49 protein-coding genes and 6 pseudogenes are annotated in these 49,886 nt (G+C 61.0%); 16 read left to right on the top strand and 39 right to left on the bottom strand.

The window, feature by feature from the left end; all coding sequences use genetic code 11:
- Positions 1-550 (bottom strand): annotated as a pseudogene (locus ATO3_RS26080) (Tn3 family transposase); the annotation flags it as partial.
- Positions 551-637: 87 nt separating this feature from the next.
- Between ATO3_RS26080 and tnpA the strand changes: the two are divergent.
- The 3 genes and pseudogenes from tnpA to tnpC all read left to right on the top strand — a co-directional run bounded on the left by tnpA (position 638) and on the right by tnpC (position 2,997).
- The gene (tnpA, locus tag ATO3_RS26075; protein WP_088652788.1) at positions 638-1,021 is read left to right on the top strand and encodes an IS66-like element accessory protein TnpA; all 384 of its coding nucleotides are present in this window, start codon (positions 638-640) and stop codon (positions 1,019-1,021) included.
- Positions 1,018-1,368 (top strand): IS66 family insertion sequence element accessory protein TnpB, encoded by a 351-nt coding sequence (gene tnpB, locus ATO3_RS26070; RefSeq protein ID WP_088652787.1) that lies wholly within the window; start codon positions 1,018-1,020, stop codon positions 1,366-1,368. The genes tnpA and tnpB overlap by 4 nt, the downstream gene beginning before the upstream one ends.
- Positions 1,369-1,422: 54 nt before the next feature.
- Positions 1,423-2,997, top strand: a pseudogene (gene tnpC, locus ATO3_RS26065) (IS66 family transposase).
- Between the two features lie 28 nt (positions 2,998-3,025).
- On the opposite strand, the pseudogene ATO3_RS26060 reads toward tnpC, so the two are convergent.
- Positions 3,026-3,646, bottom strand: a pseudogene (locus ATO3_RS26060) (DUF4158 domain-containing protein); the annotation flags it as partial.
- Between ATO3_RS26060 and ATO3_RS26055 the strand changes: the two are divergent.
- The gene (locus ATO3_RS26055; protein WP_456298937.1) at positions 3,586-3,924 is read left to right on the top strand and encodes a recombinase family protein; all 339 of its coding nucleotides are present in this window, start codon (positions 3,586-3,588) and stop codon (positions 3,922-3,924) included. The pseudogene ATO3_RS26060 and the gene ATO3_RS26055 overlap by 61 nt on opposite strands.
- A 17-nt stretch (positions 3,925-3,941) precedes the next feature.
- Here the strand turns inward: ATO3_RS26055 and ATO3_RS26050 are convergent.
- The 10 genes and pseudogenes from ATO3_RS26050 to glpD form a co-directional block, all read right to left on the bottom strand.
- Positions 3,942-4,163: pseudogene (locus ATO3_RS26050) on the bottom strand (IS6 family transposase); the annotation flags it as partial.
- 173 nt (positions 4,164-4,336) lie between these two features.
- Positions 4,337-5,494, bottom strand: coding sequence for an iron-containing alcohol dehydrogenase (locus ATO3_RS26045; RefSeq protein WP_157779938.1), 1,158 nt, complete (start codon positions 5,492-5,494; stop codon positions 4,337-4,339).
- The gene (gene glpK, locus ATO3_RS26040; protein WP_088652791.1) at positions 5,494-6,978 is read right to left on the bottom strand and encodes a glycerol kinase GlpK; all 1,485 of its coding nucleotides are present in this window, start codon (positions 6,976-6,978) and stop codon (positions 5,494-5,496) included. Before glpK ends, ATO3_RS26045 begins: the two co-directional genes overlap by 1 nt.
- 108 nt (positions 6,979-7,086) lie before the next feature.
- On the bottom strand, positions 7,087-8,793 hold the full coding sequence (locus ATO3_RS26035) for an ABC transporter substrate-binding protein (RefSeq protein WP_088652785.1): 1,707 nt from the start codon (positions 8,791-8,793) through the stop codon (positions 7,087-7,089).
- A 57-nt stretch (positions 8,794-8,850) separates the two neighbouring features.
- The gene (locus tag ATO3_RS26030) at positions 8,851-9,123 is read right to left on the bottom strand and encodes a DUF2160 domain-containing protein (protein ID WP_088652784.1); all 273 of its coding nucleotides are present in this window, start codon (positions 9,121-9,123) and stop codon (positions 8,851-8,853) included.
- Positions 9,124-9,138: 15 nt separating this feature from the next.
- Positions 9,139-9,993: a carbohydrate ABC transporter permease gene (locus tag ATO3_RS26025; RefSeq protein WP_088652783.1), complete on the bottom strand. Its 855-nt coding sequence runs from the start codon at positions 9,991-9,993 to the stop codon at positions 9,139-9,141.
- A gap of 1 nt (position 9,994) precedes the next feature.
- Positions 9,995-10,867, bottom strand: coding sequence for a carbohydrate ABC transporter permease (locus ATO3_RS26020; RefSeq protein ID WP_088652782.1), 873 nt, complete (start codon positions 10,865-10,867; stop codon positions 9,995-9,997).
- Positions 10,867-11,952: an ABC transporter ATP-binding protein gene (locus ATO3_RS26015; protein WP_088652781.1), complete on the bottom strand. Its 1,086-nt coding sequence runs from the start codon at positions 11,950-11,952 to the stop codon at positions 10,867-10,869. The genes ATO3_RS26020 and ATO3_RS26015 overlap by 1 nt, the downstream gene beginning before the upstream one ends.
- 12 nt (positions 11,953-11,964) lie before the next feature.
- Positions 11,965-13,053 carry an ABC transporter ATP-binding protein gene (locus ATO3_RS26010; protein ID WP_088652780.1) on the bottom strand — a complete coding sequence of 363 codons (1,089 nt, stop codon included), beginning with the start codon at positions 13,051-13,053 and terminating at the stop codon, positions 11,965-11,967.
- A gap of 42 nt (positions 13,054-13,095) precedes the next feature.
- Positions 13,096-14,691, bottom strand: a complete 1,596-nt coding sequence (glpD, locus tag ATO3_RS26005; protein ID WP_088652779.1) for a glycerol-3-phosphate dehydrogenase — start codon at positions 14,689-14,691, stop codon at positions 13,096-13,098.
- 221 nt (positions 14,692-14,912) lie between these two features.
- Here glpD and ATO3_RS26000 point away from each other — a divergent pair, with 221 nt between their 5' ends.
- The 3 genes and pseudogenes from ATO3_RS26000 to ATO3_RS25990 all read left to right on the top strand — a co-directional run.
- On the top strand, positions 14,913-15,845 hold the full coding sequence (locus ATO3_RS26000; protein WP_088652778.1) for an IS5 family transposase: 933 nt from the start codon (positions 14,913-14,915) through the stop codon (positions 15,843-15,845).
- Positions 15,846-15,987: 142 nt separating this feature from the next.
- On the top strand, positions 15,988-16,749 hold the full coding sequence (locus ATO3_RS25995) for a DeoR/GlpR family DNA-binding transcription regulator (RefSeq protein ID WP_088652777.1): 762 nt from the start codon (positions 15,988-15,990) through the stop codon (positions 16,747-16,749).
- Between the two features lie 58 nt (positions 16,750-16,807).
- Positions 16,808-17,177 (top strand): annotated as a pseudogene (locus ATO3_RS25990) (DDE-type integrase/transposase/recombinase); the annotation flags it as partial.
- 452 nt (positions 17,178-17,629) lie between these two features.
- Here the strand turns inward: ATO3_RS25990 and ATO3_RS25985 are convergent.
- The 4 genes from ATO3_RS25985 to ATO3_RS25970 form a co-directional block, all read right to left on the bottom strand.
- Positions 17,630-18,751 carry a Fic family protein gene (locus ATO3_RS25985; protein WP_088652776.1) on the bottom strand — a complete coding sequence of 374 codons (1,122 nt, stop codon included), beginning with the start codon at positions 18,749-18,751 and terminating at the stop codon, positions 17,630-17,632.
- A gap of 120 nt (positions 18,752-18,871) precedes the next feature.
- On the bottom strand, positions 18,872-19,111 hold the full coding sequence (locus tag ATO3_RS25980) for a hypothetical protein (protein WP_043754644.1): 240 nt from the start codon (positions 19,109-19,111) through the stop codon (positions 18,872-18,874).
- 161 nt (positions 19,112-19,272) lie between these two features.
- The gene (locus ATO3_RS25975) at positions 19,273-19,914 is read right to left on the bottom strand and encodes a hypothetical protein (protein WP_088652775.1); all 642 of its coding nucleotides are present in this window, start codon (positions 19,912-19,914) and stop codon (positions 19,273-19,275) included.
- Between the two features lie 10 nt (positions 19,915-19,924).
- Positions 19,925-20,644 carry a ParA family protein gene (locus ATO3_RS25970; RefSeq protein WP_088652774.1) on the bottom strand — a complete coding sequence of 240 codons (720 nt, stop codon included), beginning with the start codon at positions 20,642-20,644 and terminating at the stop codon, positions 19,925-19,927.
- 552 nt (positions 20,645-21,196) lie between these two features.
- On the opposite strand from ATO3_RS25970, the gene mobC reads away from it, so the two are divergent.
- Genes mobC through ATO3_RS25955 form a run of 3 tightly spaced genes read left to right on the top strand, consistent with a single transcriptional unit; the run spans position 21,197 to position 26,067 of the window.
- Positions 21,197-21,784, top strand: a complete 588-nt coding sequence (mobC, locus tag ATO3_RS25965; protein ID WP_088652773.1) for a plasmid mobilization relaxosome protein MobC — start codon at positions 21,197-21,199, stop codon at positions 21,782-21,784.
- On the top strand, positions 21,771-24,119 hold the full coding sequence (locus tag ATO3_RS25960; protein WP_088652772.1) for a relaxase/mobilization nuclease domain-containing protein: 2,349 nt from the start codon (positions 21,771-21,773) through the stop codon (positions 24,117-24,119). The genes mobC and ATO3_RS25960 overlap by 14 nt, the downstream gene beginning before the upstream one ends.
- Positions 24,112-26,067 carry a type IV secretory system conjugative DNA transfer family protein gene (locus tag ATO3_RS25955; RefSeq protein ID WP_088652771.1) on the top strand — a complete coding sequence of 652 codons (1,956 nt, stop codon included), beginning with the start codon at positions 24,112-24,114 and terminating at the stop codon, positions 26,065-26,067. Before ATO3_RS25960 ends, ATO3_RS25955 begins: the two co-directional genes overlap by 8 nt.
- A 423-nt stretch (positions 26,068-26,490) precedes the next feature.
- On the opposite strand, the gene ATO3_RS25950 is transcribed toward ATO3_RS25955, so the two are convergent.
- From ATO3_RS25950 to ATO3_RS25935, 4 genes are all read right to left on the bottom strand, one after another.
- The gene (locus tag ATO3_RS25950; protein WP_088652770.1) at positions 26,491-27,237 is read right to left on the bottom strand and encodes an SDR family oxidoreductase; all 747 of its coding nucleotides are present in this window, start codon (positions 27,235-27,237) and stop codon (positions 26,491-26,493) included.
- 288 nt (positions 27,238-27,525) lie between these two features.
- Positions 27,526-27,936, bottom strand: a complete 411-nt coding sequence (locus ATO3_RS25945) for a cyclophilin-like fold protein (RefSeq protein WP_088652769.1) — start codon at positions 27,934-27,936, stop codon at positions 27,526-27,528.
- A 66-nt stretch (positions 27,937-28,002) separates the two neighbouring features.
- Positions 28,003-29,094: an alpha/beta hydrolase gene (locus ATO3_RS25940; protein ID WP_088652768.1), complete on the bottom strand. Its 1,092-nt coding sequence runs from the start codon at positions 29,092-29,094 to the stop codon at positions 28,003-28,005.
- Positions 29,095-29,214: 120 nt separating this feature from the next.
- The gene (locus ATO3_RS25935) at positions 29,215-30,399 is read right to left on the bottom strand and encodes an MFS transporter (RefSeq protein ID WP_088652767.1); all 1,185 of its coding nucleotides are present in this window, start codon (positions 30,397-30,399) and stop codon (positions 29,215-29,217) included.
- Positions 30,400-30,538: 139 nt separating this feature from the next.
- Here ATO3_RS25935 and ATO3_RS25930 point away from each other — a divergent pair, with 139 nt between their 5' ends.
- Complete coding sequence (locus ATO3_RS25930) at positions 30,539-31,435, top strand: LysR family transcriptional regulator (protein ID WP_088652766.1); 897 nt, start codon at positions 30,539-30,541, stop codon at positions 31,433-31,435.
- Between the two features lie 396 nt (positions 31,436-31,831).
- Here the strand turns inward: ATO3_RS25930 and ATO3_RS25925 are convergent, their stop codons facing one another.
- From ATO3_RS25925 to ATO3_RS25860, 14 genes are read right to left on the bottom strand one after another with little or no spacing between them, the layout of a single operon-like run.
- Positions 31,832-32,857, bottom strand: coding sequence for a type IV secretion system protein (locus ATO3_RS25925; RefSeq protein WP_088652765.1), 1,026 nt, complete (start codon positions 32,855-32,857; stop codon positions 31,832-31,834).
- Positions 32,857-33,276 (bottom strand): hypothetical protein, encoded by a 420-nt coding sequence (locus ATO3_RS25920; RefSeq protein WP_088652764.1) that lies wholly within the window; start codon positions 33,274-33,276, stop codon positions 32,857-32,859. The genes ATO3_RS25925 and ATO3_RS25920 overlap by 1 nt, the downstream gene beginning before the upstream one ends.
- A 16-nt stretch (positions 33,277-33,292) precedes the next feature.
- Positions 33,293-34,327 carry an ATPase, T2SS/T4P/T4SS family gene (locus tag ATO3_RS25915; protein ID WP_088652763.1) on the bottom strand — a complete coding sequence of 345 codons (1,035 nt, stop codon included), beginning with the start codon at positions 34,325-34,327 and terminating at the stop codon, positions 33,293-33,295.
- 1 nt (position 34,328) lies between these two features.
- Positions 34,329-35,654: a TrbI/VirB10 family protein gene (locus ATO3_RS25910; RefSeq protein ID WP_088652762.1), complete on the bottom strand. Its 1,326-nt coding sequence runs from the start codon at positions 35,652-35,654 to the stop codon at positions 34,329-34,331.
- A complete protein-coding gene (locus tag ATO3_RS25905) occupies positions 35,651-36,352 on the bottom strand; it encodes a TrbG/VirB9 family P-type conjugative transfer protein (protein ID WP_158218079.1) in 702 nt (233 codons plus the stop codon). Before ATO3_RS25905 ends, ATO3_RS25910 begins: the two co-directional genes overlap by 4 nt.
- On the bottom strand, positions 36,349-36,996 hold the full coding sequence (locus ATO3_RS25900) for a virB8 family protein (RefSeq protein ID WP_057821017.1): 648 nt from the start codon (positions 36,994-36,996) through the stop codon (positions 36,349-36,351). Before ATO3_RS25900 ends, ATO3_RS25905 begins: the two co-directional genes overlap by 4 nt.
- A 14-nt stretch (positions 36,997-37,010) precedes the next feature.
- Complete coding sequence (locus ATO3_RS25895; protein WP_057821019.1) at positions 37,011-37,808, bottom strand: type IV secretion system protein; 798 nt, start codon at positions 37,806-37,808, stop codon at positions 37,011-37,013.
- On the bottom strand, positions 37,805-38,971 hold the full coding sequence (locus ATO3_RS25890; protein ID WP_057821020.1) for a lytic transglycosylase domain-containing protein: 1,167 nt from the start codon (positions 38,969-38,971) through the stop codon (positions 37,805-37,807). The genes ATO3_RS25895 and ATO3_RS25890 overlap by 4 nt, the downstream gene beginning before the upstream one ends.
- Before the next feature lie 4 nt (positions 38,972-38,975).
- The gene (locus ATO3_RS25885) at positions 38,976-39,191 is read right to left on the bottom strand and encodes a hypothetical protein (protein ID WP_057821022.1); all 216 of its coding nucleotides are present in this window, start codon (positions 39,189-39,191) and stop codon (positions 38,976-38,978) included.
- The gene (locus tag ATO3_RS25880; protein ID WP_088652761.1) at positions 39,188-41,572 is read right to left on the bottom strand and encodes a VirB4 family type IV secretion/conjugal transfer ATPase; all 2,385 of its coding nucleotides are present in this window, start codon (positions 41,570-41,572) and stop codon (positions 39,188-39,190) included. Before ATO3_RS25880 ends, ATO3_RS25885 begins: the two co-directional genes overlap by 4 nt.
- Positions 41,562-41,840: a type IV secretion system protein VirB3 gene (locus ATO3_RS25875; RefSeq protein ID WP_009574151.1), complete on the bottom strand. Its 279-nt coding sequence runs from the start codon at positions 41,838-41,840 to the stop codon at positions 41,562-41,564. The genes ATO3_RS25880 and ATO3_RS25875 overlap by 11 nt, the downstream gene beginning before the upstream one ends.
- Before the next feature lie 9 nt (positions 41,841-41,849).
- Positions 41,850-42,164: a TrbC/VirB2 family protein gene (locus tag ATO3_RS25870; protein ID WP_009574150.1), complete on the bottom strand. Its 315-nt coding sequence runs from the start codon at positions 42,162-42,164 to the stop codon at positions 41,850-41,852.
- Positions 42,161-42,844 (bottom strand): lytic transglycosylase domain-containing protein, encoded by a 684-nt coding sequence (locus ATO3_RS25865; protein ID WP_043872336.1) that lies wholly within the window; start codon positions 42,842-42,844, stop codon positions 42,161-42,163. The genes ATO3_RS25870 and ATO3_RS25865 overlap by 4 nt, the downstream gene beginning before the upstream one ends.
- Entirely contained in the window at positions 42,801-43,127 is a 327-nt protein-coding gene (locus ATO3_RS25860) for a hypothetical protein (protein WP_010138156.1), read from the bottom strand. Before ATO3_RS25860 ends, ATO3_RS25865 begins: the two co-directional genes overlap by 44 nt.
- Before the next feature lie 245 nt (positions 43,128-43,372).
- On the opposite strand from ATO3_RS25860, the gene ATO3_RS25855 reads away from it, so the two are divergent.
- Positions 43,373-43,600, top strand: a complete 228-nt coding sequence (locus ATO3_RS25855; RefSeq protein ID WP_057821041.1) for a hypothetical protein — start codon at positions 43,373-43,375, stop codon at positions 43,598-43,600.
- Positions 43,601-43,614: 14 nt separating this feature from the next.
- Here ATO3_RS25855 and ATO3_RS25850 read toward each other — a convergent pair whose 3' ends face one another.
- The gene (locus ATO3_RS25850) at positions 43,615-43,935 is read right to left on the bottom strand and encodes a type II toxin-antitoxin system RelE/ParE family toxin (RefSeq protein ID WP_017468227.1); all 321 of its coding nucleotides are present in this window, start codon (positions 43,933-43,935) and stop codon (positions 43,615-43,617) included.
- Positions 43,936-43,940: 5 nt separating this feature from the next.
- Entirely contained in the window at positions 43,941-44,183 is a 243-nt protein-coding gene (locus tag ATO3_RS25845; protein WP_008336111.1) for a type II toxin-antitoxin system ParD family antitoxin, read from the bottom strand.
- Positions 44,184-44,656: 473 nt separating this feature from the next.
- Here ATO3_RS25845 and ATO3_RS25840 point away from each other — a divergent pair, with 473 nt between their 5' ends.
- Both ATO3_RS25840 and ATO3_RS25835 read left to right on the top strand, forming a co-directional pair.
- Entirely contained in the window at positions 44,657-45,310 is a 654-nt protein-coding gene (locus ATO3_RS25840; protein WP_233152324.1) for a hypothetical protein, read from the top strand.
- 236 nt (positions 45,311-45,546) lie between these two features.
- Positions 45,547-46,389 carry a hypothetical protein gene (locus tag ATO3_RS25835; RefSeq protein ID WP_007803482.1) on the top strand — a complete coding sequence of 281 codons (843 nt, stop codon included), beginning with the start codon at positions 45,547-45,549 and terminating at the stop codon, positions 46,387-46,389.
- Between the two features lie 241 nt (positions 46,390-46,630).
- On the opposite strand, the gene ATO3_RS25830 is transcribed toward ATO3_RS25835, so the two are convergent.
- The 3 genes from ATO3_RS25830 to ATO3_RS25820 form a co-directional block, all read right to left on the bottom strand.
- Positions 46,631-47,260, bottom strand: coding sequence for a transmembrane anchor protein (locus ATO3_RS25830; protein ID WP_088652760.1), 630 nt, complete (start codon positions 47,258-47,260; stop codon positions 46,631-46,633).
- Positions 47,261-47,277: 17 nt separating this feature from the next.
- A complete protein-coding gene (locus ATO3_RS25825; RefSeq protein WP_088652759.1) occupies positions 47,278-48,006 on the bottom strand; it encodes a HupE/UreJ family protein in 729 nt (242 codons plus the stop codon).
- A gap of 61 nt (positions 48,007-48,067) precedes the next feature.
- Entirely contained in the window at positions 48,068-48,472 is a 405-nt protein-coding gene (locus tag ATO3_RS25820; RefSeq protein ID WP_233152323.1) for a hypothetical protein, read from the bottom strand.
- 36 nt (positions 48,473-48,508) lie between these two features.
- Here ATO3_RS25820 and ATO3_RS25815 point away from each other — a divergent pair, with 36 nt between their 5' ends.
- Positions 48,509-48,769 (top strand): metal-sensing transcriptional repressor, encoded by a 261-nt coding sequence (locus ATO3_RS25815; RefSeq protein WP_088652757.1) that lies wholly within the window; start codon positions 48,509-48,511, stop codon positions 48,767-48,769.
- Positions 48,770-48,777: 8 nt separating this feature from the next.
- A pseudogene (locus ATO3_RS25810) lies at positions 48,778-49,845 on the top strand (MFS transporter); the annotation flags it as partial.
- Positions 49,846-49,886: the final 41 nt, after the last annotated feature.

Raw genomic sequence — 49,886 nt, 5'->3', positions numbered from 1 at the left:
CACAAAGTGAGGCAGAGCCCGCCCGCAACATGCGCGGTGCATAGCGCCGGAAGCGGTGATACCCATGGACAACATGTGCCAGCGGATCAGCTGCTAATGTGTTGGTGAGTTGGCCCGCCGAGGCGACAAGCTCTCTGAGTGAAGTCCAGCCGCCGGCGTTTTACACCGCGTCACCCAAGGGGACCTGATCTTCATGGGCCTCCAGCAGTGCTGATCCGAGATTTGAGAACCCCTGCAAAGTGTCCTTCAAGGCCGCCCTGGCATCATCCGCACGGGCGCCGCATGCGCGTTTCGCTTCGCGCCACGTCTTCCCGACAATACGGTCATGGGTTTCGGCCACTGCATCGGCAATGGCACTGCGCCATTCCAAAACGCAGACCGCGAGGACAGCAAGACGGCGGTCGCCTGAAATATCCCGCAGATCTCCGGCGAAATAACGTTCCCCTTGCCGTCGGAGGCGCGCGATACGGTGGGGCGGCACAGCCGATAGGACAGTCCGGTCCAGGGCCATGGCCCGCAAGAATTCCAACCGGTCGAGCAGCCGGTTCATGTGTATGCGGTGTGCCGACCCCACCTGTTTATGAGAGTGGAGTTCTGAGATCTCATTCCCAGCGACAGGCAGGGAGTGACTTTCTCAATGAGCGCACATTTTGAGGTTCTCACGAACGAACGCGAGACGCAGCGCAGGAACCGCAAGTGGCCGGAGGAGTTGAAGGCCGAGATCGTGGCCGAGACGCTGCGCCCCGGCGCGACCGTGAACGCGGTAGCGGCGCGGCACGGGCTGGCGGCGAACCAGGTCTCGGCGTGGCGGCGGATGGCGCGGGACGGCAGGCTGGTGCTGCCTGCGCCTGAGGATGCCGTGGAGTTCATGTCGCTGATGGTGGCGTCGGCGGAAGCGCTGGCGGACACGGGGCCGGTTGCAAGCGGCAGCGTCGAGATCGCCGTCGGCGCGGTGACGGTACGGCTCGAGCCCGACGCCTCGCCGGAGCGGATCGCCGCCGTGGTTCGGGCGCTGGCATGATCCCGTCCGACCGGGTGCGGATCCTCGTGGCCACGAAGCCCGTGGATTTCCGCAAGGGCCATGACGGCCTTGCCGCGCTGGTGCAGTCGGCGCTGAAGGAAGATCCCTTCGCGGGCGCGGTCTTCGTTTTCCGCTCGAAGCGGGCCGACAGGCTGAAGATCCTGTTCTGGGACGGTACCGGTCTGGTCATGGCGTACAAGCGGCTGGAAGAGGCAACCTTCACCTGGCCGCCAGTGACCGACGGGGTGATGTCGTTGAACCGGGCACAGTTCGAGGCCCTGTTTGCCGGGCTCGACTGGCGCAGGGTGAAGGCGCTGGAAGCGCGGCGTCCCGCCGCGGCGGAATGACTCGCGGCCCGGTTTTGGCGGTGGCGGCGCGGTCGTCCGGTCTATGCTGCCAGCATGACCGCCGTGCCCGAGATCGACCTTTCCGCCATCCCCGAGGACCAGCGCGCAGCCGTTGCTGCGCTGTTGCGCGCGCATCTCGATCTGCGGGACGAGACGGCGGGCCTCAAGGAGGTCGTCGCACGCCTGGAGCATCTCGTCGCCGAGCTGAACCATGTCGTCCACGGCAAGAAGTCGGAAAAGCTCGGCGAGGACGAGCGGCAACTGGCCTTCGAGGACCTGGAAACGGCCGTCGCCGAGGTCGAAGCCCAAAAGGGGGTGCAGGGGCCCAGGGACGCGCGCCGCAAGAGCCCCGCCGCGAAGCGCAACCGCGGCAATCTCCCGGCAGAACTGCAGCGCATCGAGGAAGTCATCGAGCCCGCCAGCTGCGACTGCCCCTGTGGCTGCGGACGCATGCACAAGATCGGCGAGGACCGGACAGAACGGCTCGACATCATCCCCGCGCAGCTGCGGGTCATCGTCACCATCCGCCCCCGCTACGCCTGCCGGATTTGCACCGACGGCGTGATCCAGGCCCCGGCGCCCGCCCATTTGATCGAAGGCGGGCTGCCCACCGAGGCAATGATCGCGCATGTGCTGGTCAGCAAGTACGCCGACCACCTTCCCCTTTACAGACAGAGCCAGATCCTCGCCCGCTCCGGCGTCGATCTCCACCGCAGCACGCTCGCCGACTGGGTCGGCACCGCGGCCTTCCATCTCGGCCCCGTCGTCGACCGGCTGGCGGAGCATCTCAAGGCGTCGACCAAGCTGTTCATGGACGAGACCACCGCGCCGGTGCTCGATCCGGGACGCGGGAAGACAAAAACCGGCTTCCTCTGGGTGCTGGCCCGCGACGATCGCGCCTGGGGCGGCGATGACCCTCCGGGCGTGGTGTATTTCTACGCCCCGGGCCGCGGCGGCGAGCACGCGGAGACATTCCTGACCGGCTTCGACGGCATTCTGCAGCTCGACGGATACCAGGGCTACAACCGCCTGACACGCCCGTCCCGGAAAGGCGGCAGCCCGGTCACGGTCGCCCATTGCTGGTCGCATGCCAGGCGCAAGCTGAGGGAAATCTTCGACCGCGATGGGTCGGAAATCGCCGCCGAAGGGCTGCGCCGCATCGCCGAGTTCTACAAGGTGGAGGCTGAGATCCGCGGCTGTTCCCCTGATCAGCGGCTGTCTGCCCGCCAGGCACGCACCGCGCCGCTGGTCGCAGCATTCGGCACCTGGCTGCAGGGGCAGCGCAGACGTGTTTCGGCCAAATCCCGGCTCGGCGAGAAGCTCGCCTACATCCATAACCATTGGGACGGGCTGCAGACGTTTCTCGCGGACGGCCGTGTCGAGATCGACTCCAATTCCGTGGAAAATCTCGTCAGGCCGATTGCCCTGAATCGCAAGAACGCGCTCTTCGCGGGCCATGACGAGGGCGGCCGGTCCTAGGGGCGCATCGCCTCTCTGATCGAGACGGCAAAGATCAACGGCGTCGAGCCCTTTGCCTATCTGAAAGCCACGCTGGAGGCGATCGTAGCCGGGCACCCGCAGAAGCGGATCGACGAACTTCTGCCGTGGAATTTCAGGCCGTCAACCTGAGATCCCGTGATCCCGGCACAGCGCTTACGTTCATGTCGGCCGAGTTCTGGCCCACTTCAAACTGGCGCAGCCAGACAAAGTGGGTGACAGAGCCGTCTGCCGTTTCCGTCAGCAAAGCGTCAAGTCGGCTGCGCATCTTATCGTCCAGTCGCTCAGCGATTCGAGCGTCGATCCGTCGCTCTGCGGCGACGAGAGCATCCGCGCAAAGGCGTTCTATAACCGTGATCCCCGGTAGAATGGTCTGGGTCGCCCGGCACTGTTCTACGAAACGCCGCGCCAAATCCTCGTTCGACCGAGCTGTTTCGGCCGTTCTCTCCAGCCAGACCTTCAGGTCGCGCGATCCTCGGCCAGTGAACATCTTGTAGCCATAGAGATCCCGCAAGGCAGCCAGGTGTTCATGACGCGTCTCTTCACGGCTTGCATATCCTGCCAGATCGTCCGGCTTCAGCCCAAGTTGCGCTGCCAGGAACCGCGTGACCTCCATTGGAATGACCTCACCCGGAGTCAGCAACCGGCCGGGATAGCGCAATGCGCAAAGTTGAAGAGTGAACCCAAATCGATTGTGGGGGCGGCGGCGGGCGCGGATGAATTCCAGATCGTCGTCGGCAAGGGTGTAGTGGCGCAACGACTGCGGCTGGACGGCTTTCATTTGGCATCTTTGCTGCGCTTGCAGAATTTGAAAGCGAGTTGATCCGCGAACGCACGATGGCGGGGCTCCAGGCCGCCCGCGCCCGAGGCCGAAAAGGTGGAAGGAAGTTCGCGCTGACGAAAGCGCAGGTCCGCATGGCTCAGGCCGCTATGGCTAGTCGCGACACATCTGTTTCAGAACTTTGCAAGGAACTAGGCGTCAAACCGGTCACGCTCTACCGGTATGTCGATCCAAACGGCAATCTACGCGATTACGGGAAACGAGTGCTCAGCGCTTAGCGTAAGATTCTGCACTCTCCGGCATCAGACCCCTTTACACAACGTGCGAAATGCCGACCAAACCGGTTCACCCATTTGCGTACGGTTTCCCGGCTGACGACTACGCCTCGCTCGGCGAGGAGATCCTCCACATCCGCCGTGCTCAGCGCGAACCGATGATAGACCCAAACGGCGTAGGCGATGATTTCGCGCGGGAAACGATAGCCCTTCAGGCGTGGCATCTCTGCTGGTATTTTCATGCCCACCAGCTAGACCGCTTCTGTGGGGGCAGCAAGTTGGCAATCCCGCACCATTACATTCGGGTTTTGAAGCGTCAGGTCTTCGACAGCGTTCATTGGCATTCGCCCACAATGAAAGAGGCCTGCACGTAAGGCCTTGGGTGGGCCGGTCGCATTTGGGGACGCGCCCTGGATCAGGAGGAAAGCTTCAGGATTTGGTGCACCTCGGCGACACTGAGCCGCACAGGGTTGGCCTGTGTGGAGGAGGCCGATAGGGCATTTCGCGCTGTTTCCTCCCAAAGTGGCGGGCCGCAGTGCAGGGCGCCCAGAGAGGCCAGTCCATGCCTGTCAATGAAAGGGCGCAGGGACATGCCAAGCCCGTCTTGCAACCATCGTTCGATCTCTTCGCAGCGTGCGGTGGGTCTGCCAGCCTTTATCAGCGCGGCATGATTGACCGTCAGTGCAGCAGGCAGCAGACGCCCGCAGATCGCGCCATGGGCGCCACCGCGACTGCCGATGACGGCGGCGAGGCCATGCACAATCCCAAGCCCGGAATTGGCCAGCGCCAGACCGCTCAGATAGCTGGCTTTGGCCAAAGTGTCGCGCGCGGTTTCATCCTCACGTGTCATGAGCGTCTGAAGCGCTGCGGCCGCAGGCCCGATCATGCCGCGGGCGAGGGCATCGGTGACCGGATTGGCGCGGTTTGACAGGTAGCTCTCGATCAACTGTGTCAGCGCATCCAACCCGGTCGAAAGGGTCAGGGATTTGGGCAGTCCATCGGTCAGGGACGCATCGACCACCGCAAGGTCCGGCACGAGACGTGGATCGCGCAGGCTGATCTTGAGCCCTTGTTCCGGTACACCGATCACCGCGTTGCGGGTGGCCTCTGCGCCGGTGCCTGCGGTGGTCGGGATCGCCACGAAGGGCAGGGGGGCGTTGAGTTTGGGCGCGGGATCGGGCCCGAGACCGAGATGATCCAAGACATCGCCCTCGGAGACACACAGCCCCGACACCGCCTTGCCCAGATCAATCACCGCACCGCCGCCAATGGCGACGATACACTCGGCGGCGGACGCACGGGCGCGGGCCACCGCGTCGCGGACCTGATCGACGGTCGGCTCGCCACGGGCGGTAAGGGATGTGACCTGTGCCCCAAGAGTGTCGAGTTCTTCGATCAGCACATCGGCCCAAAGGACCGAGGCGCTGCGCAAGACGAGAACCTTTTGCCCTCTCTCGCGCACCAAAGCTGCGACCTGATCCTTTGCGCCACGTCCGATCAGACAGCGAGCGGGCGCGGTAAAGGCGATATCCGCGACCGGATTGGACGCGAGGCTTTCGGCGTGACCCGACATCAGACCAACATCGTGGCACGAACGGCCCGCGCCCAACCGTCGCATTTGGCCTGCCGCGTCGCCTCATCCATGGTCGGCTCAAAGGTGCGCTCCAGCGCCCATGTGGCGGCAAAGCCCTCCATGTTGGGATAGACGCCAGCCCGCTGACCCGCGAGCCAGGCGGCGCCCATAGCAGTGGTCTCAAGGACTTTGGGGCGGTCGACGGGCGCGGAAATGATGTCGGACAGGAATTGCATCGCAAAATCCGAGGCACTCATGCCGCCATCGACGCGCAGCGCCGTGGTGGCGTCGCCCTGCCAATCGGCATGCATGGCTTCCAGGAGGTCTCGGGTTTGATAGCCGACGCTTTCAAGCGCGGCGCGGGCAAATTCTGCCGGGCCTGAGTTGCGTGTCATCCCGAACATCGCCCCCCGACATTCCGCATTCCAATAGGGCGCGCCCAGTCCAGTGAAGGCGGGCACAAGGATCAGGTCCTGCGTTTTGTCGGCACTTTCGGCCAAGGGCTGGGTCTCGGAGGCTTCGCGGATGATTTTTAACCCGTCACGCAGCCATTGCACCACGGCACCCGCGATAAAGATCGACCCTTCGAGCGCATAGGTCGTCTTGCCGCCGATGCGGTAGGCGATGGTGGTCAAGAGCCGGTTTTGCGACATCACCGGCGTCTCGCCCGTGTTCAAAAGAGCGAAACAGCCGGTGCCATAGGTGGATTTGACCATGCCCGGTTTGAAACAGGCCTGACCGATTGTGGCCGCCTGTTGGTCGCCCGCGATGCCCAAAATCGGGATCGGACGGCCAAAGAGATCGGGGCGGGTTTCGCCGAAATCGGCATCGCAATCGCGCACCTCTGGCAACATCGCCATCGGAATGTCGAAGCGTTTGCAAATCGTTGTGGACCAATGGCCTTTGCGGATGTCGTAAAGCATGGTGCGCGCGGCGTTGGTGGCGTCGGTGGCATGGACCTTGCCGCCCGTGAGTTTCCACACCAGCCAGCTGTCGACCGTGCCAAACAAAAGCTCGCCCGCCTCGGCGCGGTCGCGCGTGCCTTCCACGTTGTCGAGAATCCATTTGAGTTTCGTCGCCGAGAAATAGGGATCGAGCAACAGCCCGGTCTTTTCCGTGACGACCTCTTCAAAGCCCTCCGCCTTAAGCGTCTTGCACAGCTCGGAGGTGCGGCGGTCCTGCCAGACGATGGCATTGTAGACCGGCTGGCCGGTGGCCTTGTCCCAGACAAGCGTGGTTTCGCGCTGGTTGGTGATGCCGATGGCGGCGATTTGTGACACATCGGCCGAGGATTTCTCGATCACCGCACGACAGGTCGCCGCCGTGGTGGACCAGAGGTCGAACGCGTCATGTTCGACCCAGCCGCTTTTGGGGAAATGCTGTTCGAATTCTTCCTGTGCGCTGGCCGTGACGGACAGCGATTGGTCAAAGAGAATGGCGCGGGTCGAGGTGGTGCCCTGATCGATGGCAAGAATATAGGTCACATGCATCTCCTTGGTGGTCTCTGCTCTGTCCAAGGCTATGCCACCATCTCTGGACGGAGAAGAGAGCGCAAAAAGAGGGCGGGAATGACCCCGCCCCCTCTCGATCAGTTATTTCCAGGAGGCCACGAGCGCGTCGTAGGAGACGGTTTGCGGCGTCTCGCGCTCGTTTTCGATGGCGGGTTTCGGTGCGCCGGGCTTGGCGAGCCACTCCTCGGCGCTGGTCTCGTCGTTCATGACCGGCCCGAGATCGCCCTGAATGCCAGCGCGCTCGAGGCGCTCCATGACTTTCTCCATATCGGCGCAGAGGCTGTCGAGCGCATCCTGCGCGGATTTCGCGCCGGACATCGCGTCACCGATATTCTGCCACCAGAGCTGGGCGAGCTTCGGATAATCCGGAACGTTGGTGCCGGTGGGCGACCAGCGCACACGGTCGGGCGAGCGGTAGAACTCGACGAGACCGCCAAGTTTCGGCGCACGATCGGAGAAGCTCTCATGCTGGATGGTGGATTCGCGGGTGAAGGTCAGACCGACATGGGATTTCTTCACGTCGACGGTCTTGGAGCCCACGAATTGTGCGTAGAGCCAAGCGGCTTTGGCGCGATCATCCGGCGTGGATTTCATCAGCGTCCAGGAGCCCACGTCCTGATAGCCGACCTTCATGCCGTCTTCCCAGTAGACGCCATGCGGGCTGGGGGCGAGACGCCATTTCGGGGTGCCATCCTCGTTCATCACCGCCGGGCTGTCGACCAGAGGCGCGACGAAGGTGGTGTACATGAACATCTGTTGCGCGATGTTGCCCTGACCCGGAACCGGACCGGCCTCCGAGAAGGTCATGCCCATGGCCGAGGGCGGGGAGTATTTGTTCAGCCAGTCGATGGCTTTCTCCACCGCATAGACCGCCGCCGGAGAGTTCGCCGCGCCGCCGCGTGCCATACAGGCGCCGACAGGTTGCGAGTTCTCGTTCACGCGGATGCCCCATTCATCGACCGGAAGGCCGTTGGGTTCGCCTTTGTCGCCCATCCCGGCCATGGACATCCATGCGTCGGTGTAGCGCCAGCCCAAGGACGGGTCTTTTTTGCCGTAGTCCATCGAGCCATAGACCTCGACACCGTCGATTTCGCGACCGGTGAAGAATTCGGCGATGTCCTCATAGGCCGACCAGTTGACCGGAACGCCGAGGTCGTAGCCGTATTTCTCTTTGAACTCGGCCATGATTGCGGGATCGGTGAACCAATCGTAGCGGAACCAGTAAAGGTTCGCGAACTGCTGGTCGGGAAGCTGATAGAGTTTGCCATCGGGTGCGGTGGTGAACTGGGTGCCGATGTAGTCGTCGAGATCGAGACCGGGGTTGGTCACATCTGCGCCTTCGTTTGCCATCCAGTCGGTGAGGTTGCGCACCTGCTGATAGCGCCAGTGGGTGCCGATCAGGTCGGAGTCGTTGACATAGGCGTCATAGATGTTTTCGCCGGACTGCATCTGAGTTTGCAGTTTCTCGACCACATCGCCTTCGCCGATCAGGTCGTGGGTGATTTTGATGCCGGTGATGGCCTCGAACGCGGGGGCGAGCACCTGAGATTCATATTCATGCGTGGTGATGGTCTCGGAGACCACTTTGATCTCCATGCCCGCAAAGGGCTGGGCCGCATCGATGAACCACTGCATTTCGGCTTCTTGATCCGCGCGGGACAGCCCGGACATATCGCCGATTTCAGCATCGAGGAACGCCTTGGCCGCATCCATATCGGCGAAAGCGGGCACCGACAAAAGGCCAAGGCCTAACGCCAGTGCGGTGGTTGTCTTGAGACGATGGTTCATTGGTTTCCTCCCTATGTGAACCTTTGTTTTTAGGTGTCGATCCGTCGCGGGGCCTCCTCAGACCCAGCGAAAGACGATGGCTGCAAAGATCAGGCAAACGACAAGCGCGAGCGCTTGGTTGGCGCCGACCAGACCGAGCCATGCAAGATTGATGAAGGCCGAGCCCAGAAGCGTGATGAACAAACGATCCCCACGCGTGGTCTCGATGCCCAACACGCCAACGCGCGGCGTTTCGGGAAATTTGATCGCCAGAATGGTGAAGATCACCAAAAGCGTTGCAATCGTTCCGAAAAAGGCGGCGGTCGGCCATGTCCATGCCATCCAGTCCATGTCGAATTCCTCCTCTTAGACCCGCCCGAGGGCAAAGCCCTTGGCGATGTAATTGCGTACAAAGTAGATCACGAGCGCGCCCGGCACGATGGTGAGCACCCCTGCGGCGGCCAGCACGCCCCAGTCGACGCCTGCCGCACCCACGGTGCGGGTCATGGTGGCGGCGATGGGTTTGGCGTCCACCGAGGTCAGCGTGCGCGAGAGCAGCAGTTCGACCCAAGAGAACATGAAGCAGAAGAACGCAGCGACACCGATGCCCGAGGCGATGAGCGGCATGAAGATCTTCACGAAAAAACGCCCAAAGCCGTAGCCGTCGATATAGGCGGTCTCATCGATTTCCTTGGGCACACCGCGCATGAAGCCTTCGAGAATCCAGACGGCGAGCGGCACGTTAAAGAGACAATGCGCCAGAGCCACGGCGATATGCGTGTCGAACAGCCCGATTGAGGAATAGAGCTGAAAGAAGGGCAGGGCGAACACGGCAGGCGGTGCCATGCGGTTGGTCAAAAGCCAGAAGAACAGATGTTTATCGCCCAAGAAATTGTAGCGCGAGAACGCATAGGCGGCGGGCAGGGCGACAGCGAGCGAGATCACCGTGTTCATCACCACGTAGATCATCGAGTTGACGTAGCCCATATACCACGCCTCGTCGGTGAGGATCGTGACGTAGTTCTCGAACGTCAGGTTTTGTGGCCAAAGCGAGAAGCTGCCCAGGATTTCTGTGTTGGTCTTCAGGCTCATGTTGATCAGCCAGTAGATCGGCAACATCAGGAACAGAAGATAGAGCGTCATCACCACGGCGCGGCTGTTCACCTTGGGCAGGCTGCGCGGTTTGGTGACGGCGGGTGTGAGTGCGGTTGCGTCCGTCATCTTACATGCCCTTTTTGTCGAGGTTGACCATGACGGTGTAGAACACCCATGAAATCAACAGGATCACGAGGAAATACATCAGAGAGAAGGCTGCAGCGGGTCCGAGGTCGAACTGGCCGAGAGCCATCTTGACGAGGTCGATGGACAAAAGCGTCGTCGCATTGCCCGGACCGCCGCCCGTCACCACGAAGGGCTCGGTGTAGATCATGAAACTGTCCATGAAGCGCAGGAGAATGGCGATCATCAAGACGCCCATCATCTTGGGCAGTTCGATGAAGCGGAAGACTTTCCAACGATTGGCCTGATCAATCCGCGCCGCCTGATAATAGGCGTCGGGGATGGATTTGAGACCGGCAAAGGCCAGTAGGGCGACGAGTGACGTCCAATGCCAGACATCCATCACGATGATGGTGATCCAGGCGGAGATCGTGTCTTGCGTGTAGTTGTAGTCGATGCCGAGCGCCTCAAGCGTGTGACCCAAGAGACCGATGTCGACACGACCGAAAATCTGCCAGATTGTGCCCACGACGTTCCACGGGATCAGAAGCGGCAAAGACATCACGACAAGGCAGAAAGAGGACCAGAAGCCCGATTTCGGCATGTTGAGCGCCACGAAAATGCCCAAAGGGAATTCGATGGCAAGAATGATGCCGGAGAACATCAACTGACGTTGCAGCGCGTTCCACATGCGCTCATCCGAAAGCATTTCCTGAAACCATTCCAGTCCGGCCCAGAAGAACTGGTTGTTGCCGAAGGTGTCCTGCACGGAATAGTTCACCACGGTCATGAGCGGGATCACGGCGGAGAACGCCACAAGCACCAAGACCGGCAGCACTAGGAACCATGCTTTGTGATTGGTTGTTTTCTGTTGCATCACGCGGCCTCCCCGCCTTGCGGCGCCACACGCCAGTCGTTTGCGTAGACATTCACGCGGGCCGGATCGAAGGTGACGCGGGTCATATCCGCGCGCACGGGATCGTCCTCTCCGGCGATGATGTTGATGTCCTGACCAAAGAACTCGGCGCGGATGATCTTGTGCCGTCCCGCATCCTCGACGCGGCGCACTTTCACGGGCAGGCCTTCGCTTTCGCTCAACCGGGCGAACTCGGGCCGCACGCCGATCTCCACCTTGCCATCCACGGGCGCATAACCCGCGCCGAGCGCAATTTCCGACCCGTTGATATAGGCTTTCGTGCCCTCGACCTTGGCGGGGATCACATTCATGCCCGGAGAGCCGATGAAATAGCCCACAAACGTGTGCGCGGGCCGTTCGAACAACTCCTCAGGCGTGCCGATCTGAACCACGCGCCCGTCATACATGACAACGACCTTGTCCGCGAAAGTCAGCGCCTCCGTCTGGTCGTGGGTCACATAGATCATCGTGTGGCCGAAATCGTGGTGCAGCTTTTTGAGCTGGGTTCTGAGTTCCCATTTCATATGTGGATCGATCACGGTCAGGGGTTCGTCGAACAAAAGCGCGTTCACGTCCTTGCGCACCATGCCGCGACCCAAAGAGATCTTTTGCTTGGCATCCGCACCCAGCCCGCGCGCCTTTTTGCGCAACATGTCTTCCATGCCGATCATCTTGGCGATTTCCTGAACGCGCTCGGCTACATAGGTCTCGTCGCGGCCCCGGTTGCGGAGCGGAAAGGCCAGATTGTCGTGCACGGTCATCGTGTCGTAGACCACCGGGAATTGGAACACCTGCGCTATGTTGCGCTCCGCCGTGGGGGCGCGGGTGACGTCTTTGCCGTCGAACAGGATGCGCCCCTGCGAGGGCATCAACAGCCCCGAAATGATATTGAGCAACGTGGACTTGCCACAGCCTGACGAGCCCAAAAGCGCATAGGCCTCGCCGTCTTCCCAGTCGTAATTCAGTTCCTTGAGCGCATAGTCGTCCTGCGACGAAGGCGTCGGATTGTAGGAATGCGCAAGGTTGTCGAGTGTAATTCTAGCCATGATCGCGCCTCCTCACGCCGCCATTGCGTAGGCGGCGGGCGCAACGAGCCCCCCGTCTTCGCCGAACACATAGACATGACGCGGATCGAGCCAGACCTCCAGATCCGCCCCGATGTCGAGGTGATGCACCCCGTGGATCAGGCCGACCCAACGCGCGCCATCATGATCGAGATGCACAAAGGTCTCCGATCCCGTCAGCTCCGTCACATGCAGCTTTGTCGTGAATTTCATCGCGTTATCCGTATGTTGCAGGATCTCGACATGGTTCGGCCGGAACCCCGCCGTGTAGCGCCCGTCGGGCAGATCGGCGAGTTTTCCCGTTGCCTGCGCGCTTTGCCCGTCGCCGAACATCAACCGATCGCCGGTTTTCGAAATCTGGAGGAAATTCATCGGCGGATCGGAAAAGACGCGCGCGGTGGTGGCATCCACGGGACGGCGATAGACCTCGGGCGTCGGGCCGAATTGCGTCACCCGCCCCTCCCAAAGCGCCGCCGTATTGCCGCCGAGCAAAAGCGCCTCTTCGGGCTCGGTCGTCGCATAGACAAAGATCGAACCGGAGGCCTCGAAAATCTTCGGAATCTCGACGCGCAACTCTTCGCGCAGCTTGTAATCGAGGTTCGCCAGCGGCTCATCGAGCAGCACGAGGCCTGCGTTCTTGACGAGCGCACGGGCCAGAGCACAGCGCTGTTGCTGCCCGCCTGAAAGTTCGAGCGGTTTGCGGTCCAGCATCGGCGTCAGCTTCATCAGCTCCGCCGTTTCCCGTACACGCGCGTCGATCTCCGCCTTGTCCACGCCCATGAGTTTCATCGGCGAGGCGATGTTGTCATAGACGCTCATCGAGGGGTAGTTGATGAATTGCTGATACACCATCGCAACCTTGCGATCCTGCACCCGCATGCCGGTGACGTCTTTTCCGTCCCAGAAAATTCGCCCGGCGCTCGGTTGATCGAGCCCGGCCATCAGACGCATCAGCGAGGTCTTCCCCGACAGGGTCGGCCCCAGCAGGACGTTCATCGTTCCTTTTTCGAGCGTCAGATCGGTCGCGGCAATATGCATTTGCCCCTCGACGATTTTTGACACGCCCTTCAGTTCCAGCGTCATTAGGTCCTCCTCCCCGCGCCTTATTGTCTTTGGCCTTTGGCTTTATTCAGCTGCGGCACTCCCCGCGCGGCGGGTCTTCATCCAGTCATCCAGATCATGGATCTGCGTTTCATCCAGACGCAGCCCAAGCTTTGAGCGGCGCCAAACAATATCCTCGGCCGTGCGCGCATATTCGCGCTCCATCAGCCATGTCACTTCGGTCTCGGTCAGGGTCGCGCCGAAATCACGTCCCAGTGCCTCGGCACTCTTTGCGTCTCCCAGCACGTCACGCGCTTCGGTGCCGTAGGCACGCACCAGACGCCGCGCCCAGAACGGGGTCAGAAACCCAAATTGCGCACGCAGCTCGGAGACAAGCCGGTCAAACCCGCCGACCGGGAAATCCCCGCCTGCGAGCGGCACACCTGCCGTCCACTGGCCCTTTGTGTCCGGCAGGTGTTCCGAGATTTTCTCAAGCGCGCTTTCCGCCAGCCGCCGATAGGTCGTGATTTTTCCCCCGAAGATGTTGAGCACCGGCGCACCGCCCTCTGCATCGACCTTGAGCGTATAGTCCCGTGTCGCGGCTGTCGCCGATGACGCTCCGTCATCGTAGAGCGGGCGGACGCCGGAATAGCTCCAGACCACATCCTCGGCGCTGATCGGCGCTTTGAAATATTTGTTGGCAAAGGCGATCAGATAGTCGCGCTCTTCGTCGGTACAGGTGGGTTTGCGCGACGGATCGCTGTGCTCGGCATCCGTGGTGCCGATCAGGGTGAAATCCGTCTCATAGGGAATGGCGAAAATGATCCGCCCGTCGGTGCCCTGAAAGAAATAGCATTTGTCGTGATCGTAGAGCTTGCGGGTCACGATATGGCTGCCGCGCACAAGTCGCACGCCCTCTTTCGACGGCAGGTCGATTTTGTCGTGAATCACGTCGCCGACCCAAGGTCCGCCCGCATTCACCAGCATTTTGGCGTAATGGGTGGCAGTGCGGCCATGTTCCATATCTTTCGTTTCGACACGCCAGAGATCGCCTTCGCGCGTTGCGTGGGTCACTTTGGTGCGCGTCAGGATCGCCGCACCACGCGCCTCTGCGTCGCGGGCATTGAGGATCACGAGACGAGAATCTTCGACCCAGCAATCGGAATATTCATAGGCTTTGGCAAAGCGTTCCTGAAGCGGCGCGCCCTCGGGCGTTCCCGTCAGGCCGATGGTTTCCGTACCCGGCAGGATTTTGCGCCCGCCCAGATGATCATAGAGAAACAGGCCAAGCCGGATCAGCCATGCCGGACGACGCCCCTTCATCCAAGGCATCACGACAGACAGAAGTTTCGAGGTCGGTGTTTCGGATTCGAAGCGCATATCCTTATGATAAGGAAGGACAAAACGCATCGGCCAGCTGATGTGCGGCATGGCCCGCAGGAGAATTTCGCGCTCGATCAAAGCCTCACGGACCAATCGGAACTCGAAATATTCGAGATAGCGTAGCCCACCATGAAAGAGTTTTGTGGAGGAAGATGAGGTCGCAGAGGCCAGATCGCTCATCTCCGCGAGCGTCACGGAAAATCCCCGTCCCGCCGCGTCGCGCGCAATGCCACAGCCATTGATGCCGCCGCCGATCACAAAAAGATCGACGGGATGTGTGCTGTCATTCCCCTGCACAGGCTTTCCTCCCAAGTTCTGGCGCTAACGTTGTGTGGAAAAGGTCAGAAACGCAAGATATTTGTTTTCGTTTTTATTCGATTAAGAAAAATCAATGGGTTAGGTTGGATATTTCTGCAACTGCGAAGAAAAGATAAGAGAATCTACGCGGGTGCGGGGCTCTGTTGCACAAATCCCGTGAAGGGATTCATGTCGTGAATCCAGCGTGGTAGCTGGCCGGCATGAGCAGACCGACGCCCCCGACCTACAAGACCAGGAACTGGCCAACCTACAATGAAGCGCTCAAGCGCCGTGGCTCGCTGACGATCTGGTTCGATCCCGAGATGAACTGGGAGGCCGCGCCGACCGGCAGGCGCGGTCGCCAGCAGAGCTATAGCGACGCCGCGATTCAGACCTGCCTTTCGATGAAGGTGTTGTTCGGTATGGCGCTGCGACAGACGACCGGGTTCGTCGAGAGCCTGCTGCAGCTGGTTGGCCTCGACTGGACGGTGCCCGACTTCAGCACGCTGTCTCGTCGCCAGAAGACCCTTGCCGTGAACATTCCGTATCGCGGCTCCAAGGGGCCGTTGCACCTTCTTGTCGACAGCACAGGGATCAAGGTCGAGGGTGAAGGCGAATGGCACGCGCGCAAACATGGTGGCCCAAAGCGGCGTGTCTGGCGTAAGCTCCATCTCGGGATCGACGAGCAAACATTGGAGGTTCGCGCCGTCGAGATCACGGGAAGCCACATCGGCGATGCTCCGGTTCTGCCCGACCTGCTCGACCAGATCCCCGAGGATGAAGAGATCGGCAGCGTCACGGCAGACGGTGCCTACGACACCCGCAAATGCCATGACGCCATCGCCGAGCGTGGCGCTCATGCCGTCATCCCGCCTCGCCGGAATGCGAAGCCCTGGAAGACCGTCACCGCTGGCGCTATCGCACGCAACGAAGCTCTGCGGGCATCGAAGTATCTGGGCCGCGCCCTGTGGCGACGATGGAGCGGATACCACCGTCGGAGCCGCGTCGAAACCAAGATGCACTGCGTGAAACTTCTGGGTCAGCGCCTCATGGCGCGGGACTTCGATCGCCAGGTCGCGGAACTTCAGGTCCGCATCGCCGTCATGAACGGCTACACCGCGCTCGGCATACCCCTCACAGAGGCCGTGGGATAAGTCTGTCCGGGAATAGGGGAACCTCGGCTATCAGCCGATTTGCGCAACAGAGCCCGGGTGCGGCAATAAATTGACTGGATTCGCATCGGGTTTTCGCGTCTTTTTCCCGTGCAGCCACAAAAACGAAGCAAAGCGAACACCTATGTCCAACAACTTTCGTCATCCCGAGATTCTCGAAATGACACGCAAAGAGGGAAAGGTCACGGTCGAGAGGCTGGCAGAGCATTTTGGCGTGACGCTTCAAACCATTCGCCGCGACCTGTCCGAATTGGCGGAACTGGGGCGTGTCGAACGGGTACATGGCGGGGCGGTGCTGGCTTCTGGCACAATCAATATCGGGTACGAAGATCGTCGGCAGTTGAACGCGGAGGCCAAAACCGCGATCGCGCGGGCCTGTGCATCGCGGATTCCCAACGGGATTTCGTTGTTTCTCAACATTGGGACGAGCACGGAAGCCGTCGCGCAGGAGTTGTTGCAGCACAAGGATCTGATGGTCGTCACCAACAATATGAATGTCGCCAACATCTTGGCCGGGAACAGCAATTGCGAAGTCATCGTGACCGGCGGGCATTTGCGGCGCTCCGATGGCGGCTTGGTCGGCAATCTGGCCGCAGAGACCATCCGCCAATTCAAATTCGATCTGGCGGTTATCGGTTGCTCCGCGCTCGACCGTGATGGCGATCTTCTGGATTTCGACATCCAAGAGGTCAGTGTGAGCCAGACGATCTTACGGCAATCGCGCAAAATTTTTCTCGTCGCGGATCACACCAAATTCTCCAGAAGCGCCCCGGCAAGGATCGCATCGCTGTCCGACATCGACGTGTATTTCACCGATCACGCCGTTCCGGCCGAGCTGTCCCAGGCCTGCAAGAGCTGGAATACCGAGGTGGTCTCTGGCTGCTGAGACGACGCCACGGCATTGCCAAGTGGTATGCGCGTTCTGAATTGTTTACGGCTCACGCATGAAGATCCCGCCCAAAATGCCTCGCCTGAAGGGTTTTGGTTTTACCCGTGAGATCATCGTCTATGCCGTCGGGGCCTACCATCGCTTTGCGTTCAGCCGCGCTGACGTTGCAGATCTGCTCGCGGAACGCGGTGGACGGTCAGCCGGTAAACAATCCGGAAATGGGTCCGGCCATTTCGCGCATTGCATCAGGCGAGACCGGCCAGCCGCAGCCGACAAATGGCATATGGACGAAGTGGTCATACCGGATCAACGGTCGGAAATGCTGGCTCTGGCCGGCCGTGGATGCGAACGGAGATGTTCTTGATGCCCTCGTACAACCAGGGCGGAGTGCAAAGGCAGCCCGGCGCTTCCTGAGGCGGTTTATTTGAACCCCGTGTCGTGATCACAGCTTGAACCGCGCCATAACTGCGCAGGTTGTCTGTCACAATCAACCGAGGATTGCCCCAACGGGCGCCAAACCCCGCAAGAAAACGCCTTGCGGCCCGTGTGTTCCGCTGTGATTGCAACCTTTCAACTATTGCTCTCAGTTAGGTCGGGCTGATCAAATTCCTCGACTTAATCATCGTTTAATAATGATAGAGGTCACAATTTGATTATTAAACGATTAACAAAAATGGCGGACCTCTAAGATTGCTTGGTACATTGAGATTGTACCATTCACTAAAGAAAATCGACTATTTCGACGACAGCATGTTCCGTCTTCTCGATGGTATGCTTCAAAATCGACTTGAGGCACCAAACAGATCATCAGTATACATAAAACGAATTATGCGTATTTCGGTAAAGTATTGATAAAAATACAAATGTTAAGTTATCGTCACTTGCGCTGCTCCATATGGTCTAGGTTCAACCAGTATCTCGTATGGCGTCGCTCACCGGTTCGGTTGAGCGCACCCTTCTCGACCAGATCCTGCAGATCGCGGGTCGCCGTTGCGCGTGAAGTTCCGGTGATCTTGAGATAGTTGTCGGCGCTGAGGCCGCCTTCGAAACCGCCAGGGCCTTCCCGAAACATTCGAGCGATGGCCTTGGCCTGGCGTTCGTTCAAGTGGTCTCTGTGACGATCGTAGAAGTGTGCCTTGCTGATGAAGAAGCCGACGCGGTCGAGTGTTGCCTGTTGGGCCTTCAAGACAACTTCCGCGAACCAGACGAGCCAATCGGTCACGTCGAGCGTTTTTTGATGCTGCTCGAGCTGGTCGTAGTATGCCTTGCGCTCCTTCTCGATGGTGAAGGCGAGCGAGATGAGGGTCGGCTGGCCAATGTTCTGCGCCAGCGACTTTTCAGCGAGGGCGCGACCCAAGCGGCCGTTGCCGTCTTCGAATGGGTGGATGCTCTCGAAATAGAGGTGGCTTAGCCCTGCGCGCGTCAGCGCTGGAAGCGGCTCTGCTCCCCCCGGCCCGGTCTTGTTGAACCAATCCGCGTATCGCTCCATCTCAGGCATGACCCGCTCTGAAGGCGGCGCTTCGAAATGGATCGTCGGCCGGTCGAGACGGCCGGAAACGATTTGCATCGCCTCGGCGTGTTGTCGGTAGGCCCCGATGGTTTCCAACCGGCGGTCATGGGACAGGAGCATCCGATGCCAGCGGTACAGCGTTTCGTGGCTTAGCTTTTCTGCAAAGCTGGAATAGACGTCCACCATCATTTCCGCGACGCCCTGTTCGCGCGGTTTGGCAGGGTAGCTGTCTGGATCGAGGCCTAGATGGCGGCGAAGCGAAGACTGGACACTGAGCCGGTCGAGGATTTCACCCTCGATGGCGCTCGTCTGCATCGCTTCCTCGCTGAGCAGTTCGATGCGGAGTTGCTCGCGCTCCGGCTGGCTGACATGATGGACCGCGCCGAGGATTTCACCGGACGACAGCAGAAACATCTGCTCGAACGGCTCCAGAGCGGAGGCGTCATACGTGAAATCCGGCCAATCGGGCAGCGTCCAGTTCCAAGCCATGAGTTATAGACATCCTTTCTATAACTCATATTTAGATCACTTCTGAGGCATAGAAGTCAACTCTATCGCTCAAAGGACCTGCGGGATGGGATGACCCACAAACCAACGCGATGCCTTGAGCTAGGCCTTTTCAAGGTGCGTCAGATCTTGCTGACGCGGTCTGGGGGTCTTCGGATCGACTGGGTTCTGTTCCGTCGCTTGAATGAATGGTTCATAGCGAACGTCCGCCATCGCGCCGTCGAACCAGGCAGGCTGCACGTCGCCATTGTTCCATTGGTAAAGGTAGCCGACCAGATTTTCAGATGTCTTGCAGAGGATGCGCATGATCGGTTCGCCAGTCAGGCGGGGCTTCGTGTTCATAATGCGTTCCTCCTAAATGGACCTCGTAACTCGTCACCACTGAGGTCTGAAATTCCCTATGACGCTCATTAGCGCCACGCTTTCCGCAACTGCAAGGCGAGCTTCTGCCGGTGGGCGAAAATCCACCGGCGAAATGCAAGTTATCTTTTCAGATAGGTATCTTACGGTGCGTGCGGTTCATGCGGCGATGCAGCACGAACAGCAATTTCTTCCAAGATTTTGTCGATCTCGCCCCATATGCGTGGTTCCACCTGGCCGCGGATCAGAGCCCATTTACTCAAGACGTCGAGGGGGTCGTGGTCCCGTAGGAGGACACCCAGGCTGGCCGCATCTACTGCCAGAGATGTCCGGGCCTGCCACTGTGTGTTGCGAGTGCGTCGCTCCTCCGCGACTGGGGCAAAGACCGGCGACAGTTGCCAGCCTTTGACTGCACGGCGCAGGGCGGCACGCACGACATGTGCTGGCTCAACACCACAAGTCTGGAGCGCTGCTTCCTGTCGTTCGAGTGCGTTGACCCTGATGTCGATCTTCCGGGTCGGGCTCAAAGCGCGTGCCGATACGGGAGTTCTCAGGCTGGTATGCGGGTCAGAGCTTTCCGCGGTGACTTGATGCGGCGCCACGGTACCTTCCGGCACAGGCTCTGACTCGAGCCGATCAGCGTCGACGTCAGCGGCTGGGGTGCCTGTCTTTGTTGCTGTGACCTGTGCCTCATCTTCCTTCCCGGGAATCTCGCGGTCACCCTGTTGCAGGGTGGCGGCGTAGGCTGGGTCGGGCCTGGTGATGGTCGGGATCTTCTTGCGCAATCGACTGTCCTCACGCAGCAAGAATGTTGTTGAGGATGTCCGTCGCCTCCTCGAGCGCCTCGACAACATGACGTACATGTGGACGCATCAGAGGATTCGGATCGGACTGCTTTTCCAGCGCCAAGGCGTGGAGAAGCCCCTTCTGGTCCATCTCCTTGTAAGTGTTCCGTCGCATCATGACGGTCTCTATCACCGGAAAACGGGTGAGCGCTTCTTCAATCAGGGCGGCGTCAGCACGGGTTGTTTTCGGGTCGACCATGTTGAGGACGACGTGGTGGCGCGGAAGGTTGGAGGGGTCGTCAACACGGGATTTCAGCTTCTCAAACCAATCAGCCGTCTGCGCGCCGACATCGAAATCAGACGTCGACAGCATGACGGGCGTCACGATGTGGTCCGCAAGCACCGCGATGCCGTCTGACCATTCGGCACCGACCCCTGCGGTATCGATAAAGATGAAGTCTGCCGTGCCTGCCATGTAGACCTGATCGATCTGATCTTCGACACCCGCCACGCTTTCGACGGTGGCCGAGCAGAGAAGCGGCGAACTCAGCCCACCGGCTTCCGCCCGAGCATGCCAGGCCCCGAGTACCCTCGTGCTGTCCGTGTCGATCAACATCACTCTGCGTCCGGCGGCGATCGCGGCACTGATCAAGGCGCGCGAAAGCGTCGTTTTTCCACTGCCCCCTTTCCGGGCCATCGCTGCGACCACCACAAGATTTTCGTTCGGCATTCTGATCCTCCGCAAAAATAGTGAATCGCAACGATAATACCAAAATGTCGCTAAACGCATGAGGCGGAGGGGTCAAGCATAAGTCGGGATGCGACCCGCGTCTGGCATGCTGCGGACGGCGTTTGGCAATGACCGTGCGACGTCTGCCGTGGCGCCTTCAGCATTCGTCGCGGGGCACCACCCACCCTCCAAATGTCGGGATGCGCTTGGCGATGTGCTGCGGACGGAATGCAGGTGACGGATAGCGCGCTCCAGACGACGGGAGGCAGTCTCGCGTATGTCGTTCTGCGGGTGACGCGAGACGGTCAGCACGCGGCAAAACCCGTCTTGCGGGGTGCAAGAGACGGGGCGCGAAAGACGCGATGCGCGATGCGGAGACCGCATCGCGTGGTGCAATGAGCGCGAGGCGCGATCCATTTGACTAAGGACGGGAAATCGCCCCTGCAGGGCGATTTTCTACATTGAGTACAAGCCCTTATGGCCGACTCCACTTGCGTTGGGAGTCGGCGGACTTGTACGAAGTTGGCAAGAAATAGGAACGTTAACTTCAAAATGCCCCGTCGTCGTAGACTGTCAGAGATCGAGAAATCGACCATCGCCCAGGACCGCCGGAACGGCGCCTCCGCGGCGTCGTTGGCCGCCCATTACGATGTTAGCCTTAAGACGATCTACAACGTGGTGAACCACTGGGGTGAGCGTCAGACAGCGAATGGCAGCCGTTCGCGGGTTGTGGGGATCCGGGTCTCGGACGACGACCTGCGCCGGTTCGACGCGGCGCTGTCGCGGCGCGGGATTGCGCACCGCTCGGATGCCATGCGCCGCCTGATGCTGGCGGCCGAAGGTGTCTTCCTGCCCGACGACGAGATGTGTGACGAGTTGCGCAGCCTTGGCGCCGCGCTCAACCGGGTCGGCAACAACGTGAACCAGATCGCGCGACGTCTGAACGAGGCCAAGGTGCGGGGCGAGAGACTGTCCTACCCGGCCTCAAGTCACCGTGACGTCCGCGCCCTTGCAGGTCTGGTCTTCGATCTGGCCGACCAGGTCCAGGAGATGTCGCGTGCGCGGCGCAGCCTGCTGGACCTTGAGATCAGCTCTGCCCTGGCGGGCCTCGCCGAGAGGGATGAGAATGGCGCGGAGTGACCGGGTCCGTGGCATCGACCCGGCGCTATTTGACCGAGGCTGGAGCCGGGTTTCGGGATCCTGGCAGGGGCTTTCCAAGGGCGCGCAGATGGTTCGGGCCGCGCGCGGCTATTCGCCAGCGATCTTCAAGGCTATCTCGAAAGGGGGCTGCCACACCGGGGTGCAGTTACGGGCGCAGCTCACATATCTCACGACGAAGTCGACCCATATCCTCGACAGCCGCGGCACCCATGACGGGAAGAAGCAGCTCTCGGAAGCCGAGATCAACCGCGTGGCGCGGCGGTTCGAGAACCAGTGGAACGAGCGCTACAGCCCCAAGCTTGGCCATACGTCGCATCTGCTGATGGCATTCCCGGTTGGGACCAGGGGTGAAGAGGTGCGCGATATCACCCAGGCGGTCTGCGAGAAGTTCTTTCAAGGTGAGGGGTCGCAATTCGACTATATTGCTGCAATACACCAAGATCGCGCGCATCCACATGCGCATATCGTTCTGAACCGCCGCAGCAAGGATGGCGAAATGTTCTTTCTCGGGAAGGATCATCACTTCAACTACGACGCCTTTCGCGAGGCGATGGTCGAGGCGGCCCAAGTTCATGGGATCCGCCTCGAGGCGACGCGTCGTCTGGATCGCGGCGTCACGACCTACGCCGCCGAGACCTTCGAAATCTACAAGGCTCGCGACGAAGGTCGTCCCCCAGTTGAGCGCCAGAGAACCGGCGCTGACCTGGGGGCCGCTCTGGAAACCGTCAGGCACAAGGCGTTGATCTACCGTGGGCTCGCGGCGGAGGCGTCACGTTCGAATTTCGACGACGTGGCCGAAGCGCTCGAGCGGGCCAGCACCATCCTTGCCAGTGGCGGTCAGATTCAATCTGACGGAGCCATCTACATGTCCCAAGACGAAGCAGCGTTCGACACGCTGATCACCGAGTTTTCTCAGAACATTCGCCAGATCGAGGCGGCGATCGACAGGGCGCCGGCGGCCGAGAGGCCGGTGATCGAGCGCAAGCTGACCGACGTTCTGGCCTCGGTCGCGCATTTGAACCCGCTCGGGGATCGCTCCGCCGCCCTGATCGATGCCCCGTCCCGGGACGGCATCTATGCAAGGCCGAACTTAAGTGAAGATCACCTCGCGCGTCTTGACGATGGAGAGGTGGCACCAAAGCTGGCCGAGGCGTTGCAAGGCACGGGCATCGATGCCGAGGCTGTGGCCGCGCGCCTGCGGGAAGGGGCAGGCAATGCCGTACTGGAACGCCAGTGGCTGGCACAGGATCTGCAGGGGATTGCCAAAGCGAGCGACCTCGATCTGGAGAAATCTGCGGACCGGGAAGAAGCGCTCGACCGACTGGAAGCCGTGCATGTTCGGTTGGGCGATGTCCTGACCGACGTACGCGTCCTTCGCGCGCCAACCGAGATCGACGAGGTGGACAACGCTGAGCCAGCGCTCGGCGAGCGGTTGGCGGCACCTGGGGGTGATCTCGCGCAAGACGGGCCCGACATTTTTGCCCCATCGGAGCGGCAGGCGTTCAGGGCGCTGGTGGCGCAGTTCCGTCGGACGGATTTCGATCATCCGTTCTCCGACGACCCGTCGGTCCGGCGGTCCGGCGCCGTGGAGGTTGAAGAGGCCCGCGTCGCGTTCGACGCCTATGCGCAGAGATCTCCGCAACATGCCGAATTGGCCTCGATGGCTTGGCAACAGATGACTGACAGTCGAATGCCGCCGCAATATGCGGTATCGGCGCAGGACCGCACGCTTCATGCTGGCGACATGGACCTCGCCTTGCGGGATCCTTCGGATCATCTCGGTCCGATTACCGAAGAGCTCCGCACCCTCGCCCGCTATCGCACGGAGATGCCGGATGACGAGTTCGGGCAGGCCGTCCAGGACGAAATCAATCACCTTCGTTCGCTTGGCGCGTCGCGTGCCTATATCAGCGAGCGCAGTTTCGAGATCGAGGACCACGCGCGACAAGACTACGCCGAGCGCCGGTATCTGGAAGAGACAGCGCCAACCGTCATGGCCTTTGTGCGAAACGCCGACGTCGAGGGCCCGCTCTCCGAGGCAGAGCAGCAGGACATCGTCCGGCAGATAAACGAGCGACTAAGCTCCGACGCAATCGACGCGCTGCGGGCCGGTAACGCGGACGTCCTGGACAAATTCACCGAGGATCCGCTGCGCCAGCTGGAACTCGCCAAGACCTATCTTCAAAGCAGCGAGGTCACCGCGCATGGCCTGGCCATGGAGCGCGTTCTCGATGCTCTGGCCGAAGAGCAGATCGAGGCGCAGCGCGCGCGCCACGCCGCGGCACATGGTGAGAAGGGGATCACCCATGGATAAAGGCAAGATTGCCTTAGGAGTGTTGAGCCTCGTGCTGGTCGGTCTCGCCATGGGCTATGTCGTGGCGACCGGCTTTGTCATGTTCCGCTATGGGCTTTCTCCCACGCGTTTCGACGTCACCCTGCTTGCCCGCGAATATCGGGGTCTGTCTCAGTCCGCACCAAAAGACTTCCTCTGGGTGAACCTCATCCTTGGCGGCTTCGGCCTGGCATCGCTGATGCTGAGCGTCACGCTTCTGGGGGATGCATTGACCCGCTTCGGGACGACGCATTGGCAGACTCGCAGCGAGATTAAGAGGAACGGTTTCTTTGCCAAGCCCGGCGGCGGCTTCCTTCTGGGCAAGCTCGGCTCCCCGAATTCCAAGCGCCCGTTCCTTGTCTCAAAAACCTTCCCCCACGCGCTGATCGTGGCGCCTACAGGCCGGGGCAAGGGCGTGGGGTTCGTGATCCCGAACCTTCTGACCTACAAGGGCTCGGCCGTGGTGCTCGACGTGAAAGGCGAGAACTTCCGCGAGACCTCGCGCTTCCGCGCCAGCATGGGGGACAAGGTTTTCCGCTTCGCGCCGACCGACTGGGACCGACCGACACATCGCTATAATCCGCTGGCGCGCATTGCTGCCATGACCAACCCCGACCGGCAGCAGATGGAGCTGAAACTCACTGCCAAGCTCTTCCTGCAGACCGACAATGAAAAGCTGAGTGGGCTTTTAGCCGGGGGTATCGACCTCTTCGTAGCGGCCGGTCTTCTGGCATTCGAGCGCGGCGTGCCGACCATCGGCGAGATCTATCGCATCACAGCCTCGGGGGGCGACAAGCAGAAGGAATACCTGAAGCGTTCGCAGGAGGTGAAGAACAAGTCGGCCAGACTGATCTTCGAGCGTATGGCATCGACCAACAACGACACCCTCACTTCCTACCTCTCCCTCCTGATGACATCGGGTCTCGACACTTGGGACAACCGCGCGATTGACGCGGCCACCGCGACCTCTGACTTCTCATTCCGGGATATCCGCCGCCGCCCACATGCGATCTATCTTGTGGTCGAATCCGAGATGATCCGCCCGCTTGCCCCGCTGATCCGCCTCTTCTTTTCGGACCTGATTGCCTCGCTGCAGGCGCGGGAACCCGGCGATGACGAGCCCTGGCCGGTCATGATCTTGCTCGACGAGTTCGACCGGCTCGGCAAAATGCCGATCGTCGCCGAGAGCATCAAGACGCTGCGCTCCTTCGGCGGCAACCTCGCCATTGTCACCCAGACCATTCCGGCGCTGGACGAGATCTATGGTGAGAACACCCGCCGGTCGCTTCAGGGCGGCGCCGGCGTGAAGCTCTACCTCACACCGTCCGAGCAGAAGACAATCGAGGAGTTGAGCCAGGCCGTCGGCAAGACCACCAAGCGTGTGGTGACCCGCTCCCGCGCTGTTGGACGCAATCCGTTTGAGGGGCGCAGCGTTTCGGAGAGGACAGAGGACACCCCGCTTCTGACAGAGGATGAAGCCCGGCGCATGGACCTCGACGAGGTCATCCTCGTGATCGACGCGCAGATGCCGATCCGGGCAAGAAGGGTGAAGTATTTCGAGGACCCAGTGTTGAAGGTTCTGCACGCCGGTCAATCGGGGAGTTTCCCGTATCCGGACGAGGACGGCCTGCGGCGGGATCGGCAGATGACCGAGACCCGCGAGACGGTGGAGAGGCTGAAACAGAAACTGCAAGAGATGCGGGCGGCAAATGTCGCGCGGGACGTCGGCGCGAATGCGCCGAGCGCAAAGACGACTAATCCAGGGAGTTCAGGGAAAGCCCGCAGCCGAGCGGCTCGGGCTGCTGCGACAGGTGGTGGCCAGGGTCAGCTGTCACTTGATGTCGAGGGATTGGGGATCAGGGGTGCTAACCGGGCGGCGCTGGAATCCGCCGTTCAAACGACTAGGACGATAATTGCGGAGCATGGATGAGTTTCTCAACTGCGGACCTTCGCGCAAGGCGCGGCGAATAACGGCTCCGAGCCCTCTCCGAGGGATGCTGCGGCGGCGCCTGATTGTGTGCGAAGCGCCCAATGCTGCCATTGCTTGCGGAGGTCCATCCGAACCCGGTCACTGACGCCGCAGCAGGGTAGCTTCGTGTCAAGATACTCGGCGGCGATATCCGACTAAAATCATCACTAGTTTAAGAGCCAACCCTCATGCGGAGGGTTTGGTGAAACGGGGGCACTCCAGTCCTGACGTCGAACCTTCTGAGACGCGACTTTGGGGGAATTGTTGGGAGGTACCTCGAGCTCGTTTCTGGGGCTAGTGAACATCACGAAAAGAAATGGCCCCCGAGGGGCCATTCCAATTAAGAAAGCTGAGCATCCGCCGGCGTTTTGGCTTAACCGCTACTCAGAGTTCCTGAGCCGTTGGCCGGAAGAGGATCTCGTTGATGTCAACGTCCTCCGGCTGGCTAATGGCGAAGTCCACCAAGCGAGCGAACGTCTCGGCCGGAACGCCAACTTGGCCGACATAGTCTTGGTTGGCCTTCTGAACATCCTGCTCGGTGATGTGGTCCAGCAATTCGGTCTTCACCGCACCAGGTGAGATGATTGTGGTGCGGATGTTGTAGGGTTTCACCTCCTGACGGAGTCCCTCGCTGATGGCCCGCACGCCGAACTTCGTCGCGGAATAGACTGCAGAACCGCCAAAGATCTTATGTCCCGCGACTGACGACAGGCTGATGATGTGGCCCGCCTTTTGCTCCTTCATATAGGGGAGCGCGGCCGCGATGCCGTAGAGCACGCCCTTTAGATTGACGTCGATCATCTGGTCCCATTCGTCGACCTTAAGGCGCTCGAGGGGGGACAGCGGCATCACGCCGGCATTGTTGATGAGCACGTCGATCCGTCCATAGGTCTCGACGGCCGTATCGACCAGCTTTTGCACGTCCGCCCGATTCGTCACGTCGCTCACGACGACCGTTGCCTTACCGCTGGCGGCGACGATATCGGCCGCCAGCGCCTCAAGACGATCTGCGCGCCGCGCGCCAAGTACGACGCTAGCGCCCTTCGACGCAAGATGCCGAGCCGCGGCTTCGCCCATGCCGCTCGAGGCGCCTGTGATGACGATGACTTTTCCAGTGATGTTGTCGGTCATTGATTTCTCCTTCGAGGATGGATGGCGCGCTGACTCCTGGCCCCACCAAGGGAATGAGTGGCTCGCAGCGCGCCGTTGTTGAAGTTGTATGCAGTTGCGCTCGCAGCGAGAGCTGCCATCTCCCGCGCACGGGACTGGCAGTGCGAAGCCCGGATCGTACGGACTACTCCGCTCCGCTGAACTCGACTTCCGTCTTGCCCGAACAGGCGCACCCGCGCTTGGCATGGGACGGCAGACCGCCGTTCGGGACTGCAGCGTAATCGTGGAGCGGTCAGCGTCGCCGCTGGTTCATTCGAGGCGCGTCAGTTCGACGGTGAGGTTGCCCGGGCGATCGAAGATCGACACATCGCCCGTGACCTGTCCGAGAATGATGATGCCTGGAGCGGGGACGCTGCCGGAGCTGTAGTAGATCACGAAGTGATTGGAGCTCCACAGACCAAGCGTGCCCGTCGAGAAGTCGCGCTGGCGCGCCAGTTCGGGCAAGTCGGATGGCAGGTAGCCTGTCTTTTCCTGGCGAAGATGGTCGCGCATGTCGATGGTCAGCGGCAGCATCTCCAGCAAGGCCTCGGCGGCTTCGTTATCCGCAAGCGTCGCGGTCACGTCACCCCAGCCTGACGAAATACTAATCTGTTCCTGTGCCATGGCAGCTCCAGACAATCCCAGCGCGACAGCGGCAGCGCCCAATGTTGATTTCCACATGCGACGATCCTCTGTTCAGCGGATTTGGCGGGCAGGGGCCCGCGCTTGCGCGCGGGCCCCGCGTGCTCAGGCCGCGAGATGCTCGCCAAAGAACTCGGCCAGTCGGTCGAAGGGGATCACGTCCAGCTGATCGTAGAGATCGACGTGGTCGGCGCCATCGATGATCATCAGCTCTTTCGGCTCGGCCGCGGCTGCATAGGCTTCTTCGGTGAAATAGCGCGAATGCGCCTCGGAGCCGGCGATCACCAGCATGGGCCGCGGAGAGATTTCCGCGATATAGGTCAGCAGCGGCATGTTCATGAAGGACAGCGGATTGGTCACCGTCCAGCCGCCGTTCGAGTTGACCGAGCGCGGGTGATAGCCCCGATCCGTCTTATAGTAGGCATGGTACATGCGGATGACGGGATCATCGATGCCGTCGAGGCTGTCGGGAAGACCGCCGGCCATCGCGGGGTCGCCGGTCTCGGCATCCGTCCAGCGCTGCCGGCTCATCTGCTCAAGGCTCTCGGCCCGCTGCGCGTCCGTCAGGCTGTCATAATAGCCCCGCGCCATGACGCGCGACATGTCGTACATGCTGGTCGTGGCCACCGCCTTGACGCGCTTGTCGGCCGCCACTGCGTTCAGCGCCATGCCGCCGAAGCCGCAGATTCCGATGACACCGAGCCGCTCGCGGTCCACGGCGTCGTGCAGGCCGAGGTAATCGACCGCAGCCATGAAATCCTCGGTGTTGATGTCGGGGGATGCCACGTCGCGCGCCTCGCCGCCGCTTTCACCCACGAAGGAGGGATCGAATGCGAGCGTGATGAAGCCGCGCTCGGCCATAGTCTGGGCATAGAGACCGGCCGACTGCTCCTTGACGGCGCCGAACGGCCCGGCGACGGTCAGGCCCGGCAGCGCGGCGTCCCCGCGGTCGGACGGCATGTAAAGATCGCCGGTCAGGGTGATGCCGTAGCGGTTCGTGAAGGTGACCTTCTCATAAGTCACGGCCTCGCTGCGGGGGAACGTCTTGTCCCATTCGCCGCTGGCCTGCGCCCAAGCGGGCGAGGTGCCCAGTGACACAAGACCTGTGGTTGCGAGACTCGCACCGGTCATCATCAGCAGGGTCCGGCGGCTCGCGTCAGGCAGGTCTCTCGGTGTGTGAACAGTTCCTTCGGTCATGTCGTTTGCTCCTTCAAGCGGGTGATTTCATTTGATGGTGTTGGTCGGATGAGCGGCAGTCCGCGCTTCTAGGCGTGAGCGATGGCGGGAAAGGCCAGAGCGGCGAGAAGCCGGAAAGTCTCATTTCGAACTCCTCTGGTGGAGCCAGGCGAGCAAGGCGCAAAGGGCCGAACCACCGAGAAGCGTGGCCGAGAGGGCGAAGGTAAACTGCCAGCCAAGTGCATCGAAGAGCAGTCCGCCGGTGGCTGCGCCGCCCATGATCGCAAGCTGGATGGTCGCCACCTGGAGCCCGCCGCCGGCCTCGGCTTCGGGGCCGAGCGTCCGGGCAAGCCAGGTGCCCCAGCCGACAGGGGCCGCCGTTCCGAAGAACCCCCAAAGGACAATCAGTGCGCCGACACCGGCCGGCAGTTGTGCCGATGCGATCATCAGGACCGCAAGCGCCGCCATGACCGCTGGAATCGCGACCAGCAGACCATAGAGGCGGGTTCGCAGCAGGTGGCTGATCGCCCAGGTGCCGGCGAGGCCCGCAAGTCCGAGGGCCAGGAAGCCCCCGGAGAGCATGGGAACGGAGAAGCCCGCCACTCCCTCGAGATACGGCCGCAGATAAGTGAACAGCGCGAACTGGCCCATGAACAGCAGGAAGATCGACGCCATGCCGAGCGCTACCTGAGGCTGGAAAAGCAGTCCGAGAGGATTGGTGCGCCGGATGCCGCGGGGCGGCAGAGGCGGCATGTGGATGCGTTGCCAGACCAGCGCGAGCACTGCGACCGGAACGATCAGTGCGAATGCTCCGCGCCAGCCGATGAGGTCGCCGAGCCAGGCACCGAGCGGCGCCGATATGGTGGCCGCGATTGCGTTGCCCGCGTTAAGCGCAGCCAAGCCTTGCGGCACCTGTTCCGCCGGGAGAAGCCGCATCACAATGGCGGTCGACATCGACCAGAACCCGCCGATGGCGATGCCCAGCAACGCGCGACCGATCATCAGCACGGGATAGGTCGGCGCAGAGGCGACAATCAGGGCCGAGACGATCAGGAGGACTGCGAAGGCGGACTGCACCTGCTTGCGGTCCACGCTTCGGGTCAGTCCGGCAATCGTGAGGCTGGTGATGACGGCGAAGAGACCGGAGATCGAAATCGCCTGACCGGCCTGTCCCTCGCTGACGCCAAGCTCGCTTGCGATCGGGGTCAGCAAGCTGACGGGCATGAACTCCGAGGCGATGAGAACGGCGACGCAGAGCGCCATCGACATGACCGCGCCCCAGGCGGAGCGCGTATCGGCTGGTTCTGCTGTGAGTGTCGTGGACATTCTGCGCCTCGCTTCCGGCTGCAGAGCCGGCTTTCGATGACGCATAAATAGCAGTAGCCGAACAAATGGATTAGACGTGCAAATACGATTGCATTAATCGATAGGGAGCATAAGTGGTTCAGCATGATGGGAGCGGAGCATGGCGCGGGGACAGTTCAACGACCTGTTGTGGTTCCTGGCCGTTGCTGAGGAGCGAAGCTTCACGCGTGCCGCTGCCAAGCTCGGCATCGCCCAGTCCACGCTCAGCCACACCATCAAGCGCCTCGAGACGCAAATGGGCATCCGGCTCCTGACGCGCACGACGCGCAACGTCGCGCCCACGGAGGCAGGAGAGCGCCTGCGACAGGCATTGGCGCCGCGCGTGGAAGAGATCGAGGCGGAGATTGCGTCACTGACGGAGTTTCGCGACAAGCCCGCGGGGACGATCAGGATCACGCTGTCCGATCACGCACTGCAGAGCTACGTCTGGCCGAAGCTGCGGCCTGTGCTTGTCGATTATCCGGACATCAAACTCGAGCTGAACATCGACAACGGCTTTCGCAACATCGTGGAGGAGGGTTTCGATGCTGGTATCCGCCTTGGCGAGAGCGTCGAAAAGGACATGATTGCCGTCAGGGTCAGTCCGGATTGGCGATTGGTGGCGGTCGCGTCACCCGGATACCTGAAGACACATCCCGCGCCCGTTCATCCGGAAGAGCTGATCGGGCACAATTGCATCAACCACAGGCACCTCAGGGCCGGCGGGCTCTACGCCTGGGAGTTCGAAAAGGATGGGCAGGATCTGCGCGTCCGGGTCAATGGCCAGCTCGCCTTCAATTCCTCGCACGCGATGATCGATGCGGCGCTGAACGGCTACGGCATCGCTTATATCCCCGAGGATACGGTTGTGCAGTACATCGCGGCGGGAGACCTGGTCCAGGTTCTGGACGAATGGTCGCCGTTTTTCTCAGGGTACTACATCTACTACCCCAGTCGGCGGCAAAACCTGCCGGCCTTCAGGGTCATCGTCGATGCGCTTCGTTATGCGCATCCGTGAAAGATGCATCTAAGCCGCTTAGAGGTTTGTAAGTTTCCACGCATAAAGAACCGAAGGCACGTGGTTGTAACATCTCACACGTCCGCGCCTGTTCTCGCGTGAAATGTTCGGCCAGTATCTCGGCGATACTAAACCCATCCGAGAGCATTCCTAGTTCTTCGGCCGCGCTCGCCGACCTCGCTGGTGTACTCCGCTACGGGCGGAAAGGCGGTGGTGATAGGCGTTTCCAAAACCGCTGCAGCGCCACTAGCGCGCCGCGGTGGAACATGCTCCACCAATGTATTGGCAACGTTGCAATGCGCGCTTTGCTGACATTGGCGCACTTGCAGCGAAAGCTCACTTTGTCCGCATTGTGAGCTTTGCCGAAGGCCTTGGCGAACGTCAGCTCATCGACGTCTATCCTCTCAGCCGTTTTGCCCGTTCCGCCATCCTGACTAGCTGCGCGCTGGCGGTCACTGTAGCGGTCCGTACGACTGCAGGTGCCTGCACCGCACCCCGCCCGATCGCTTCGCCTGTCGGGAGCGCCCCGATCCGCGTCCTGCCCTTTACGCCGTCGGTATTGAAGATCCCTCGCATGATCCCGATCGATCCAGCGGCAACAGCAGGCGTCGCCGCCACCATCAGGTTCCCCGATATCCCTCGCACGATCAGGGGTGTTGCTGCCACAAATCCCTTGGCCAGGAACACCATGACGAAGAACGGCACCAGCGATCCGATGTTGGTTGCCGAGTTCGGATCACCGAGCTGGGCTAGCAGCGAATTCGCCATGCCGACGACGGTAGAGAACATTGCTGCGATTACGATGGGGTAGAAGGCATAGCTGACTGTCGTCGAGACCCATCTGTGGAAGAAATCTTTGGTCGCGTCGAAGAGCGACAATGCAATCATGATCGGAGCAAGGCCGAGCATGAGGGTCAGCATCATCTTGGCGAATATGAGGACGATGCCGGTCATGAAGCCAAGGAGGCTCAAAAGAATAAGCCCGATGCCGCCTAGGATCGCGCCCGTCATCCAGTTCAGGTTGCTGCCGATAGCATTCAGGTACTGGCTGAATTTTTCGATCAGGATGTCGAATTCGCCAGCAAAGTGTGTGGCTCCGGCTCCTCCGCCGCCAACCGAAGACACCAGTGCGCCAGCGACGTAGTCCAAGCCTCCAATGACTGCGTTTGCTACTGCATTGAAGTTTGCCCAATTGAAGGCGAATAGACCGATAAGGGTCAGCTTGATCAGGTACCAGAAGAAGCTGGCCCCATCCATGCTGCGGAACTGGAATGCCATGTTGATGCAGACGCCGATTAGCGAAAGCGTGACCATCAGCAGGACGATCGTGCCGGTATTGCTTGCCACGGCCCCGAACTGGGACTCAGCCGCATCGACAAGGAACGCGTCTGCCGTTCCGACCATCCAGCTGACGACGCCCATTACCAGTTGCCTTGAGCTTCGCAGATTGTACGCACGCTCGGCTCGAGTTGCTTCCTTACTTCAATCCAGTCGCGGCGAAACGCTGAATGCTCGGCTTGGCTAAGGCCTGCATACCTTTCATGATATTCGCCATCGGAGCTATCCCAAGCGGGAAAGCGGGTTTCACAGCTGCAGTCGCCAGATTCAGCGATCTCCTCCCAGGCCCGAATTTCGTACAACTCCATCAAAGCTGCTGCCTTGTAAGCTTCACGCGGATTGATTTCGTCCATCCAAGTCGGTCGCGCCGGACGATCGTTGCAGATCCGGTATTGTTGAGGCGACATATCGACTGTGAGATCGTTTGAAACCTGAGGCGAAGTCTGCGCCACAAGTGGGCCCGCAAGGGCGGCAAGCGTGACTGCGAGGATTGGTTTTCGCATCTGGGGAGGTCCTTTTTTACTCAGCGGCAACGGAGGGGCTCTTGTTGCCTCTGCCGTCGACCGTGTCGAGGTTCAAATCTGTGGTATGACCCGGCAGGAAGAACTCGGTGATTCCGCGCGCGCCTTCATGGCGGCCTGCCTGAATGATCACGTCGATCGAGCCCTCAATATAATCGATCATGTCGGCATAGGTCATCGGCACATCGGTTTTCAGGGCGGCGATGGCGAGGCGGCGAACAGCAAGTTGTGGGGTCTCGGCATGCAGTGTGGTCAGCGATCCACCGTGGCCGGTGTTGATTGCCTCGAGAAACGTCATCGCTTCGCGCCCGCGGACTTCGCCTAGGACGATCCGGTCGGGTCGCATGCGAAGCGTTGAGGCCAAGAGCACATCGGCACTGCGGGCATCCGTGTCCCGGTCAGCGATCAACGTCACGACATTGGGCTGCTCGGGGCGCAGCTCGGCCGCCTCCTCGATGGTGATGATCCGCTCTTCGGGCGGGATCAGCGAAAGGATCTTGCGCGCCGCGACCGTCTTGCCGGTCGATGTGCCGCCCGAGACGATCATGTTGAGCTTGTTCTCGACGCAGAAGTGCAGGGCGGCGTTGATGTCGCCGGATGTCACCACATCGCGCAGCGCGGCGTTACGTTCGCGGCGCAGGCCTTCGAGGCTGCGCTCCTTGCCATAGAGAAACCCGAGCTTGATCGCCTCGAGCGGCAGGGAGGAGAAGAATCGCAGCGATATGGAGAACCCGCCTTCTACTGCCGGCGGCTGGATCACCTGCGCGCGGATTGGCCGGTCGCGATAGAGGATCGAGACCGAGACGATGGGCTTCTTGGTGCTGAGTGTGGTCGAGGCGGCGGAGGCGATTTGATTGCCGAGGTCCTTGATCTCGGTCTGGGTCAGCGGGCTGCCCAGTGCACGCATGAAGTGATCGCCCTGAAACTCTCCCCAGACTTGTCCGTCAGGATTGATGCAGATTTCGATCGTGTCGTCGCGCAGGACCTCGGGGCCGAAACGGTCGAGCGACGCTTCCAGATAACTTGCAGCCATGTCAGAAAATCTCGAGGTCACGATCAACCATGACCGTGATCCGTGTACCCTGATCGACATGTATCACTGGCCGGATCGCCAGATAGTCCTGCATCACGCTTTGCGTACTATCGCGCAGGTCGGTGCCGACATCACTCGCAACATCGGCCGCCGCCTCGCTGTCGATTTGACCCGCTGCAGCCGCAGGCAGGGCGCCGATCAAGGAGATCAGCGCGGCGGAACCGAAGCGTTGCGCGAAACGGGTGTCGACAAACCCGGTGGTGCCAGTACGGCCGAGTTCGTCTCCACCGAAGGCGCTGATCTGCACGGTCTGATTATCGGGCAGGATGATCCGGTCCCATGCCACCATGACGCGCGATTGGGCGAGTGCGACATCGGAGCGGTAGCGCCCGATCAGCCGCGCGCCGCGCGGGATCAGGATACGCGTTCCATCGAAAGAATGGACGTCTTCCGAGACGATGGCGCGGATCGCGCCGGGCAGTGTGCTGTCGAGGGCCGTCTCTGTCACAGCCTGAATCATGGTGCCCTGAACAACCGTGTTCGATGGGTTCGCGATCACTTCGGCACGTGTCACCTGTGCAGGTTGCGCGCCCGAACGAACAAAGGCTTCATCTGCATTCAGTCGCGCGGCTTCCAGCGTATTCTCCCTATCCGCACCCGCGCCCATCCCGGAGAAGGCGATCATAGGAGACGCGATACGCTCTGCGCGGGCCTCGGCTTCGGCTGCGCGCCGCCTTTCTAGTTCGGCCAACCGCAATTCTTCTTCACTTGGTCCCAATGAGGTCGGCTCTGGTGGTGCAAGCCGTGCAAGTTCCAAGTCCATGCGGAGCTGATCCAATTCGCGATCCCGCTCGGTCAGTTGCCGCTCGAGGGCCCGCTGAGCCTCGGCGGATGCTTCCTGTAAGGTGGCAATTTGCGCCGTCAGGTCCGCAATAGCCTGCTCCGCCCCGCTATCCGCGGCCTCGGCCGGTCTTGCGCGCAGTTCCTCGAGTTCCGCTCTCAATGTCGCAAGACTTTCTATCAGCGCTAGTTCTGACTCGCTCGGACCTGTGTCCGCAGGCGGGGCTTGGCTGGGCTCCGGGGCAGAAATCGGCGCCAGATCTCCGAATCCGGGGCCGGTGCTCTGGAACTCTTCCGGCGCGGCGGTCGCCATTGGTGCTTCTGCCGACGGCTGTAGGGCAGCCCACGCCAGACCACCTGCTGCCGCGATGCCGACGACTCCAAGGATCGCCGCAAGCGGCGCAGGCCGCTTGTTTGCCTTCGCTTTGCCTGTCGAACCTTCGAGAGCCGCGAGGCGCGCGGCGAGGTCTTCCGTACCTTCGGTCATGATGTGGCCTGCCCTGCGTCCTGGACGCAAACCACATCTTCGCCAAGGCGAAGGACCCATTGTCGGTTGACGCCAGATACGCGGATAACGCCGTCACTTGAGGTGTGGCTGTTCACCGCGCGTTCCCTTCCGTTCGAATATCGGAAGATGGCGGGCACCGGCGCGTTCCGTGCAAACCGGAAATACGTGAAGGTACCATCATCCCAGATGGCCGTCGGCGTGAACTCTTCTCGGGCACTGACCGCATAGTTCGCGTTCGGCGCATCGGCCGCAACCGCCCTGGTGGGTTGCACGCGGTTTTCAGGATAGCGGAACTGCACGACATAATGCGGCGTCTCCCGGGCTTCGACGACATGGAAGTAGTAGGAGCGGCGGTTGGTGTAGACGGTGATGTTGGTGGCAACGCCAGATGCTGTTGGCTTGATGGCGAAGGCACGGCCACCCGGGACATCGTCGAATTGAAAACCGACCGTATCGCCGGCGATGATCGAGCGGATGGTTTCACCCTCACCGAATTCGACTGTGGTGACACGGGTCAGTGTCGTGACGACCCGGTAAACCTGGCCTTCGGTCCAGGTCGCCACGCGCACGCGATTATCGTGAGAGCGTGGACGGGGCGTGGTTTCGGCCATGGCGGTCGTTCCCGCGAGCGCGAGAATGCTGGCGGCCAACAGCGTAGAGATTGCAGTGCGAGTCATTCAGAACGGTCCGATCGGATGGCATATTGAGTGACGGTGAAACCGAAAGGGTTTTGCCAGACATCGTCGAGGGAGCGGGTCCGTTCCGGCTGAAATTCAAACATCAATGTGGCAGTGAACGATCCATCCTGTACCCCCTGCGGGCTTGTCAGGCGCTTTCTGAGCCGCACCTGGGCGCGGTTTTCGCCAATAAGGGTGATCGATGCGATCTCAACGGCCATCTCGGCCGCAGCCCCGTAACGCGTCGGCGGATAGCTCTCCTGCCCCGATGTCCACATCGCGCGCATGCTGGCCTCGGCCGACCCGGAAGACTGTGCCAGGACGCGGCGGACACGAAGATCATTGTCGAGCTGGTTGTAAGTCTCGCGGTCGAGAAGGTAGCGGTAGATTTGTGCTTCGATCACGGCTGGCCGTTCGGCAAGGGACACGGTTTCAACCGTGGCATTGGGGAGCGCCACCCCGGTCGCGGGATCGTAGGGGACAACCACGGGAGGCGGCGTCTCGACCATCAGCGCGACAGCCGCAGCCGTCAAACAACCAAATACGCCGAAGCCTGCCCCGGAAAGGCCGATCATCCGCCAAAGCTGTTCCCGGCGCAGGGCACCGTAGACAAGTTCCTCTTCCACGAGTTCGCGCGCAGTCATCACCCCTGCCCCACTCATGGCTCAAGATCCGGCAAGGTGAAGTCCATGTAGCGGCGTTCTTCGGCAAGGGTGGCGGCATCAACCACGCCTGCATTGCCTGCGCCGAGGGTTTGGATCGCTTCCAACTCCCACATCCGGGTCATGGCGATGGCGAGTTCCGCCGTGACGCGCGTGTTATGATCCATCGAGGCTTTGAGATCCTCCATGTCCGGGATCATCTCGACCAGACGTTCCACTCGTTCGAGAGACTGTTCCGCCTCTGCGTGGCTGTTCTGCGCCGCCGCCGACATCACAGCACCTGTGGTTGCCCGGGTGGCCACGCCTTCAGCTCCCGGATTGCCGCTGGTGGCGATTTCGCGGAGAGAATCTTCGTCGAACCCTGCACTTGCCAGCGCCTGTTCAATCTGCGTGCGCATGGGCCCGGCATTGGGCCCGATGAGCGCGCTCCAATCGCCCGCCTGGATGCCTCGGATCAGGCCGGGGATGTCTTCGAAGTTGGCCTGAAGCAAGGTGTCGAGGTCCCCGCCCATGGCAAGCCCGAGGATGCTGCGCGGCCCGGTGAGCGAGGCATACATCTCGTTCAGCTGATCGAGCTGGCTTTGCAGCATGTTCAGTTGCTCCAACGCATTGTCCAGAAGATCGGTCTGGATCCCGAAATCCTGCAGCATCTGCTGAAGCTGGCGGATTTCCTGGGCAATGTTTTGGGTGTCCACCGTGGGCACACCCTGTGCCCCGGCAGGTCCGGTGACATTGAGGGCAAGTGCGAGAGCGATGCTACCGGCGAAAAGGGAACGGGGCAGGCGCAGGTTCAACGCAAATCCTCCTGACTAAAATCCATGTATTGCCGCTCGGCAGCTTGCGCTGCCGCCAAGGCGATCTGCTCGGCGCTGAGTGGCTCGGTTCGGGCGGCCTTAATCCGGGTCCGGATTGCAACCAGCCGGGCCAGTTCGGCCCGGGCATAGGTGTTGAGAGCGATGGCCTCGTGGAGATCCTCGGTCTCACCAATGCGGGTGATGATGTCCTGCACCCGCAGGGCGGCGGCACGGACCGAGACCAGCGAATAGTCGCCATAGACCCCTGCGCCGTGGGCCGAGAGGCTGAAACTCGCGTTGGCGAGGAGCACAGGGTCGATGGTGCCGAGCGCATCGATGCCGCCTACGGCCGCGAGGTAGCTGTTGTACTGCTGCGGGATCACCACGACATAGTGCTGGGTTTCCGCGAAGGGCGGCACACCGCCATAATCCTGCACATTGCCCGGACCGGCGTTATAGGCGGCGAGCGCATGGATGATGTTGCCGTCGAACATGTTCAGCATTTGTGCGAGGTATCGCGCACCGCCGGTGACCTGCAGATAGGGATCGTCGTAATAGGCCGGGTAGATCCCGAGATCGCCCGCGGTACCGGGCATGATCTGGGTAAGTCCGAAGGCCCCCACGGGTGAGCGTGCCCCAATCTGGAAACGACTTTCCTGCCAGATCAGCGCCTGCAAAAGGCAGCGCCATTGCACGAGCGAAAGGCCCGCACGGCCGACCCCGGACAGACTATGGGTGTCGCGTGCTGCGCGGATGATCAGCTCCTCGATCCCCTCCCGGGCATCGCCGAACATCCGCGCCGCCGCTGGATTGGTGTCCTCGGGTGCATAAAGACTGGCGGCCGCGCTTTCGACGTCGTCAACCGCCCCCTGCCCCGCCTCGAGCCCGGCCACGGTGCCGGCCACATCTCCAGCGCCAAGCGACATGGCATCCATCAGCCCTTCGAGGGAGGCGAGTTGCTGACGCTCGATCTCGGCCAGTTCCTCCTCGCGGCTTAGCCGGTCCTGCTGCAGTGTCAGGTCCCGATCGGTCTGCTCGAGGATCGCCTGCCGCTCTGCGAACAGGCGCAGATCGAAGGTTGGCACGCCCTGGGCGACCGCCGGCCCCGCCGCGGGAACTGCCAGTGCAAAGCCGATCATCGAGAGAGGAAGCCAGGTCCGCATTGGCTCAACTGCCCGCACCCAAGAGGACGAAATCGCAGGCCGTGTCGCGGCGCGTGACTTCCGCCCCCATGGTCGAGATCGTGGCGGTGGCGGTTCTTGCCTGCGCAGGAGCCTCGCGAAAATTAAAGCAGTTGGCTTGCGGGGGGTTATGCTGTGCACAGGCTGTCAGGGTCAGGCCGAGCCCTAGCAGCACGACGCTGCGAATGATGGTACTGGTCATGTCACTCTCCAGAAATCAGGACGTTCGCGATAATCGGCGCCGGCAAGCGCTTCGCCCTTCTCCATTCCGCCAAGGATGGTCACGAGCGGGCCGAGCGCGCTGAGATCGGCATCGATCACGACGGAACCACGGTCGTCGCGTACAAGTGCGAGCCGCGAGGCCGAGCCGACGCCCAGAAGCACGTCGAGCTCTTTCTCGGTCAGGCCGAGCATCGAGTAATCTGCAGCCGAGGCGCGAATGTTGGGCAAAAGCACCTGCGTCGGCACGGCTTCGACGATGGTCTTGCCGGTCCGGGTGCGTTCGAGCTGACTGGCATATTGGGTCATCATGACGACGACGGCGTTCTGCTTGCGGGCAGTCACCAGCCAGTTCGAGAGCCGTTCTGCGAAATAAGCGTTGTCGAGCGCCTTCCATGCCTCGTCGATGACGATGATCGTGGGCTTGCGGTCCTCGATCACGCGCTCGACCCGGCGGAAAAGATAGGACAGGACCGCCATGCGTTCCCGCTCGCTCTCGGAGTCGAGGATGCCGGTCAGATCGAAGCCTGCGACATCGCCGTCAATGCTGAAGCTGTCCTCGGCATTGGCCCCGAAGATCCAGCCATAGCGGCCCTCGGCCGTCCACTCCTGCATACGCTCGAAGAGATCGCCCTCGTCATCGGTCGAGACCAGCAGCGAGGCGAAATCCGACCAGTTTCGCAGGCCCGCATGTCCTGCGCTCGCGTTCTGGCGCACGACTTCCTGCAGTCGGTTGGTCTGAATCGGAGTTAGCGGTCGATCGCGCCGCTCTAAGAGGCTCGCGAGCCAATCAGCAAGCCATGCTTGGCCCCGCATGTCGATCTCGGTCTGGAGCGGATTGAGGCCCGTGGGCCGTCCGGCACGTATCGTCGAATAGCTGCCGCCGAGCGCACGGACGGCCATCTCCATGCCCGCGCGATAGTCGAAGACGAAGACCCGCGCACCTGCCCGCCGTGCCATGGTCATCAGGAAAGCCGCCAGTACGGATTTACCGGAGCCGGGGCGGCCCAGGATCAGCGTGTGCCCACCTGTGGGCTCGCGATCCGGCGCGCCCTGTTCGTGGAAGTTGAAGCGAAAACCACTGCGCTCGGGCGTCGGGAAGAGTGTGATGGGCACGCCCCACGGCACTTCCTTGCCAGTCTTGCCGAGCGGGGTGCGGTGAAAGGCGGCGAGATCGGTGAAGTTGTGGTTTGTGATCGCTGCCTTGCGGCTTCGCGCCCCGGTATTGCCGGGATGCTGCGCCATGAAATGCGCCCGCGCCCCGAAGGCCTCCGAGATCAGGTTGATGCCGGAGGTGGCGGAGATGTTGCGGATTTCGGCCGCGATGTCGTCAAGCGCCGTCTGGGTTCGGGCATAGACGGCCACGGTCATGTGGTGCTCGCCGAAGATCAGGCGTTTGGATTCCAGATCGTCCTGCGCGAGTTCCAGTTCCTGGGCGAGACTGACGGCTCCGTCATTGGCGGCCTGCATTAGCCGCAGCTGCCGCTTGATCCGGCCCGCCATGATGTTGGCGTTGATCGGCACAAAAGAGTGTGTGACCACCATGTCGACGGGCAGATTCAACTCGTCGAGCATCAGGCTATCTGTCTTGGCGGGGTAGTTCTTCACCGCAAAGATCGCCCCGAGCTTGTCGCTGACGGCACCGTCCGAGAGTGCGATGGTCGTGCCGCGGAAGGTGACGCGGGTATTTGCTACGTCCTCGGCGATCACACCGTGGCGCGACCGGGGGAAGAGCGGGTGCTCCTCGCCCGTGTTGAGTGAACCGAGGAAGCCCAGAAGCTCTCCGGTGCTTGCAGCCAGCAGGCGGGGCTTCAGCTCATCGAAGGAGGACAGCAGAAACCCCACAACCTCGTCGAGCTTGCGCAAGCGGCGGGTGGTGTCGGCCGCGTGTCGCGAGCGAGACGCCCCAAGTCCGAACGGCAAGCGGCTGCCGGTCTCAGGTCGCCTCAGCACCGTCAGGGTCAGCGTCTTGTCGCGCAAACCCGCGCGGCCGAGATGCGCGTGCCATCGTTCGTCGACGGCAGCCGCAAACCCTTCGCCCGGAACGGGCGGCAGGGTCACATCGACCGCTTTCGAGACCTTGTGCAGGTAGAATGAGAACTCGGTCCCGACCTGCGCCACGATGCCAGCCAGCAACCCCCCGATCCGGTCCAGATGCCCGTCCTCGCTCGTGGTGCTGTTCACCCCTTCGAGGCGGATGCACTGCATCAGCTCGTTGCCGCGTGTCCGGATCGTTCGGTCGTTTACGAGGCTCACATAAGGCAGCATCATTGAGAGCCGCTTCTCGCCCTTGACCCATGAGGGTAGCGCAGTCAGCGGATCGAGCGCCTCCGCCACGTCATTGGCAAGTCCATCACGGGGCATAGCTGTCGCCTCCGTGCAGCTTGCGGTTCGTCGTGGGCGGGGTTTCCTGCAAGGTGATCACCAGGACATCGAGGAAGTTCGGATCCCAGTCCGCGGCTTTCCAAAGCGCCGGCCAGGCCAGCCCCGCGAAGACGGCCACCACCCAGCTCTGCACCCAGAGGAACAGGAGAGTAGAGCCGAAGAGCCAGACCATGGCATACATGATCGGCAAGCCCATCAGCTTGGGTGGCCTGAGAAGGCCGATGAACACGCGGGACTGGTCAGCCATGGATGGAGCTCAGGTCGTCCAGATGGCGGCGACGATGGTGGGTGCTGCGGCGATGCCCGCGATTGCAACCACGACCCAGAGGGCCTGACGGAAGTCGAGGATGCCAAAGAGCCAGGAAAGGAACACCCCGATCAGCGCGAGCGTTCCGATCACGATCCCCAAGGGACCGGTGATCGCATCGACAATTCCTTGAAGCAGGGTCTGCACCGGCGAGAGGTCGATGCTCTGCGCAAGCGCTGGACCCGCCAGCACGATAAGGGCCATCGCGCCGAACGCGGTGATCGCCCGCGTGCGGAGCACGCTTTGACGTTTCCTCGATGTCATGAAAGATCTCCTCTGAGCCGCTCAAACACGGCGGTCACACGGGCCACATGCCCTTGGGTTTCGCGAAATGGGGGGATGCCGCCGTGGCGTGTGACCGCCTCCGGACCAGCGTTGTAGGCCGCAAGGGCCAGAGAGCCCTCGCCGAACTGGTCGAGCATCATCAGCAGGTAGCGAGCTGATCCGTCGAGGTTCTGCGCAATGTCATGTGGGTCCACGCCGAGATCGCGGGCGGTATCCGGCATAAGCTGTCCGAGGCCTATAGCCCCGACAGGGCTACGTGCTGCGGGATTGTATGCGCTCTCGACTTCGATATTGGCCCGGTAAAGGAGCGCCCAATCAGTGACGGAAAGTCCTGCGCGACGCAGCGCACCATGCCCGGCATACCGTAGAGCCGTAGTCTCGATCGCATGGAGGATTTCTGGGGTGGCGCGGGCGGCAGATCGAGCCGGGATCGCTGTCTCGCTCGTTGCGTCAGGGACGCGAGGTTCTGCGAAGAGAAAAAGGCGCCCGTTTGCCTCTTGAGAAGAGGAAATCAATTGGCCGTCAGGACCAACCGAGAAGATGAAACCGTCGGCCAGGGCCGGGGGCGCGGAACAAACGCCTGTACCCAAAGCAACGACGAGCGCAGTCGCGCGGTCAGCTGCCTTTGACCGGAGGCGCGGCGTGGCGCTCGCGGCCACCTTCTTCAAGTGGGATGCTAGCGGTCGTACAGCCCATGTCGGCCAGGAAACTGACAAGGCCAACGATGGTTTTGAAGTCGCGGAGCTTGAGGACGCTTCGGCTGGTGACGAGCATCTTATCGTCACGCCCATCAGTGGCGACGGCGCGGATGACCCACGAGCCGTACCAGCTGTTATGGCGCTTCTCTGCTCTCTCCTTGCAGACCACCTCAATGAGGTAGCCCTCGGCGAGCAAGCCGCGCAGTCCGTCTTCTGTAACCACATTCGGGGCTTCTTCTATCATGGCCTTCCCTTGGGTCCTTGTTCTGCCTGGGTGCAGTATCAGGCCCACGGGGTCGCAACACCGTGAGCGATACAAAACAACATTAATGATAGCAAGACAATAATAACGTGTTGACGAAGTTCGCCTTGCTCCGATAACGGTGATAGCCGACAGAATGATAATCTTAAAGGCGGCAAAGGAGTTTTGCCCTGCGGTTGTTTATTGCGCGCAACGCACCGTTGCTGTTCGCGTTCCTGCTTGGAAGCATGCCGATAGCCGCGGCAGCAGATTGCGTACCTCCCGAACGACCGTTCTTGCCTCAGTCGCGAGAAGACATTCGTGCCTATGCCGATCTGCTGCGTTCTGATTTCGAGGACTACATTGCCGACATTCAGGAATACTTCCGCTGTCTTGATGCCGAGCGCCAACGGGCGTTTCAGGAGGCGCGCGAGGTCAGTGAAGACTATGGAAAACTGATCGAGCTATTGGACTGAGCAACCGCATGGGCTTAACCGCCGTCGAGATCCTCGTAGTAGACGAGTGCGGGCATGTTGCGGCGCTGATGCACGATGCGCAGGATGACTGCCGCGCCATCCGCCGCATCGAGCCGCTTGTAGAAGATCACGTGTCGCTGGCAATTGACGGACCGCATCCCCGGGACAAAGAGACTCCTGTCCCGGCCCGCGTCGGGATCCCCAGTGATCCGCTCGAAGGCGGTGACCAACTGGCGGTAATAGACGAGCCATTGGTCCCTGCCCCATGTTTCGACGGTGTAGGTGCGTATCTCTTCAAGGTCGGACTTGGCCTGTCCGGAAAGCCGAATCGTCATTCGGGTCAGCGATCAAACGCATCCGGTTCGAAGGCTTGGGCATCGAACTCGGCGAAATCCCCATTCTCGGCCAGGGTGGCTGCCATCTCGAGATCGGCCTTGAGGGCATAGAACTGCCGCGCGCCATCCTTCTCCATCAGCATCCTTACGCCGGCGCGCACGACTTCGCTCAGATTGGCGTAGGCGCCGGACTCGATCTGCGCCTGCACATATTTCTGCATCGGTTCGGTCAGGTGGACGTTTGGCATCAGACTCTCCTATCCATGCTCAATCGTATCAGATACTGCCATAAGTCTTCAAGCGCATGTTCGATCCCAACATAGGCCACAACACAGGATCGTTGCTCCACCCGCCCTTCCGTTCCCGGATTCCAGCCGGAGAACCGGGCTCGACAGTTTTCCGACACTGCCCTTCCCGGGACCATGGGCGCTGCGACACGCCGTTTGACGGGCTCATGCGGTCTGTTCTTCCGTGACCGGTTTCGTGGCCGTATTGGAACGCCATATTTTCTTTTTGTAACAGTTGTTTGTTTGGCAATGGACGTGAAAGGAGGCCGCAATTTTGGCCGCTTCCAGGACGCCTCAAGAGCTCAAACCGTCATCAGATCTTGGAAGCCGTCACGCGACACAAGCGAACAATCGCAAGTCGCCATCAATCAAATCGCCTTGCTATCGGTAATGTTGTTTCGTATCGCTGCACCATTATAGATGGAGTCGGCATCATGAAGCACGTGATCCACGGCGTGGCAACAGCCACGGCAATAAGCATATCCGGACTAATGGCCTCGTCAGGTCCGGCTCAGGCCTATCAAGTGGACTGTGCGATCCTCCTGTGCCTTGCGGGCGGCTGGCCTGCCTCCGCGCCCTGCGCCCATGCCAGAGCGGTCTTTATTCGGCGGATCACGCCATGGCCGATCGAGCCGCCCCTACAAATCTGGCGGTGTCCGATGGGTGTGTCGTTCAACGAACCAAGTCCGTTGTCGCCTATGGAACGCCTTTATGACATCACGTTTCGCGATCCGCCCGAACCGCAGGTATCGACTCCGATACCCCTTGTTCGCGTCCAGGCGGATGAACAAGCCGACATCGACATCTCAGGCGACGCCTTTGATTTCGTGCGCAGCATTCGCGTCTATCACATTCAGTGCCGCCAGCATGAAAACCGAGATGGCGACTGCAATCGCACCGATTCCACGCGATTGGGGTCCTACGGAGTGCAGGGCGACTACCGATGGACAAGATCCAACGTGGGCCAAGTGCCGGCTGCATCTGGCCTGAGCATCCCGAATGGATGCGGCAGCTACTTCTACCGCTCCGTCTTCGTCGACTGGCGTGATCACGCCGGGAACTATGGTTCTGAAGAAGTTCGCTACTGACAAAATCTGCACGCGGTCTTGCCGCGCGCGTCATCACAACCCCGCACGAAAGGCTGTGCAAAGCCCCCAAAAAGGAGACGACGCCAGACCGTGAAGCCTGACGCCGTGCTAGAAAACTCCGTGAACAAGAGTTTCCTAGCGCACCGCCAAAACACCTGCAACCAGCAAAGTTGTTTTGCTGGCAAGAATGTTGTTGTCTCACGACATGGCGTCGGATCTCCAAGGAGACCTCGACCATGGAACCTACGACCGGCCTGATCCTGCGACGGATCACGCAGACAAATCTCTCTGTTGCAGCGCACAAGCTTGCCACCCTCATCCTCGATGCCATCGCCTGGAAGGATGGCTACAACGGTTTGTCGCGCGGAACGGCAGCCTTCACCCTCTCTGCCCTGGCAGAGAGGATGGGTGTCTCACGACAATATCTTTCGGTTCTTTTGAGCGAACTTGAGACGTCGGAGTTGCAGCTCGAGCGGGCGAAGCCGAATGGCAAGTTCGCGCCCTGGATCTTTCGGTTTTCCGCCTTCGACGAGGAGAGTGAAACCCATGATCTCGTGTCAGGTGAAGGTGACACATCACTATCTAGAGATAATAATAACAAAACTATCTTCGCAGGACTGATCGACATCACAGCGAGTTCGAATGTTTTTCAGACCAGTTGGGCAGAGCTCATCAAAGCAGCGAAGGCCACGTTGCCCTGCTGGAACGTCGACACCCAGGTCATTTGGGACCGCTTCCTCGCCTTCAATCGGTCCCGAGGCAACGGCAGGGTGCCGGCCGGCTTCCTGCTTGGCTTCATGCGCCGATGGCGGAATTCGTCGGGGACTCGGCCTCGTCCCGAGGTGAAACCATCGCAGAAGCGGGTAGCAGACCCCAAAGAGCGCGAATTGCTGAGACAGATGCAAGCCGCCCCGACTGCGAACCGCCAGTTCCACGCGTCCGACCTGTGTCGTTTGATCGGTCACGCTGCCTACGAAGCGCGCGTACTGGATGTAATCCGCAAGTTTGGGTGCCAGAGGTTTTCAGCAACCTTGGCGGTGCACGGACGAGCGGTGTTAGCAGGGGAAATTTCCAGGTAGGTTCGCTTGCCAAGCTTTGGAGCCGAGAAACACGGCGCGATTCAATATCCGATAGTGAAGTTTATGTAATTTTTTTCCACAAGGGTTACGGCGTGTGGGTAAGATGGCCTGTGGCGTTTCCAGCGGCGGCTAGGAGGCGCCTACGTGGCCGCCGCAAGTGCCAGTTTTCTAATCATTTTAGGGTCCTTCTCTGGTTGAAGTGAAGATAACGGAGCCCTCAAAGGGCTCCGTTATCAAGTTGTCAACTGGCGTCTTTGAACTCGGCGTATTCGCCGCGTACTTGAACGGTCACGGTGGCGGTCTCGCTGTCGCGATTGCGCCAGAACCAGCCGTGTTCGCCGTCGAATGCAGCGACGATCTCGCCTTCGTCGCCCATCGATCCGCGACCCTTTTCGTAGGTCACCGAATTACCCCCACCATGGCCGTGCAGGTCGAAGTTGACGCGCCCGCCCTCGACCAGCATCCGGTATTCTGCGGTCTGGCCCTCGGTCATAACGAGCTTCCACTCGGCGGAGTCTCCGGGAGCCAGGGTGAAGGTGGTCTCGTCGCGCCAGACCTCCGCTTCCTGAGCGTGGGCCGCCCCGACGAACAGGCCGAACATGCCGTCTAGGAAGCTGGACTGGTCGCCGCCAGTGGCCTCCAGTTCCAGCAATCGGTCGGCCTCCGCCTCTTCGGAGAGTTGGGTCTTGATTTCACCCATCTCTGCCAGACCGAGTACGCCGCCAATCCCGGTCGGGTCGATGTTGTATTCGGCGGGAAGCACGACAGTCACGAGGATCGCAACGGCGCTGGCCGCAGCGATAACGGTGGAACGGATGAGCTGCGCGGAACTTGGCAGCTCATCGAGGCTCGGTTTTTCTGCGTTGAACATTTGGGTCTCCTAAATTCTCAGGCGGCTACGAAGTAGCCAGTGATTTGCAGGCCCATGAGGATGAATCCCATGGACATCATGACGACGTTGGCGGCGTAGGCCTGCCGGAAGAAATTCGGGGATTTCCGCCAGTAACCCATGACAATGAGGATCACGGCAAGTGCCATCAACTGGCCCAGCTCCACGCCTACATTGAACGCCAGGAGATTGGCCAGCAGCCCATCCGACGCGATCTCGTAGTCGAGTATCTTGGTGGCCAGACCCGTGCCGTGGAAAAAGCCGAAGATCAGCGTCGCGGCCTTAGTGTTCGGCTGCACCCCGAACCAGCGCTGGTAGGCACCCAGATTGTCGAGCGCCTTGTAAACGACCGAGAGGCCGATGATCGCGTCGATGATATAGGCGTTGATGCCCCAGCCGAACCAGACTCCTGCCAGCATCGTGGTCGAGTGCCCGATGGCGAAGAGGCTGACATAGATGCCGACGTCCTTCATCTTGTAGAGAAAGAAGACGACGCCGAGCAGGAACAGGATGTGATCGTAGCCCGTCACCATGTGTTTGGCACCGAGATACATGAAGGGGATGATGTTCACCCCCCAGATTTCCTGGATGTAACCCGCGTCGCCTTCGGTGACATTGTGAGCAAGCGCATTGCCCGCACTCAGAATGAGTGACGACAGCGTGATTAAGGACAGGATTACGATCCGGCCCATGCCGGGATCGGTCCAGCCCCGATGGACTATAGTCATGGATTGAACTCCGTATTCTTGTCTGATGGTTGGTTGAAACGCGCGAGTGGCGCGCGACCAATCAGACGCGCGGAGGTCGTTCGATCAGGAATAAGCGTCGGGGGTTGGCGGCGGCTGCATTCAGCCGCCATGCGGTCTTGTAAATTTCCATGGGCAGCGGCGACAGATCGGGGCCAGGCACAACCGCCTGACTGTGATCGTGATCAACACTGTCGTGGCTGTGTCCGTGCATGGCCCAAGCCAGGTCTTCTTCCAGACCGTGCGAATGCCCGTGCTCGGCAATCATCTCAGCGTGCTCCTGAAGCACATCAATGATTGCGGGCGCATGTGAGGTTGTGGGCATGACCGACCAGACGAGCACGGCCGCGCATAGAAGTGTCGCGAACGCGGTCTTTCCGATTGTCTGTAAAGTTGTCATCAGCTTTGCCTGCCCGCTCGTCTTTGGCGTGATGCGTCGTGGCACCATCTTGTTCAATCCCCCCAGGGAGGATAAGTCGTTGATATGACAAATCCCCCTGTCCATGCAAGTCATCCCGCCCTCATCGCACGGCTGAAACGCGCTGACGGTCACCTGTGTGCTGTGATCGAGATGATCGAGGCGGGCAAGCCATGCCTTGAGATCGCCCAACAGATGCAGGCGGTTGAGAAAGCGATCACCAATGCCAAGCGGGCGTTGATCCACGACCATATGGACCATTGCCTAGACGCTGAAAGCTCCGAAGCCGATCGTGCCGAATTGCGGGCGATCACCCGATATCTCTGAGGCCCGCCATGCTCGATATCCTCTCTGACCGCACCTACCGCCATCTGTTTCTGGCGCAGGTCGTGGCGCTTTTGGGAACTGGACTCGCAACGGTCGCGCTTGGGCTTTTGGCATTCGACCTCGCGGGCGACGGGGCGGCGATTGTGCTCGGCACAGTTTTTACCATCAAGATGGTAGCCTACGTGGGCATTGCGCCGATTGCAGGGGCGTTCGCCGACCGGGTGCCGCGTCGCGCGTTTCTTGTGACGCTTGATCTTGTGCGCGCGGGCGTGGCGCTGGCCCTGCCTTTTGTGACTGAGGTCTGGCAGGTCTACGTACTGATCTTCCTGTTGCAATCGGCCTCCGCTGCCTTCACGCCGACCTTTCAGGCGACGATCCCGGACGTTCTGCCCGAAGAGGAACGCTATACCCGCGCGTTGTCTTTGTCGCGGCTGGCCTACGATCTGGAAAACATCGTCAGTCCAACGCTGGCGGCACTTTTGGTTGCGATGATGTCCTACAATTCGCTTTTCCTCGGCACAGTAGTAGGGTTTACCGCCTCGGCCCTTCTGGTCGTTTCGGTGCTACTGCCCAATCCTAAGCCCTCCAAACCACGCGGCATCTATGACCGGACCACACGCGGCATCCGCATCTATCTGGCCACGCCCCGCCTGCGCGGGTTGCTGGCGCTGAACCTTGCGGCAGCGGCGGCCGGGGCAATGGTGCTGGTCAATACCGTCATTTTGGTGCGCGGATCGCTCGGCCTGTCGGAAAGCGCGCTGGCCTGGACGATGTTCGCCTTCGGCGCTGGCTCCATGACGGCCGCACTGCTCCTTCCGCGCGTAGTGGATGCGCTGCCAGACCGGCCCGTAATGTTCGGCGGTGCTGCCCTGATGGTGGCGACATTGCTGGGACTGGGGGTAACAGTGCTGACCGCCGGCCTTGGTTGGTTCATCCTTTTGGGGGCCTGGCTGCTGGTAGGTCTGGGATATTCCGCCGTTCTCACCCCGTCTGGCCGGTTACTACGCCGGTCCGCCCATGCCGGGGATCGCCCCGCTCTGTTCGCGGCGCAATTCGCGCTGTCGCACGCTTGCTGGGGTAATCCCCCCCGATCTTAGTGGGATGCGGAAGTAGAATT

It is taken from the genome of Marinibacterium profundimaris, assembly GCF_002210095.1.
Lineage (GTDB): Bacteria > Pseudomonadota > Alphaproteobacteria > Rhodobacterales > Rhodobacteraceae > Marinibacterium > Marinibacterium profundimaris.
This window is presented reverse-complemented; position numbering and strand designations above follow the sequence as displayed.

Coding starts and splice junctions, on each gene's coding strand:
- ATO3_RS25870 (WP_009574150.1), bottom strand. CDS start 42,164: ATGACATCGAGGAAACGTCAAAGCGTGCTCCGCACGCGGGCGATCACC.
- ATO3_RS26025 (WP_088652783.1), bottom strand. CDS start 9,993: ATGACGGACGCAACCGCACTCACACCCGCCGTCACCAAACCGCGCAGC.
- ATO3_RS26030 (WP_088652784.1), bottom strand. CDS start 9,123: ATGGACTGGATGGCATGGACATGGCCGACCGCCGCCTTTTTCGGAACG.
- ATO3_RS25890 (WP_057821020.1), bottom strand. CDS start 38,971: ATGCGGACCTGGCTTCCTCTCTCGATGATCGGCTTTGCACTGGCAGTT.
- ATO3_RS25940 (WP_088652768.1), bottom strand. CDS start 29,094: ATGACCGAAGGAACTGTTCACACACCGAGAGACCTGCCTGACGCGAGC.
- ATO3_RS25835 (WP_007803482.1), top strand. CDS start 45,547: ATGGAACCTACGACCGGCCTGATCCTGCGACGGATCACGCAGACAAAT.
- ATO3_RS25930 (WP_088652766.1), top strand. CDS start 30,539: ATGGCGCGGGGACAGTTCAACGACCTGTTGTGGTTCCTGGCCGTTGCT.
- ATO3_RS25815 (WP_088652757.1), top strand. CDS start 48,509: ATGACAAATCCCCCTGTCCATGCAAGTCATCCCGCCCTCATCGCACGG.
- ATO3_RS25850 (WP_017468227.1), bottom strand. CDS start 43,935: ATGACGATTCGGCTTTCCGGACAGGCCAAGTCCGACCTTGAAGAGATA.
- ATO3_RS25945 (WP_088652769.1), bottom strand. CDS start 27,936: ATGTGGAAATCAACATTGGGCGCTGCCGCTGTCGCGCTGGGATTGTCT.
- ATO3_RS25995 (WP_088652777.1), top strand. CDS start 15,988: ATGTCCAACAACTTTCGTCATCCCGAGATTCTCGAAATGACACGCAAA.
- ATO3_RS25960 (WP_088652772.1), top strand. CDS start 21,771: ATGGCGCGGAGTGACCGGGTCCGTGGCATCGACCCGGCGCTATTTGAC.
- ATO3_RS26020 (WP_088652782.1), bottom strand. CDS start 10,867: ATGCAACAGAAAACAACCAATCACAAAGCATGGTTCCTAGTGCTGCCG.
- ATO3_RS25950 (WP_088652770.1), bottom strand. CDS start 27,237: ATGACCGACAACATCACTGGAAAAGTCATCGTCATCACAGGCGCCTCG.
- ATO3_RS25885 (WP_057821022.1), bottom strand. CDS start 39,191: ATGACCAGTACCATCATTCGCAGCGTCGTGCTGCTAGGGCTCGGCCTG.
- ATO3_RS25980 (WP_043754644.1), bottom strand. CDS start 19,111: ATGAACACGAAGCCCCGCCTGACTGGCGAACCGATCATGCGCATCCTC.
- tnpB (WP_088652787.1), top strand. CDS start 1,018: ATGATCCCGTCCGACCGGGTGCGGATCCTCGTGGCCACGAAGCCCGTG.
- ATO3_RS25900 (WP_057821017.1), bottom strand. CDS start 36,996: ATGACTGCGCGCGAACTCGTGGAAGAGGAACTTGTCTACGGTGCCCTG.
- ATO3_RS25985 (WP_088652776.1), bottom strand. CDS start 18,751: ATGGCTTGGAACTGGACGCTGCCCGATTGGCCGGATTTCACGTATGAC.
- ATO3_RS25860 (WP_010138156.1), bottom strand. CDS start 43,127: ATGATAGAAGAAGCCCCGAATGTGGTTACAGAAGACGGACTGCGCGGC.
- ATO3_RS25830 (WP_088652760.1), bottom strand. CDS start 47,260: ATGTTCAACGCAGAAAAACCGAGCCTCGATGAGCTGCCAAGTTCCGCG.
- ATO3_RS25825 (WP_088652759.1), bottom strand. CDS start 48,006: ATGACTATAGTCCATCGGGGCTGGACCGATCCCGGCATGGGCCGGATC.
- ATO3_RS25920 (WP_088652764.1), bottom strand. CDS start 33,276: ATGCGAAAACCAATCCTCGCAGTCACGCTTGCCGCCCTTGCGGGCCCA.
- ATO3_RS26000 (WP_088652778.1), top strand. CDS start 14,913: ATGAGCAGACCGACGCCCCCGACCTACAAGACCAGGAACTGGCCAACC.
- ATO3_RS25910 (WP_088652762.1), bottom strand. CDS start 35,654: ATGACCGAAGGTACGGAAGACCTCGCCGCGCGCCTCGCGGCTCTCGAA.
- ATO3_RS25935 (WP_088652767.1), bottom strand. CDS start 30,399: ATGTCCACGACACTCACAGCAGAACCAGCCGATACGCGCTCCGCCTGG.
- tnpA (WP_088652788.1), top strand. CDS start 638: ATGAGCGCACATTTTGAGGTTCTCACGAACGAACGCGAGACGCAGCGC.
- ATO3_RS25840 (WP_233152324.1), top strand. CDS start 44,657: ATGAAGCACGTGATCCACGGCGTGGCAACAGCCACGGCAATAAGCATA.
- ATO3_RS26010 (WP_088652780.1), bottom strand. CDS start 13,053: ATGACGCTGGAACTGAAGGGCGTGTCAAAAATCGTCGAGGGGCAAATG.
- ATO3_RS25875 (WP_009574151.1), bottom strand. CDS start 41,840: ATGGCTGACCAGTCCCGCGTGTTCATCGGCCTTCTCAGGCCACCCAAG.
- ATO3_RS26045 (WP_157779938.1), bottom strand. CDS start 5,494: ATGTCGGGTCACGCCGAAAGCCTCGCGTCCAATCCGGTCGCGGATATC.
- ATO3_RS25880 (WP_088652761.1), bottom strand. CDS start 41,572: ATGCCCCGTGATGGACTTGCCAATGACGTGGCGGAGGCGCTCGATCCG.
- ATO3_RS26015 (WP_088652781.1), bottom strand. CDS start 11,952: ATGGCTAGAATTACACTCGACAACCTTGCGCATTCCTACAATCCGACG.
- ATO3_RS25845 (WP_008336111.1), bottom strand. CDS start 44,183: ATGCCAAACGTCCACCTGACCGAACCGATGCAGAAATATGTGCAGGCG.
- ATO3_RS25970 (WP_088652774.1), bottom strand. CDS start 20,644: ATGCCGAACGAAAATCTTGTGGTGGTCGCAGCGATGGCCCGGAAAGGG.
- mobC (WP_088652773.1), top strand. CDS start 21,197: ATGCCCCGTCGTCGTAGACTGTCAGAGATCGAGAAATCGACCATCGCC.
- ATO3_RS25855 (WP_057821041.1), top strand. CDS start 43,373: ATGCCGATAGCCGCGGCAGCAGATTGCGTACCTCCCGAACGACCGTTC.
- ATO3_RS25915 (WP_088652763.1), bottom strand. CDS start 34,327: ATGGCTGCAAGTTATCTGGAAGCGTCGCTCGACCGTTTCGGCCCCGAG.
- ATO3_RS25905 (WP_158218079.1), bottom strand. CDS start 36,352: ATGACTCGCACTGCAATCTCTACGCTGTTGGCCGCCAGCATTCTCGCG.
- ATO3_RS25820 (WP_233152323.1), bottom strand. CDS start 48,472: ATGGTGCCACGACGCATCACGCCAAAGACGAGCGGGCAGGCAAAGCTG.
- ATO3_RS26035 (WP_088652785.1), bottom strand. CDS start 8,793: ATGAACCATCGTCTCAAGACAACCACCGCACTGGCGTTAGGCCTTGGC.
- ATO3_RS25955 (WP_088652771.1), top strand. CDS start 24,112: ATGGATAAAGGCAAGATTGCCTTAGGAGTGTTGAGCCTCGTGCTGGTC.
- ATO3_RS25925 (WP_088652765.1), bottom strand. CDS start 32,857: ATGGGCGTCGTCAGCTGGATGGTCGGAACGGCAGACGCGTTCCTTGTC.